This window comes from Amphritea sp. (assembly GCF_016744155.1).
Taxonomy (GTDB): Bacteria; Pseudomonadota; Gammaproteobacteria; order Pseudomonadales; family Balneatricaceae; genus Amphritea.
In genome coordinates, this window is sequence record NZ_JADGEW010000026.1 from 1 (window position 1) to 57,671 (window position 57,671).

Here is a 57,671-nt window from a genome sequence, read left to right on the forward strand (position 1 = left end):
CACCTGTAACAGCTGTCATAATGGCACCATTGCATTAGGTAAATCAGCTAATCATATCCAGAGCGGCAATACCTGTGACGACTGTCACAATACCAACAGTTTCACTGGTGCGACATTTGATCACAGCGGTGTCACCGGCAGCTGCTCTAGCTGTCATAACGGCACTATTGCCACAGGCAAAAACGGCAATCACATCAATACAACCAACAGTTGTGAATCCTGCCATGCCACCTTCGGCTGGACTCCAACCACCCGGGTAGACCACACCGAAGTAATCGGCACCTGTAACAGTTGCCATAACGGTTCAATCGCTATGGGCAAATCTAACAACCATATCCAGAGTGGCAACACCTGTGATGACTGTCATAACACCAACAACTGGGCTGATGCGATCTTCGATCACAGCGGCGTTACAGCTACCTGTATCACCTGTCATAACGGGACAACGGCAACAGGTAAAAATCCGGCTCATATAAATACGTCAAATAACTGCGATGCATGTCACTCGTCCGTAGGCTGGGAGCCTGCGATACGGGTCGACCATGCGGAGGTAAATGGAGTCTGTAGCAGCTGCCATAATGGCTCAATTGCGATGGGTAAGTCAGCGAACCATATCCAAAGCAGTAACTCCTGTGATGACTGCCACAGCACCAATACCTGGTTAGGCGCATCATTCAATCACGACAATGTATCACCGGGCACCTGCAGCAGCTGTCACAATGGCAACACGGCTACTGGAAAACCAGGTAACCACTTTGTTACTTCTCTACAGTGTGATGAGTGCCATAACACAACCACCTTTACTGGCATTTCTTTCAATCACAGCTCAGGCGCCTACCCTGGTGACCACGGAGTTAACCTGAGCTGTAATGATTGCCATACCAATAATAATCAAGCCTTGTCATGGCCGACACCAACTTATAAACCGGATTGTGCAGGCTGCCACGCAAGCGATTTCAGACAAAATAAGCATGAAAAAGATACTCTTTCCGAAGTGCGCGACTGTGCTGGCAGCTGCCACGAGAAAAGCAGTTTTCACCGAGTGACTGATCGAGACTGGGATAGATAACTAATGAAAAAATTAATCCAATCAATAGTGTTAATTACATCTATTCTGCCAATTAGCCTGGTTCAGGCACAGCCCGTTGGCGAAAGAATTATGGAAGGGGTCGAACTAATTCGGAGCAAGTCGCCCTGCGACCCTGATTTGGCAATCATCCGTATGCATTACCCAGTGCGCTACATCACTCATTATCCTCAGGAACCCAGTCATGAGCTACGGATCCAAATAAGACATATCCGCTTAGCTGTGATTGATGAAAGCTCGCAAGACCAACGCGAGTCTACTTCTCCAGAAGATCATGATCTGCTCGACGAGGTTGTTTATGAAGGAGACTTCTCCGGCGGCCCCTATCTGACTCTGGAGTATAACGAAACCGTTCAATCTGAAGTCATTCAGGGTAGCGATTACCGCACTATCAAAGTGCTGATCTACCCCTCTAACCGCATTCAGCAAGCTAAATGCCAGTAATCCGACATTTAAACCGAGTAAAACATAATGCATAACCCGACCAAAACTCTGTTATCCACACTTATTACTGCTGTCATAGCTAGCGGATCATTCACCATAATGCCTAGTTATGCTGCAGATCAGGTCTTGGGCGCTGAAAGCTCAGCTATACAGATGAGTGGCCGGTATGCAATTCATGTCGCATCACTGCTTAAACAGTCAGACGCAGAAAAAGTAATACGCGAGCTGCCCTTCAAGAGTCACCCCGCTTATATCACTACTTCAATTGTAAAAAACACAACCTGGTATAGGGTAAGAATCGGTTTCTTCCCAACAGCGAAAGACGCTGAAGTTCTGGCCAATTCGATACGCAACAGGCATCCCGATCTTTGGATTACGAAGGTTGCCAATAGCGAAAGACTGGCTGCATTTACGGAAGCGACAAGATTGAGCACACCTCCACCCATTAAGGCTGGAGAAGACCTGATTGAACCGGAGTCTGCAGAAAACCTACCCACTGCAGGCGAAGCCTCAACAACGAAGCCACTGGCTCAAGCCAACAATACAGAACGAACGACAAGTTCTACACCACCCACTCCCAGTAAGCCAATTACTGTTATATCGTCTTCCCGTTCACCTCAATCTACCTCAGAAAGCGACGATCCTCTTGAAAAAATAATGATTCAGGCTGAGCAATCTATGATTGCTCAGGAATATGATCGCGCAATCCAACTATATACAAAAATACTTCGTGAGCCAGAAAATCAACACAGTCGCCAGGCCCTTGAATTTACCGGCGTGGCTCGCGAGCGTAAAGGCCAACAAGCACAAGCAAAAGCGGTCTGGGATCAGTATCTGGAAACATATCCCGACGGGGCCGACGCATTACGTGTTCGCCAACGTATCACCGCGATGATCACCGCAGCAGATACGCCAACCGAAAGAACTAAAAGCACAGCCCGTAAACAGCCTTCTCGCTGGGATGTATATGGCGGCATATCTCAATTCTACCGTCGGGACGAATTCTCTACTGAGACCGAAGACTTTAAAACTTCCTCAGTTAATCGTGAAGCACTATCAAACGATCTATACCTGACTGGCCGGTACCGGGGTGATGAATACGATATCCGTACTCGGTTCTCCGGCGGTTACGAGGAAGATTTCCTCGACGAAGGTGAAAGTGAAACACGGATAAGTACTCTGTATATAGATCTACAAGATAAGCAGGCAACTAATACATTACGGCTGGGAAGACAGTCCAGCAGCTCTGGTGGTGTTTTGGGGCGCTTTGATGGGTTTGTGGCCGGACACTCTCTCAATGAAACAATTAAGCTGAACGCTGTCGCGGGTTTTCCAGTGGACTCTTCCACTTACAACGAAATCAATCAGGATCGCTGGTTCTACGGCCTGAATGTCGATCTAGGTACTTTCAATGATGCCTGGGACTACAACCTATTTATCATCGAACAAAGAAACGAAGACATACTTGACCGGCGAGCGGTGGGTGGCGAAGTCCGCTATTTTCAACCGGGTAGAACACTGTTTACGCTGCTGGATTACGATATTTCCTACAACGAGCTGAATACCCTGTTTGCTCTAGGCAGCTGGACAAATAAGAAAGATCAGACATTCAACCTGTCTGTCGATTATCGGTTCAGTCCTGTTCTAATGACAACCACAGCGATTCAGAGCCAGTCAGTGAATACTCTAAGCGAACTACTGGCAAAAGGCATCACCGAAGATGAAGCTCGACAATACGCGCTTGATCGTACCACCCGAAGCTTCACCACCACGCTTGGAATGGTGCAGCCGATCACCGATGATTTCCAGGTCAGCGGGGATCTGACAGTCACTAAACAAGGCGATAGTGAAACATCAGGTGGCGTTGAGGGTTTCGAGGGCACAGATTATGAATACTCACTATTTATTCAAGCGATCGGAAATAACCTTATTAAACAGGGCGATCTGGGCATTGTTGGTATACGTCTGACCGATGCAACCACCAGCCAGCGAATAGGGCTTACGTTTAACAGTCGCTATCCGGTCAATGATAAGTTACGAATCAATCCACGGTTTCAAACAGAATTCCGTGAAAACACCGACGACAGCACCTCTCAGTGGTATGTCCGCCCCTCTGTTCGCTTTGAATATCGATGGACACGGAAAACTCGCTTCGAATTTGAGACCGGTGGAGAGATATCTAACCGCGAGTTGACAGACGATACCAGTGAAACAAACAGCTATTACATTAACTTAGGCTATCGGCACGACTTTTAATATAAAAAACGCCTTTGCACCTTTAAAGAAAGCCAGGGATGGCTATGGTGTGAACAGAACTAATTCCTTCCCCGACAAACCTATCTCACAAGCTTAGAGTTTCATCCACCGTAAAAATAGGTGCACAAATCACCCCTTTTTTATTCAACACCAAAACTCTCTCTAAAGTTAGTAAAAACATAACCATCAGCATATTATTTCAAACACTAACCTTTAATTATTTTAGAAAATCTCTGGCTACACCTAGATTAATTTTTCTCTATGACAGAACGCTATGAATTCTTTTGCAAAAATGAGAACCACAATAAAATCTGAGCAATCAATTTCGAGGCATACAAAAAAAAATACATTACTATCATATAGTTATACTATTTTTTTATAAAATTCTCACTATTGAGAAAAACTCTCAAATTTAAAAACAATTATAAGAACCGCTTTTTTATCATAAATATTCATATGAATTAGTTAAATTATGACTATTTTCTCATTGTTTATTTCCTATTTTCTCATCTAAACTAAACAAACGATTAATATTCATAGTAAGGGACTTACTGAGTATTTTAGATTCAGATGAATGGAACACAAAAGGAAATGGCGATGGGAAATGCCGTAGTGTTAAATAACAATGATGACGCGTTAATTCATCAGCAGATACAAGAATGGTTTACGTCCCGCAAAAAAATCACAGCGGAAATTTTTAATCGTTCTTTATCGTTAGTGAAGGAACAGGGTGAAACAACCAGCCTGCCACTAATGCTGCTTAAACTTGGTCAAGTAAGTGCTGAAGACTTAGCCGCTTGCTTTGCTGATATCCTAAATCTACGACAAGTTTCATTCGAAGACTTCCCCGCTTCCCTAGCTTGCTCCGATCTGATCGCAGAAAATTTCCTTAAGCAAAACTCAGTTCTTCCATTAGCGTTTAAAGACAACACGCTGATACTCGCCATGCTCGATCCCAGCGACCAATTCGTCATTAAAAGCATTAAGCTCGCCTCTGGCGCTGAACAAGTAGAATCAGTCGTCATCAGCAAGACAGATCTCGACTCGTTGTACGAGCAGTTTTATGGCAACGGTCAGTCTCAACTAGGAAAGATTGCTGATCAGATTGAGACCTCTGCCGAGAGTAATGATGCTGATGTAGAGCAACTTCGGGATATGGCCAGTGAAGCTCCAGTTATTCGCATGGTCAATCTGTTAATACAACGCGCTTGTAAGAGTAACGCTTCCGATATTCATATAGAGCCTTTTCATGATTCGCTCAAAGTACGCTTTCGTTGTGATGGTTTACTACAGGAGGTTGAAGCGCCCCCAGCGCATCTGAGCGCAGCCGTGATCTCCCGCATTAAAATAATGGCACATATGAATATAGCAGAACGCAGATTACCTCAGGATGGCCGAATTGATCTGCGGGTACAAGGTCAGCCGATCGATATCAGGGTATCCAGTATCCCTACTGTGCACGGTGAAAGCGTAGTTATGCGTTTATTACAACGGGATAGTCTTGCACTGGACTTTGAAAGCTTAGGTCTGACCGGGGAGCCTCTTGCTCGCTTGAAAACAGCGTTGAATAAGCCCAATGGAATGATACTGGTTACCGGCCCTACAGGAAGCGGAAAATCGACTACTCTCTATACTGCTTTACAGGGCCTCAATACAGAACAACGCAAAATCATTACAGTAGAAGACCCCGTTGAATATCAGCTGGAAGGTGTAAATCAGATACAAGTCCGCTCATCTATTGGCTTGGACTTTTCCACCACTCTCCGCTCCATTGTTCGACAGGACCCAGATATAATCATGGTCGGAGAGATGCGTGACCTGGAAACGGCCCGTATATGCATTCAGTCCGCCCTAACCGGTCATTTAGTGTTATCTACTCTGCATACGAACGAAGCAGCTGGCAGTATTATCCGCTTACTGGACATGGGTGTAGAAGACTATCTATTAACATCCACTCTCCTTTGTGTGGTCAGCCAGCGTTTGGTTCGAAAATTATGTCCGCACTGCGCAAAATCATACCATCCGATGCCAGAGCTGCTGCAAAGATTAAGTAAGCATAGCGGTTTAACCATTGCTCCCAACAGTACCCTTTTCAAACCTATAGGTTGCGAACATTGTCGTAATACGGGTTATAGCGGACGAATTGCTATTTGTGAGGTACTGCCTGTTGATGACCCTATCCGTCAGCAGATAATGCAGAACTGCGACGCCAGAGAGCTTCAAAAACTGGCGATCAAGCTTGGAATGCAAACCATGTATACCGATGGTTGCAGCAAAGCACTCGCAGGGCTTACAACCCTGAAAGAAGTTCTTCGAGTTACTCAGGAGAGCTGATATGACAACTTTCTTTTACAAGGCCATTAGCAGCAGCGGAGAACTGACAGAAGGAAGTATCATCGCTGAAAACCGTGAAGAGGTCGTCAACCAACTACAAGCCAATGGCAAGGTGCCGATCTATGCCGATATTCATCAACCTAAAGGCAAGAAGCTACACCGAAAGACATCACTGATTAAATCACACAGCAGTGAACTGATTTTTGAATTTACTCAAGAGCTGATGTATCTGGTAGAAGCAGGCATTACTCTGGATCGCAGCCTGGAAATTCTACAACAAGGCACTCCTTCGACAGCTTTACAAAGCCTGATAAACGAACTGCGCCAGCAACTCCACGGCGGCCAGACCTTCAGTCAAGCTTTAGAGAAATTCCCAGGCTATTTCACTCCCCTGTATATAAGCCTCATTCGTGCCGCTGAAGCCAGTGGCCAGATAGCACGAGGTCTTGAAACTCTCTGCCAGCACCTTGAGCGCAGCCGACAACTTAAAGAGAAAGTTTCAGCTGCTTTGCTCTATCCACTCATTCTTTTAGGTGTCTCGCTGCTTTCAATATTGATGATACTCCTCTACGTCGTGCCACAATTTGCCGACATTATCGCCGGGTTTAGCAAGGAACTTCCTCCGGAAACTCGCTTTGTTATGTGGCTTAGCCAGATGTGTATCGATTATGGCGTCTACTTTCTGAGCGCATTATCACTACTGCTAATTATCGCCTATAGAACAATTTCAAGCGGTTCAAATGCCGCTTGGTGGGACGCTTTACGACTCAATTCACCATTGATTGGGCCGCTCCATATTAAGATTGAGTACACCCGTTTCTGTCGCAGCCTAGGTAACCTGATCAATAGTGGTGTACCGATGCTTAGCAGTATTGAGATGGCCAGCGCTGCCTTCAGTAATGGAATATTAAAGAGCGAGATCTCTCAAGCAGCTACCCATCTGCGAGAAGGTGGACGTTTATCTGATCAGCTGAGAAACAGCAAACGAGTCCCGCCTCTCGTCGTTCAACTAAGCCAAGTGGGTGAAGAAACCGGTAAATTGCCCGATATGTTACTGAAAACAGCCGACATCTATGACCGCCAAATTGAAACACAAACCCAGAAACTACTGCAAATTTTGGAACCGGCATTAATCTTATCGCTGGGTTTGATTATAGCTGTACTGATTCTTTCACTTTTATCCGCGATCATCGGTATTAACGACATTGCATTGTAGCCAAGGAGAGATATGTGAGTAAGCGCACAAAATATACCCAAAGCGGTTTTACCCTACTAGAGATTCTCGTCGTTCTGGTCATCCTGGGCCTGCTTGCCGGTTTGGTTGGCCCAAGAGTCCTGAAGCACCTTGACAGCTCTAAAACCAAAACGGCCATGCTGCAGATACAGGAATTAGGGGCCGCTCTAGACCTTTACCGACTGGAAGTTGGCCGTTACCCAGACTCTGAGCAAGGCCTGGACGCATTGATTAATCAACCAGAAGGCATCAGCAGCTGGAACGGCCCCTATTTGAAGAAGAAAGTGATTCGCTTGGATCCATGGGGACAGAGTTATCACTACAAATTCCCAGGAGAATTTGGAGAGTACGATCTGTTCTCGCTAGGAGCCGATAACAATGAAGGCGGCGATAGCGAAAACGCAGACATCGTTAGCTGGAAATAAGAGCACCAATAAGCAGGGGGATTGAATGGCACAACAATCAGCTCATTTACAGCAACAAACCGGCTTTACATTGCTGGAGCTGCTGGTCGTTATGGCCATTGCAGGAATGTTGCTTGCGCTGATTGTTCCCCGGTTCAGCGCTGCCTTTGCGGGAGCAAGGTTTCAACAACAGGCACAAACATTAAATACAACCTTAAAACAAGCACGATACAGTGCTGTGAAAACAGGAGAGATCCTTCGGCTGGAGCTGTCCAACACAGGTAACAGTCTCCTTAATGCTGAAGGCGATGTAATCTTTAGCTGGCCCGATGATACCGAGTTAATCTTTATTGACCAGAAGGAAGAGCTCGTCAGCAACGGCTATGTTTTGTTTATCCCTGGCGCAGGCAGTAATGGTGCAACACTTCGCCTGACTCAACGGGAAAAAGGACTGCGTCGCCAGGCGACGTTCCAGGTCAGCTGGCTGACAGGAGGAGTTAGCTATGAAACGCTCTAAGCGGCAACAGGGGTTTTCTCTGCTGGAAGTTCTGGTAGCAATGATTATCGCCGCCCTCACCCTGGGTGTAATTCTCAACCTGTTCTCCAGTGCCTCAAAGAGTGCCACTATAAACTCCGACTATCGAAGCGCAATCCAGGTGGCTGAAAGCACTATCGAGCAGCTGGCCAGTAATCCGCTCCGCTCAAGTGAACTTGAGGGCAGCGAATCCGGATATCGCTGGCGAGCCAGTATTACGCCGTGGGAAACGGCTGATACTCAGCCCTTGCGATCACCTTTCGTGCTCTATGAAGTTGAGGTCCGGGTCAGCTGGGGCAACCGACAAGACTACCCGGTCACGTTAAAGACACTTCGCATGGGTGCCCGCTCATGAATAAGCACCTAAATAAAGGTTCCGGCTTTACTCTACTGGAAATGCTGGTAGCCATGGCCATCACTAGCGTATTACTAACTGTGATATATGGCAGTTTTTATCAGGGCATTCGTAGCTGGCAGAGCATTTCAGCTCACAACGAGGCGGAGCAACAACAGTTTCTGCTGCGCCAGCACTTACGACAGCAGTTACAAAGCTCTTTACTGATAAACACCAGTCAGGACCGCAACAGCAACATTGAGTTTATCGGTCGTGAGGATCACTTGGAATTCATCGCTCAGCTTTCCCCTCTACAGGGAAATGCCGGACTGTATAACTACCGCATAACATTGCAAGACGAACCTGCAGCAATTCATATTCAGATATCCCCTTATGGGATAGAAAATGAATCCCAGCTTCAACAGCATTCATTAAAGGCCGATAGCACCCTGCGAATAGAGTACAGCGACTCATCAGGTAGCTCTGTGAACTGGATAGATCGCTGGCCTTATCAAAACCGACTACCCCAACTCATACGCATCTATCAACCCGACACACTGCATCCGGAATGGCTCCCATTGACCGTTGAAGTGAGGAGGCACCGCCATGCGATCTGACAACATGCAGAAAGGCATTGCTCTGCTAAGCGTTCTTTGGGTTACAACGGTTCTCACTATACTTGCTGGTAGTCTCGTGGCTAATCAACATCAAAGCTCAGACACGACCCGCCAGTGGCTTAATCAGGCTCAGGCTCGCTACGCAGCAGAGGCGGCGATACACATTGCACTCTACAACCTGTTTACACACCAGACTCAACCCGGATCAGAAAATGCAGAAGAAATAGAACCTGTTTTTTACGCCGACTTTCAGCTAACGAGTAATATTTACAGCGAAGCAGGAAAAGCTGATATCAACAAAATTTCTGACCCATTACTACGCAAACTGATTCACGGAATTCTTGAGAATCCGCAACAAGCAGACAAGCTTACAGACCAAATTCTAGACTGGCGTGATGGCGATGATTTAGTGCGTTTAAACGGCGCTGAACGACGAGACTACCTTATGGCTGAAAGTGAGTTTTTACCGACGAACCAACCCTTTAAAAACACCTCAGAGCTACAGCGTTTAATGGAGATGAGCCCTCTTACCTACATAAAGCTTCAGCCTCTACTGACAACGCATTCTGGCCAAAGTAACATTGATATGGCAGCTGCACGCCCAGAGCTTCTACAAGCGATGGGAGTCAATACTGACCAGACACGTCGCTTTTTTAATGCCGCAAGCAGTCGCCTGCTAGAGATCTCTGCGCAAGCAGACAAACCTGATCTTAGTAGCATTCAACTTACAACCATTGTTTCACTTCAGCCTGGAAATACCCGCGAGCCTTTTCGATTGCTAGCTTGGGAGTATGCAGTACCCGGATTAACGGAAATGGCAGCCAGTTTTTTGCCTGATCAAGGAGGAATAGATGCAAACCAGCACAACTAGACCATTAGATGAGCCTGACCTTCTCGGCTGGAACCTTCTATTCCAGAAAAGCAATGATGCTATGTTAATGGTCGATAATGACCTTAATGTAATAGATGCTAACGATACTGGTCTTAAGGTTTGCTCTATCGGCCATAATCTAAGTCAGATTGACTCTATGAGCAGCCAGGAAGATGAACGTCGTACCATCACCGGCAACGTCCGCTGGTCACTTGATCAGATGATCAGCTCAGAAGACAGAGTCATCTTTCTGAAACAAAACAATGCCGATGTTGAAGTGGATATCTATCCTGTCACCCACCCGCTTCAAGGGGCAGTGATCATTATAAAAGAACCGACCGAATCACTGAACCACAAAGAGATAAAGGGCGAACCTGAAAAGCTATATCGACTTGGAATGACTGCAGCAGGAATTACCCATGAGTTAAGTAATCCAGTCAGTTCGCTTTACAGCCAGCTTGAGCTGATGCAAAGCCAGCGAGAGAAGCCTGATATTCAGTTACAAACTTGCCTCGAACTGGTGGTCAGAATTCGAAACATTTTGCGAGAACTATCAGGCATTATGGAAGAAAACTCAGCCTTGGATTCCAAAAATATAGATTTGGCAGAAATTATCCCGCGCACTATGAACCTTCTGAAATTCTGTCCGCAGGGCCGGGAAGCGAATATATCACATTCAATTGAAAGCCAAATACCGCTGCTTAATATAAGCGAGAAGCACCTAAGCCTATTGCTCGATAACGTTTGTGACAATGCACTCAAAGCGGCCGGGAAAGGAGGTCAAATTGAGATAAAGGCACACACATCCGCGACTGGAGGCATCGAGCTAAGCTGCAAAAACAATGGAAAAGGCCTCAAATATAAAGAACTGATTCAACACGATATTTATACACAGGGAATGGGGGTGGGTTTGATGATCACACGCCAGATTGTAGAGAGTTATCAAGGCACAATAAATATATCCAGAACCGCTGACGGCGGCACTGAAGTACGACTCAGTTTCCCGGCCCAATGCTGCCGGGATAGGCTTGATAGTGAATAAATCCGAGAATCAAGGCGGGAAATTTGTAATGAGCAATATACTGATAATCGAAGACGAACCTGTTCTCAATGAGAACCTGAATCAGTTTCTGAGTAGCAAAGGCCATCAAGTCTACTCAGCAGAATCCAAAGCAACAGCTAAAGTTCAGCTTTCCGAGCATCTGTTTGATGTCATTCTCAGTGACTTACGTCTACCCGATACGAACGGTACTGAGCTGATTGAATATATCAAAGAGGTAGCCCCTGCCAGTATCATTCTGGTTATGACCGCTTACAGCTCACTTGAAACAGCATTAGATGTATTTCACTGCGGTGCTCATGATTACATTATCAAGCCATTTCCTTTGCAAGAGATCGAGCATAAAGTTGATAACGCACTGCAATACAAACAGCTGCTTAACGAAAATGCGAACTTACGTAACCGCCTTCAACATGACTCAGAAAACATTGAAACACTGGCCGGCAATAGCGCACAAATGTGTGAGTTGCGGCGGCTAATTGAAAAGGTAGCGATGACTAACACTAACGTACTGATACAAGGCGAGAGTGGTACCGGGAAGGAGTTAGTCGCTCAATCATTACATGCGAAGTCACTTAATAATGACGGCCTATTCGTACCTGTTAATGTTGCTGCTATTCCAGACGGCCTGGTGGAAAGTTACTTATTTGGCCATACTAAAGGTTCTTTCACCGGCGCAAACCAAACGCGTGAAGGCGCATTTAGAATGGCCTCCGGTGGTACTCTCTTCCTCGACGAGATAGGAGAAATGCCACTACAGATTCAAAGTAAACTTCTGCGTGTATTAGAGGATAGCCAAGTCTATCCTGTCGGTAGTGATACGCCGGTGCCCGTTGATACACGTATCATCTGTGCAACCCATCGTGACCTTGACAAGATGGTCATCGATGGCGAGTTTCGTGAAGACCTCTGGTATCGCCTCAATGTGGTTAATCTAACAACACCGCCTCTAAGAAAGCGTATGGAAGACATTCCCGCTTTAGTTTCACTCATACTGAAACGACTTCAGAGTGAACTCAAACGCCCTATCATGGAAATTGATAATGATGTTATTCATCATCTGATGAATTTGCCTCTCAAAGGCAACGTCAGAGAACTGAAAAACATTCTTGAACGAGCGGCAGTGCTTTGCGATGACAACACCATTCGAGTTAAAGACCTAGCTTTACAATCTGGAGACTTAGCCAACTTACAGCTGGATGAAACAGGTACACTTTCGGATCTAAATTCCGCCGTAGAGAAATTCAAGCAACAGCACATTGTAGCCGCTCTGGAAAATACTGAAGGATGCAGAGAGTCCGCTGCACGTTTATTGGGTTTGTCTACCGCTACCCTTTACCGTCAGTTAGATAAACTAGGGCTAAAAGGATACGTCGCCCGTTCGGCCAAAAGTAACCCCCTTCATTCCGGTGATAACTAATGACCCGACCTCCGACCGAGTTACAAGGTAAAGCGATGGGGGCGTCCGTTAACTCTCAGGCACCGAGCAAATCCCTAAGTAACAAGTTGTTTATCCATCTAACAACCGATCTAGAGCGGACCTTTACATTACTCAGCCTAATTACCATCATGATAATTAGTACCGCCGGCGCTTTAATACTGTCTGAAATTGTAACGATGAAGATGCTTCGACAAGATGCCCGTATTACCCAGCAGTTTATACAAAGCGCCGCAGGAACAGAGCGGTTACCTGACACGCCTTATCAAAAAGAATTTCTAAATAGTAAGCGTTGGTTAGCTGGCTATCTTCAGCGCATAGGCCGATTTCCAGATACGCCTCTGGTAAAGATTTATGCCCCCGACTATACAATTGTCTGGGCATCCGACCATAATCTGATCGGCGAGAGTTTTGAAAATAATATTGAGTTAAAAGCAGCGTTACAAGGGCATCTCAAGTTCAAACAGGAAGGCGTAGGCGAACTGAATGAAAGCAATGATAAAACAGATCTAAGCTATTTCGCAAAAGACCTGGAACAGGTTATCGAAATTTATGTACCCCTGTGGAATTCAGACCAGACTGAAGTTATCGCTGTTGTAGAACTTTATAAGACCTCAGATTACCTGTTTCAGAGTATCTATGAAATCAAGGTTTATATCTGGTCTGGAGCGATTGTGGGCGGTAGCATCCTGTTTATCGTATTGTTTTCCCTTGTCAGAAAAACCAATAAGACCCTTCGAAGACAGCGAAAAGCGATCGTAGAATCTGAAGCACTGGACACTATCGGTGAAATGACCTCGGCGATGGCCCACGGTATACGTAACCCATTGGCATCCATACGATCCAGTGCTGAATTAGCCCTCTTAGTTCCTGATAATTCGCCACGTATGTCTGAGAATATTATCGCCTCTGTTGATAAGCTGCAGGAATGGATTGGTGAGTTTATTCAATTTACTGAAACTGAATCTCGCTTTGACAACCAAATCGTCGTGTTTGACCGGCTGGTTGAAGAGAGCCTGCAATTAATCAGCGAACAAGCCAACCACCAAAATATTGTGATTGAACCCCTGCCCTTTGAAACCTACGCTCCAGTCAATGGAGACCCAGCATTATTGCGTCAGTTACTGGGGATTATTCTAGATAACTGTCTTGAAGCGATGCCTGATGGCGGAATAATCACCGTTCGACAGCAAAACCACGACCAGCATCACTTGCGACTTGAGATCAGTGATAACGGAGTGGGTATCCCGAAAGAACAGCTTAAAAATGTATTTCGTCCTTTTACCAGTAATAAAAAGCATGCGTTGGGCTTAGGGCTAATGATGGCGCAAAGGATCGCAGTCCACCATAACGGACAGATTGAACTCTTTAGTCACGAAGGAGAAGGTACTACTGTTTCAGTTATTCTGCCGACTATTTCCGATAAACTCGCCAAAATACTGGTCATCGATGATGAACACACCTTTGCTGACAACCTTAAAGTCTATCTTGAGCAATATGAATTTGAAGTCAGGTTAACGGACAATGCTGCCGATGGGCTAACGGCTGTTAGCCAATGGATGCCCGATATCGTATTAATCGAGATAAAGCTCAGCGACATGGATGGCATAAATTTAAGCCAAGAGATTCTCAAGCGCTATTCACAAACGACTGTCATCGCGCTAACCGGCCAAGCCAATGATAACAGAGATAAAAAGCTGGACATTATCAGCCGCCTACAACAGGCAGGAGTGAGTAAAGTAATAACTAAACCAGTACCCTTAGCTGACATCCGAACGGTTCTTGAACAGGCAAGGCCTGCTGCCCATGCCGCTTCGCATAAATGATAAAAGAAGACATATTTAACCATCAGAGATGCGAAGAAAGAATATTTATAAATCTAAATAACCATTAAAAAACATATAGTTAAACTTTAAGGAACAGGTATTGCTTTGCACTAACTGATTAGAACTTTTATCTGATTAACAAGTTCAATCAACGGTGATTTTCATAGTAGAAACACGACAAGATACAAACCTCAGGGTATAGGCATGGAATGCCTATACCGCTGTAATATCATTCGGGGGGATGATCAGTAAAAAATGAGAACGGTGGGTAAAGGTATGAGATCAACAATTTTGGTTATTGATTCATCTCCTTCTAACCAACAGAAAATTTTCAATTGGTTAAGACCCACCGGGAATCAATTATCTTTCGCCAAAGACTTACACTCTGCGATGAGGATTTTGAACCAGAACCAGCCTCAACTGATAATTTTTTCAGTTGCACAGCCTGGAGTTTCTCCTAAACGACTGATCAGAAGATTAAATGCCAGAGCACCTATGGCAAAGCTTATCGGGATTCTGCCCGCTGCAGGACATCCGGTTAAATCTACCCCTGAATTTGCGCAACTGATTGATGCTTTTCTAATTGCACCTTTGTGCCAGGAAGAAGTACTGATCAATGTTTCGCAACTGCTCAGATTTCAACGTCTAAGCATGGAAAACAGCTATCTGAGAGAGGAGTTAGCGTTTTCAACGCTGGCAGCACACTGGCATTCATAGGGGGTTTTGCCATGAACAGGACGTACTTAACACCAGCAATGAAAATTGCTTTGGCAGCAACGCTTTTAACCATTTTCCACCTACCATTACAAGCAGATGAAATGGATCATAGCAGCCACCAAAAGCACGCTATGACCGCTGAATCAGATGACCCACATGCACAACATAAAGCAATGATGGCAAGTTCTGATAAAGACAAAGTCAAACGCAGCAACCAAACTTATAATGTCCCTCCACTGACAATGGTTAATCAGACATCAGATGCAGTGAATATTCAGCAACTGTTGAATAGCGACAAACCGATGATGGTTAATTTTATTTTTACCACCTGCCCTACGATTTGCCCCGTTCTAAGCTCCACATTCTCAGTTGTAAACCGTAAGCTGGCTGAAGAGAAAGAGCTTACTATGATCTCAATATCAATAGACCCTGAGGAAGATACACCTGCCGCTTTACAACGATACGCCAGGAAATTTGAAGCCAGAGACAACTGGATTTTTATCACCGGAGCAATAGAAGACAGCATCGAACTTCAAAAAGCTTTTGACATCTATCGTGGTAGTAAAATGAACCATGAACCGGTCACTTATCTGCGATCCAGAGCTGATAAACCCTGGACGCGATTAGATGGTTTTCCCAGCAGCGAACAGCTGATTAGCGAATATCACCATATGAAAATGGGTCATTAGTCAGGTCTTATCGATGAATAGACTAAAGCCTTTTAAGAACTGGGCTGTTTTGCCGGTTATTCTGATGCTAACAATGCCGAGTCAGGCTCAAGAAAGCCAAAAAAGTCTCCAGCTGCAGGAAGGTCGCTCGCTGTTTGTATCAGGCCTTTCCAAAGATGGCACGCCAACCGTAGCCATTAGTCAGGGTCAACCATTAGCCGGAGAACTATTTGCCTGCGTCAACTGTCACAGACATAGCGGTCTAGGCACCAGCGAAGGGGGATATCAGATTCCAGATATTACCGGCCCTACCCTGTTTGCTCCGATAGAGGTAAGGCAGAAAGAGCTGTACGCCGTGCGAACAGAGGGATTCTATACACGGCCAGCCTACACCCGTGAAACCCTGCGCAAAGCTATTACTGAAGGTATTGGAGCCAGCGGCAGACCATTAAGTAAAATTATGCCTCGCTACCTGTTCAACCAGTCTCAAACAGACGCATTGATCGACTATATTAACAGTCTGGATTATTCCCAGCCCCCGGGTGTCGGTACTGAGAACCTGCAACTGGCCACCATCATTACTGAAAACACTGAACCCGCCAAAAAACAGGCGTTTCTGACAACATTCCATCAGTTTTTTAAAGAGAAAAACGCACAGACACGCCATGAAGTAAGGCGAGTAAAATACTCCCCCTGGCATAAAAACTGGCAATACGATAACTACCGAAAATGGAAACTCAATGTCTGGGAGCTAAAAGGCGATCCCTCGACTTGGTTTGACCAGCTGAAGCAGTATTATGATAGCAACCCCGTATTCGCCGTTGTCGGAGGGTCGAGTGAGGAAAGCTGGCAACCGATTGATCATTTTTGTGAAGCTCAACAACTCCCTTGCCTGTTTCCAGACACCGATCTTCCGGTTCAGAAACCGGGCCATTACAGCCTCTATTTTTCAGCGGGCATGAACCTTGAAACGCGCCGAGTTATCCATTATCTGAAGCAAAATCCTCAGTTCACAAATATCATCCAGCTGGTCGGAGAGGACTTTCGCAGTCAGTTCGCCGCCAATGATATTACAAAGCGAACAGCGGCACTTAAGCACCCGATAAACGCCACATCGATAAGCTTGGCAGGCAGTTTAAAAGGCACTCTTCGCATTCCTGAGAATGATGCTAATACCTTGTACCTGCTGTGGCTGACAAACGATGAGTTACAGAATTTACCCGTAGATTTCGCACACTCAAAATCCCCTTTATTACTATCATCGACTCTGCTACAACGGCAATTTGATCAAATTCCCGAGCATATTAAACATCAAAGCTGGCTGATTCACCCCTTCAGTTTACCCAGTGAACCTAGCCACAACGTTCGCAGCAGAGCCTGGCTGAATGCCCGTGGAATCAAAACCCCCTATCTAAAACTTCAATCCAATACCTACCTGTCACTCAGTATTCTCACTGAAGCGATGATGCATATTCGAAGTAATTTTTCTCAGGACTACCTGATTGAACGTATCGAACATATGTTAGAGAACAGCCCGGAAACCTCCGTATACCCACGTCTTAGCTTAGCACCTGGCCAACGCTTTGCAGCCAAAGGAAGTTATCTAATCCCTCTCGAAAAAATCAACAGCAGCAGTGTTCAGGCTCGATCATACTGGGCTGTCCCTGAACACTAATTGATCTCATCCCCTTTTTACAAAGTTAAGAAAAACCTCTTCCTACCTCTGTCGCTAATGAGAGAAATAGACTGTTTCTGAACAGCAACAAAAACACTTTCACACATAAAAAACCAATTAAGCATATGTTTTTAAATGATTTTTTAAAAACAACATCAGACATGGTTCGTTTTTTGCGTAGTAAGCAGACAAGGCTAACCAATTTTTCGTCGCAGTATCCGGACAATTTTTTTCATAAGCCGAAATAACGAAGACTCATACAGAGATTAACAAGAGGGGGGCTTAACGCCATGTCTTGTTTCAAAAAGCTTAAACGACAATCCAGTGACGGAGCACATAAAGCAGCATTTGGCTGCTCTCTGCTCTTCGCCAGTATTTTCGCAATTTCAACGGTGCAGGCTCAACCGGTTAATATAAACGTAGTAACACCGGACCCTGCGAATCCTGCTAACTTTTTGCCCGTGGACGGTTTCCGCTGGCTTATCGAGGAAGACAACACTTGGGATATCAAACCTGGAGTCCCTCTCGGTGAAACCCTGGCAACAGGCTTTCATAGCAGCTACTCACCACTAGCAGCTAAAGGCGAATCAGCTATAGGCAATACTGCTCAGGTTGTATCAGATAACCTGGACGATACCAAACGCTACTTCATTAGCGTTACGCCCCATCAGGGCTATACCATCGGTGGCGCAGAAATTGAGGCTGGCGATAGTGAAGTTCAGGTAATTGTAAATGCACTGCCCATTCCAACAGCGCAGTTCTCAGTATTCGTCTTCGAAGATTTCAGTCCGATCAACGGTGCACCAGACCTGCCTGAAGAAAATCCGGCAATCAGTGTTAACCCTTCCCGTATCAATGAGCCAGATCTTGGCCACTTTGATCCAACGCAATTTCATATCGTTGTTGAAGAAGCGGGTGGTCGTTACGGTGCCACTGGCGGACCGGTAACTCAGGACGCTTTCGGTAACCCTCTGGGTACTGATTATCTCTATGATGCTCAGGGCAATGCCGTCTTAGATATCGATGGGGCTCCCTCGGTAGTGACAATGGGTGACGGTATTATCAACCCAGCCGCCGACGGTAGCGTGCTGATAAAAAACCTGGCACCTGCTAAGTATGGCATTCTAATCACGCCGCCTGCAGGCGGAGGCTGGGTTCAAACCTCAACGATCGAAGGTAGTAAAGTCATCGACATTTGGCCGTCGGCTAACGAACCTTCTTACTTCACTGAGTTCGGCCCTCCAGGGTTCCATGCATTTGTTGGCTTCACTAAGGAAAGTGAAGATACTGCATTCAAAACAGATAACGCCGGTAGCGCGACAATTCTGGGACAGGTCATGAACAACCATATGACCCGCCCACCGGAGTCTGGTTTTTTCAATGGCGACCCCTTCCCAAGTTGCTGGGTTGGTCTGAACCGCACCGGTGGTCAGACAGCTATTGACGTCCAACCATGCGATGAAAACAGTAACTTCACCTTTAACAATATTCCTCCTGGCAGCTACAGCGTAGCTATTTGGGATGCCAACCTTGATGTTGTTATTGCACAGCAGACGGTCACCGTGCCTAATACACCAAATGCCGTTATCGATCTGGCTGATATTGCAGTATTCGGCTGGTTCGCCAAGCTCAGTACCAGCATATTTAACGACATGAACCAAAATGGTTTTCGCGATCCAGGTGAAACAAATCTTGGGGCTGACTCCTCTGCTGTCAACCTACGCTTCAGGAACGGTACCATTTATCAGTCTTTTGCTGTCGATACCGAAGGTGAAGCACCATTCGATGAAATATTCCCATTCTTCCACTGGATAGTCGCCGAAGTCGATTTCGCAACATTGAAAGCGACAGGTGTTACCTATGTAGTGGATAACGGTGGCGAAGTACGCCCTGATAATGGCTGGGATGACCCAACTTTTGATAAGTTGAACCCACAACCACAGTTCTGTACTCAAGCACGTATCGATATTGCAGCGGATGCCGGCGATGCAGCTTGTGTTGGCGCAGCAGTTGGTGATCCTGCCATTAACCCTAATACGGCTAACAATCTGTCGACGACATTAACAGGACCAGTACTAACATTAGGTATGCAGGGTTTCCTGGGCCAGACAAGCCGTCTGGAATTCGGTAAAACCTTCTACGACTTTGCTTCCAAAGAAAACGGTGGCGTCTCCGGGATGGTCTTCTACGCAATTACACGGGCAGAAGATGACCCTCGCTATGCAGCTGCCGAAGAGTGGGAACCTGGTGTACCTCGGGTACAGCTAAACCTATACCGTGATGCGCTTAACGATGACATCATTGATAGCGCTGCCGGTGGCAATGTCAGCACCAACGCATTAACCGGTGCATCTGAACATGTTCGCCCAGACGTTGACCGCTATCCACTGGGTAACTTCCCAGGTACAGAAGATACCGACCACAACGGTAACGGCACATTCGATCTCGGTGACGCTATTCAGGTAACCTGGACCGATAGCTGGGATGACTCAAACCCAACCGCTTGTCAGGGTGACAACTTTACAGCCCACCCAGAACTGGCAACTCAAGGCGGTGACTTTACAACGGACTGTCACGATGGTCTGCGTAATTTCAATCAGGTCACCAACGGCGTCTTTGACGGTGGTTATGCCTTCGATTCCTATATTGATGCGACTACAGGCGAAGAAATCGACGGTTTACCCGTTGGAAAATATATCGTAGAGGCCGTTACTCCTCCAGGCTACGAGCTGATGAAAGAAGAGGATCGTAACGTCGACTATGGCGACAGCTATACTCCTGCGCCTCTGCAACTGCCACCTGAGTGTGTCGGTGACAATCACATAGTTCCTCCTTACATGAGCTATCAGACCGACGGCAATGGTAACCCTCTAGTTGGCACAACAGCTGATCCAGCACCATTTGCCGGACAGAACAAGCCATTTTGTGATCGTAAATCAGTAGCACTAACCCGCGGCAAGAACGCTGCAGCGGACTTCTTCCTGTTCACCGACGTACCCATTGCTGCTCATGTAGTGGGTGGTATTCTGGATGACATTGCTAACGAGTTCGACCCTAATTCACCAAACTTCGGTGAAAAGTATGCACCACCATGGCTACCTGTTTCTTTCCGTGACTGGACTGGCCGTGAGATCCTGCGTACCTATTCCGATGAATGGGGTAAGTTCAACGCACTGCTGCCTTCAAGCTACTCTGTGCATCTACCCATGCCTACAGGCCTGTCACCTAACATGATTACAGCCTGTATGAATGACGCCAGCCCAGTTTTCAATTCGGTGTCTGGTCGCTTAGAGAAAGATCCATTCCATAATCCTCAGTACAGCCAGTTCTGTTATACCTTCCAGTATCTGGCGGGTTCCACAACCTACCTGGATACTCCGGTAATACCTGTATCTGCGTTTGCCGGTCCAGACCAGTTCCCACTGGATTGCGCCCTGCCTACAGCAACACCTGGTATCTATACAGTTAACAGCAATAGTCTTGGAGGTCCTGTAGCCGCTATTGGCGAGACAGTGACTATCACATCTCAGGGTGCGGCTGTTGAAGTTGCAAACCCAGAGTACGATAGTACAGCGTCTACGACTAAGACTATCCTGAGAGATTACAGTTTCGGAACATCCGGCACTGTATCTCTGAATGGTACTGATATTCCTGTTGCTAGCTGGAGCCCAGACACTATTACGTTTGTTGTTCCCGTCGGTGCATCTACCGGTCAATTGGAAGTTATTAGTGCTGCGGGCGTTGAATCAGTTAACGCTGTAACCCTTAACATTGTTACCCCTGGTGACAATGTGGTTCACGTTTACCCTTCTAATAGCCTGACCGATACGCCTATTCAGGATGCTATTGATGCGCTTACCACTCAACCAGGTGATCTGATTCTGGTTCATCCAGGTGATTACCATGAAATGGTCATTATGCATAAACCGGTACGCCTGCAAGGCTTCGGTGCAGCATCCACGACTATAAACGCTGTCCGGGCTCCGGCTGCCAAGCTAGATACCTGGCGCGAGAAAGTCTACAACATGGCGGGTGTTGAATACGATCTGCTACCAGGTCAGGTACTGGGCGCGGCTAACACTGCTGGCCAGCTACCAGTCTTCGGCAACGAAGAAGGCCCTGGTATTCTAGTACTAGGTAACATTGGCGAATACGCTGCCAGCCAGTCCCGTATCGATGGTTTCGGTATTACTGGCGCCGTTCAGGGCGGTGGTATTCTGCTCGGTGGCTACATCGAAAATATGGAGATCAGTAACAACGATGTCTACACCAATTCCGGTAACTTCGGTGGTGGTATCCGCGTCGGTTACCCAACCCTGACCAACACTATCAATGATGCTTTGGTCCATGTTGATGCTGACAACAACAATGTCAACATACACAACAACCAGATCAGTCGAAACGGTGGTATGGGTGGTGCCGGTGGTGGTATAGCACTCTACACAGGTAGTGATAACTACCAGATCACTGACAACATGATCTGCGGTAACTTTGCTGCCGGTAACGGCGCTGGTATTGGTCATCAGGGCCTGAGTAACAACGGTCTTATCGCTGATAACACAATTGCTTACAACCAGTCCTTTACTCAGGGTCTGGAGAAGCATGGTGGTGGTATCTTCTTAGGTGGTAAGGAAGGCCTGGAAGGCGCTAACGGTGTTCAACAAACACCAGGTAGCGGGTCAGTCCTGATCGAAGGCAATATGATCATGGGCAACCAGGCTGGCGCTGGTAGCGGTGGTGGTATTAGTCTGGCGTTTGTTAACGGTGCTGATGTAGAAGCTAACCCTTTGCTTAGCAGTCTATGGCACAACATCAAACTGTATGACAATATCATTGTAAATAATATGGCTGGTCGTGATGGTGGCGGTGTTTCCATGCATGATGCCAGCGCTGTAAGCATGATTCATAATACCATCGCTTATAACGACAGCACTGCAACCGTTGCTGCTACTATTAACCCTGCTTTGAACGGTATTAGCGACTCTACACCTCAACCGGGTGCAGGTATCGCTTCCCATCGTCACACTGCAGCACTGGCAACTTCAGCCGCTCAAACCCACTCCGATCCAGAGCTGGTAAACAATATTATCCTGCGTAACCGCAGTTTCTTCTGGCGTATAGATACCCTGGCCTCTCCACAGGTCTTTAGTCTGGTACCTAACATCGCCAACAATGAAGCACCGGTTTACAGCGATATCGCCGTTGTAGATGATCTTGGACTGTTCCTAAATCCGAAGAACTCTCTGCTAACTGATATCCTTGAAAACGCAGGCTATGCAGGCAATCAATTAGCTGCAAATACTGATGTAGTCTTCACCGATCCCCTTGCAAATGGTCAGCCTGGCCAGACTCTGGTTATGCAAGAACAGACGACCAACATCAATGTTGCAGCCGCCTTGGATGAAGGAGGCAATTTCATCGATGTTCGCTTTGGCCCGCTAACTCTGGATACAGCCCTGCGTGGCAACTATCGCCTGGCTGACAACGCCAGTAACGACGCAATCGATAATGGTTTAATCGATATCTTGGTTAGCAACGACAATCTGGTTAATGATGATTTCTACGGTACACCACGTTATTACAACGGCGGCCCTGAAATCGGCGCAGAGGAACTACCCAACGGCATTCTGACAACGCCAACCGCAACACCTCTGCCTGTTGCTGTAGATGACATTCGCCGAGTTGTTCGTTCCGGTCCTGCAGGTGATCTTCAGGCATTTACTCTGAATATCAACAACCTGCTGCGTAACGACATCGATGCGACTGGCTGGGGTAATGCTGCACCTGTTGTTGGCAGTGAAACCGGTGGTAGTGTCTTAACCTGGGGTTCACCAACCGCTAGAAAGTTCACGCTGCGCACGCCAGCAGGGCGTCGTTCAGTAGGACAGTTTAGCTTCCAGTACAAGGCTTCTCACGACCCTGCCGCTAATGCTGCAACCGTGGTGGTGAACAAAGATATTTCTGTTCGCCGCGCCTTTGCCCGGGTCCGTAACAACGGTGATGTGCGCTGGCGCTTCAACGGCTGGACAACCTTCCCTGCCGATACTCGCATCCGCTTGTATATGAATGGTAATGCCTCTGGTACTCCATTTGCTGACTGGGATCTTGATCGAGCCGATGGTCGCTGGATCTACGCTGAAAACCAAGGTCCAAACCCAACCGGGGTTACTGAAGTAAGTGTTCGAATCGGTAACCGTACACTCAAACATATTCCACTGGATATCCGATAACAGTCATTGCGGCCGATATACCGGCCGCAACCTGACAGGTATCAGCTCAAGTTCAAAGGAGCGAAACCATGAACAAGAAAGCAATAAGTCTGATGGTCAGAACCGTTATTGCCGGTGCGATGATCAGCAGCGCGGGCATCGCCAGCGCTACCGTCTATTCACAATGTCCCGGCGACCTGAACGGCGATGGTGACAATATTGATGCCGGAGAAAACTCAACGGCAAAATGTATGCACTTAACCGGTGGTGATGGTTATATTCAAATGGCTGATGATAGCCCCCACCCCTTATATATGTTCGGCTTTGCTGATTTAACCGGCACCCCTGATGATCAAATCATGACAGAAGGTGTATTAGCTGCGGAGTTCCCTGCCCCTAATATCGTACTAGACCAAGGGGAAGAATTTTACCTAACCCTGTCTAACGTAGGCATGGTAATGCGGCCAGACCTGTTCGATCCACATACCGTTCACTTCCACGGTTTTCCTAACGCATCTTCAATTTTTGATGGTCTACCGGATACCGCTGTGTCCATCAACATGGGTGCAAGCCTGACCTATTACTACAATGTGCAAGAACCCGGCACCTATATGTATCACTGTCACGTAGAGGCAACTGAGCATATGCAGATGGGTATGTTGGGTAACCTATATGTGCACCCGGCGCAAAATAAGAACTATAGCCCGGCGGCTCCACTGGAGTACCCCGTGGGGTCAGGACGGCAATATCACAAATTCGTATACAACGATGGTGATGGTTCCACCGGCTACGATGTTGAAGTACCAATCCAGATGGGCTCTTTCGACTCCGCTTTCCATGATGCCAGTGAATCAGTGCAACCTCTACCTTTCGCAGAGATGGCTGATAACTACCCGATGCTGAATGGGCGGGGTTATCCAGACACTGTTATTCAAGGTGATCTGCCCTCTGTTGATATTCACCTAACCGATGGACAGCCATTCAAACCTGGCCGGACAACACAAAAGGTTTCTAGCCATATTGAAGCGGACCAGGGTGAAAAAATATTAGTCCGTCTGTCAAACCTGAATGTCACCCGTTTCTACTCTCTGAATACTCTGGGTATTCCGATGCAGGTAGTCGGGGTTGGTGCGAAACAGCATATCGGGCCCACCGGTAAAAAACTGTATTACAAAACCAATTCCGTCACTCTTGGTGGCGGTGAGGCGCTCGACATAATGCTGGATACTGCTGATGTCTCACCAGGCAAATATTATCTTTACACCGGTAATTTAAATTATCTGAGCAATGGTAATGAAGACTTTGGTGGAATGATGACCGAAATCATAGTCAACGCACCTATCTAAGTTGAGCAGGCAAGGAGAACTATTATGAAATTATTACGCAGCTTTGCCGCGCTGACCAGCACTCTGGTGCTGACAGCCGCCAGCTGGACGGCGCAGGCAGAGATAATCGGCATCGAGGGTACTACCACCGATGGCCACCAGAAAATCTTTAACCTTGAAGCTGGTAACGCCGCCATCAGCACACCTGATGGTGACAGTCTTCTAATCTGGGCATACGGCGATATGGATAACTCAGCATCAGCAGTGCAATATCCAGGTCCGACAATTATTGTCCATGAAGGTGATGCGGTCACGATAAACCTGACGAACAAAGATATCGGCGAGCCCGTATCTATTGTGTTCCCGGGACAAACCAACATCGCAGCTGTAGTTTCCAATGACCTTGGTATAGACGGCACGGGCGATCGGGTAGTACTGACAGAGGAAGCCAGTATGGGTGAAACTGTCACTTATAGCTTTACTGCCAGTAAGCCTGGTACCTACCTCTACCACAGCGGTTCAAATCCTGATCTACAGGTTGAAATGGGGTTAACCGGTGCCATGATCATACGTCCTGCTGTCAACCCTGACACCCAGGCATATAACAGCGCAGACACTACCTATGATCATGAATACCTTTACTTCCTGACTGAGATGGATCCCTCTATCCACCAGGCAATGGATTTTGGCCTAACGCCAGATACCAGTAACTATAAGCCGGTACTCTGGTTTATGAATGGCCGTAATGGCCCCGATACCTTGTTTGATAACAATGTCGGCTGGATGCCTCATCAACCTTACAGTTCTCTGACTAGAATGCACCCCGGTGACAAAGTCTTGTTACGCATTATCGGAGCTGGCCATGATATGCATCCTCTGCATACCCATGGTAACCACTTCTTGCAGGTTGCCCGTGACGGTCAGGTTCTTACCAGTGATCCAGTCAACGTAAATACCGTCGGTGCTGACCTGGCCTTTAGTGATTACACTCAACAGGTTCTACCTGGCGCAACTTACGATGCCATTTTCGAATGGACCGGCAGAAATATGGGCTGGGACATCTATGGTCATACCGATGGTAGCGGCGCTCTTTGTGATGGTTTGCCAGGCCCTAGCAACGGAACAGACCCGGTATCCTTTGAGGATTGCCGATACCACAACGTGCCTGTCCCCGTTACGCTTCCGGAAAATCTTGACCTTACTTTCGGTGGTTTTTACAGCGGTAGTCCCTTCCTCGGCGCCATGGAGTCTCTGCCTCCCGGTGAAGGTGGACTGAACCTGAACGGTGGCCTGTTCTTCATGTGGCATTCCCACACTGAGAAAGAGCTGGTCAATAACGACATATTCCCAGGCGGCATGATGACCATGCTGATTATTGAACCACCTGGCGTACCAATCCCTTAGGGTTGGCATCAGAGAACAAGGATAAGGAGTCTTATTATGAATACCTTGAGATACTCCGCTTTGCTAATCGGATCCCTGATGCTGACATCTGGTTCGGTTCAAGCGGTAACCTACGACATCTGTGTAGGTACAACATCAACAATAGTCCCGTCGGGTGATGGTTCACCTGATATAGGGATTCCAATGTGGGGTTATGGTATAGAAGACGGAGGTAGCTGCAGTAGCGCTTCCGTACCTGGACCACAAATCATCGTGCCTGAAGGCGATACCTCACTAACAATAAATCTGCGTAATACACTGACAAGTGCTGCCACCTCGATAATGATTCCTGGACAAGGCCTGCCTGATATAGGCGGTGTTCCGGTAACCTTTACCGATGCTCAGTCGCGCCAACGGGTTAGCTCATTTGTTTCTCAGGTGAACTCCGGCGGCGGTACTGGCACCTATACCTGGAATAATATCAGGCCAGGCACTTATCCCTATCAGTCCGGCACCCATGTTCAAGTGCAGGTACAGATGGGTCTGTATGGAGCAATGACTCAAAAAGACAGTGCTACCACGGCCTATCCAGGCATCAACTATGATCAAGAAAGCCTACTGATCTACAGTGCAATCGATCCTGTTCTGCATTCAACAGTCGATGCCGGAAACTACGGACCAACTGGCACTATGACCAGTACCATTAACTATCAGCCTAAATACTTCCTCGTGAATGGCCAGCCTTATACTACAGGTAGCTTACCTGCAGATATCGGTCCTTCAGGCAGTACTACGCTATTACGAATGATCAATATGGATCTGGATACCCATGCACCAATGCTGCTGGGGGGCTACATGGATGTGATAGCCGAATCAGGCTATCCATATCCGTACCCTCGTCGTCAGTATTCAGTGAATTTGGCTCCCGGACAGTCCAAAGACGCTCTACTGACTCTCGGTGAGGGCTCAACGGTACTATCGCTGTTTGACCGACGTCTGAATACCACCAATGCCGGTGGCACCGGTGGTGGTTTGGTGAATCAGTTCTCAGTTTCGGGTAGCGCAGCGGGTACTGATCCATTGTATTACTTCTCGCTGTTCAGAGGACTAAATGCTGGCGGAGTAACCGCCGTACCTGGACTGGGTAATGTCGAAAACCGAGATATTGTCAGCTATAACCCTGCCGATGGCACCTGGGCAACTGTACTGGATGGTTCTGACTTCAATCTAGTTCGTTCCAATGGATCAACCATGGCGAACATCGATGCTCTGCATGTATTTGCTGATGGTCGCATGTTGCTGTCGTTCGACACGCCAACCATTGTGCCCGGAGTCGGTGGGACCGGTGTTGTCGATGATTCAGATCTGGTGATATTTGATCCTTCACTGACTAGTAACAGTTTCAGCATCGCCTACACTGGTACCCAGTTACAACTGACCAGTGGTGCTGAAGATATCAATGCACTCAGTCTTGATGTTAACGGTGATCTGCAGGTTTCAACTATCGGTAATGTCATTATCGATGGTGTGACCATCGCCACGGATGAAGATGTTATACGCTTCAGTCAGGCAACCCGAACCTGGGAAGTGATGTTTGATGGTAGCGATCTAAGCACTGACTTCACGGCCAACGCTGCAGATATCGATGCATTATCGCATCCGGATGCAAATCAGCTGCTGATGAGCATTTTAGGCAATAAAAACCCGCTTGCGGGGGTTAATGCTAGGGATGAAGATGTACTGCTTTACAGCGGCAGCTTCGGCCTTAACAATACGACTGGTCTATTGGAGACCCGGTTGGATATGACGGCTGTCACTGGGGCTTTACCTGGCAATGCAGATATCAGCGCAATGAGCTGGAGTAACGGTTTGCCATACGATAACAGCCCGCCAATACCTGCTGATGACAGCTATTCGCTGGATCTGCGGCTTAATCCGACACTCATTGTTACTGCACCCGGTGTACTGGCAAACGATATGGATCCGGACATGAACAGCCTCTCTGTTCAACCGGCAGTTGTCACCACTACGCTAGGCGGTAGTCTGGATATCGCTATCAACGGTAGCTTCACTTATACACCAGCGATAACCGCTGGAGTTGATAGTGCAGACTACACAGTGATCGATGGGGTTGGTGGTTCAGAAGTGGGAAGTATTACCTTCAATGTTGAGACCTCAGCGGCTCCAACGAATGAACCTCCTGTTGGTAAAATTGACCGGGTATCTACGCCTAAAAATATCACTCTGGTGATTGATGTACTGGCGAACGATACCGATACCACCGGCGTAATCGATCCCGCATCTGTTGTGATCACTTTGCAACCTAAGCGTGGCGGTACAATCAATGGTATCAATACGTCTACCGGCGAAATCACCTTCACTCCTGCAGTAAACTTTATAGGTACTGATGTGTTCAAGTACAAAGTTAGTGATGACGGTGGTCTTACTTCTACTGCGGTGAAAGTCCGTGTCAACGTAACCAACTAACCCCCCCCAGCAAGCAGCGTCCAAGGCTGGACAACTGTTTGCCAAAGGGGAGCCTTTCGGCTCCCCTTTTTTTTTGGCAAAAAAAAAGATCAATTCTCAAAAGTAAAAAAAACGGCTGATAACGCCTGTCGCAAATGAGAGATGCTTCACCTAAATCACAGAGCAAGACTAATGTCTCCAAAAAACAACATACCTAAGGCACTGATTTAAAAAGAAAAACAAAACAAAATCAACAACATGGCCTATTATTTGCGTATATTTTATAAAGCAGACTGTCAGGGAAATAGAGACAGTTTGAGATTATTACTAGGGGGGAAAGCGATGAACAGCTTTTTCAAGATCAAAAAAAATTCCTGGCTGAACCTAATACTGCTCTGTTTCGCGGTACAGCTTTTTCAGCCTGCAGTTGCATCTGAGATATTACCAGAGCAAGCACAGACAGCTCTGGAGGAAGAATGGGGTATCAGAGTGATGTCTCTACGCCATTCAGCCGCAGGTTATATGCTGGACTTCCGCTATCGTGTTACCGACCCGGTCAAAGCAAAGGAAATCCTTAACCGAAAAATCAAACCTCAGTTGATTGTCAGCAGCACCGGTAATCATTTGCAGGTACCCGCACCATCAAAACTAGGCCCCTTACGTCAGGCATCCAGAGTGCCCAGGGCAGACACAAACTACTTCATCTTCTTTGCCAACCCAAGTCGCCAGGTAAAAGCCGGCGATAAGGTAAGTATCCAGATCGGTAAACTGGAAATTTCTGGCTTGAAGGTCAGCAGTAGCTGAATACGGAGATATCAGCATGAACTCACTTATCCGACCACTCTGCTTTTCCTCTGCACTACTGTTTGCAGCAGTTAGTAACGCAGCTATTGTGTCAGAAGATCTGCAACAGCGCCTGGACTCAACGGGCAGTTTTGACTCCGTCGCAGTTATTCTTCAATTTAATGACCAGGTAAAAAATCAAAAGGCGCTACGTAAAGTTCGTAAAGCGATACGTCAACAATTAAGAGCTGACACCGATCTTACGAAAGCAGAAAAAAAGAAGCTACGTAAACTATTACGTTCACAGGTCATCAAGTCTCTGCGTCAGCAACTTAATACATCCAGAAAAAACCTGGATCCGTTGCTAGACTTTGCAGCCCAAGGGCAGATAAAAGACTTATGGCTAATAAACTCAGTGGCACTTACCCTGCCCGCCTATATGGTTGAGGCATTAGCTCAATTACCACAAATAAACACGCTTAGATCTGACCTCCTGACGGCAGCGCCAGGACAGATTTACACACCACCTTCTCCACCGGAATGGAACCTCGAGAGCATTAATGTTCCAAGCCTTTGGAGCCAGGGTATCACCGGCGATAGTGTTGTGGTCGCGATTATTGATACAGGTGTTGATGGTTCTCATCCAGATCTGATTACCCGCTTCCGTGGCGGCAGTAATGATTGGCTGGACATGCATGGTACCAGCACAACTCCAACCGACGGCTTTGGCCATGGTACCAACGTTACCGGCCTTATTCTCGGAGGTGACAGCTCTGGTACCGCAGTTGGTATGGCACCTAACGCTCAATGGATCGCTGCACGAGTGTTCGACAACTCAGGCTACGGATCACTGAGTGATCTGCACGCAGGCCTCCAGTGGGCACTGGACCCCGATGGCAACCCTAACACTGATGATGCACCCGATATTGTCAATAATTCTTGGGGGTTGCTCGATACAGTCGATACCTGTAATACTGAATTCCAAGCGGATATACAGTCCCTCAAAGATTCCGGCATCGCTGTTACCTTTGCTGCAGGAAACTCAGGACCGAACTCCAGCAGCAGCCTAAGCCCAGCCAACTTACCGGGAGTCATGTCAGTTGGTGCAGTAGATAATACTCTGACGGTCGCCAACAGCAGTAGTCGAGGGCCATCTCCTTGCGACATAACCGCAGTATTCCCAACGGTTTCGGCTCCCGGCATCGATGTGCAGACCACAGACCTATCCTACGGAACAGGCTACCCCGCCACGGCATGGGTCGGCGGTAGCTCATTCGCAGTCGCTCACGCCTCAGGTGTGATGGCACTGCTTAAAAGCGCAGTCCCAACAGCAACAGTTGCCAAGATGGAACAAGCCATCCGTGAAACTGCGGTTGATCTTGATGTTCCTGGTGTTGATGGTAATACCGGACATGGCTTGATCGATGCCCAAGCGGCATTAGTTAAACTTATAGAGATCACCACTCCTCCTGGCCCAACAAATACGGCACCACTTGGAACGGCTGATCAGTATGACGTTGACGAATCCTCAGTTTTTGTTGTGGCGACCGGCAGCGGTCTATTAAGCAATGACAGTGATCCAGACCAGGATAGTCTTAGCGCGCACCTGATTACACCACCTTTATATGGCAATGTAGTACTCAACACCGATGGTAGCTTTATCTATCAACACGGTGGCGGCACACAAACTGATATTTTTACCTATGTAGCGAATGATGGTTTAGCAGATAGTAATGCAACAACTGTGACATTGAATATTATTCCGACACCCATTGTAAATACCGCGCCTACTGCCGTGAAGGATGTATTTCGTGTGGCGAAAAACAGTACAACCGTACTGAATATTCTCACCAATGACACTGACGCTGAAAACAACATCAACCCAACATCAATAAAAATAGTACGTCAACCGACTAAAGGAGGAGCTGTTTCAGTCAATAACAACGGAACGGTCACCTATACTCCTAAGGAAGGTTTCAGAGGACGTGAAGTGTTTAAATATAAGATTTGGGATGATCTGGGCCTTCGTTCTAACGCTGGCAAAGTAGTGATACGAGTGAAATAACGATTAAAGCAACAGGGACCGTCGGCAGGATGCCAACGATGCCCTACTAATGCTGAATACCGGGGGGTTAACAGCATGACAACAGACAGATCAACAACGAGTTCGTCAGCTAAGCGACTTCAGGAAGCAACCACTTCCCTTTCAAAGGGGCTGAATTGGTGGTTTGGCAAACTTAATGAGGCATTACCAGCCCGGGTTAGATCCGGGTTACAGCAAGATAGGCTGAACCTTGTACTCGAATTTCAGGAACAACAACTGAAACTCAGCTCAGGAGGGCAACAGTGGCTATTATCTTCACCCTGGGACTCCAAAACGCTCCCTGAAGCACTGAAGAAAGTCATTTCCAAGGCCCAGTTCGTTACCCTGACCCTACCTCAGGATATGACCCTGAAAACCAGCATTTCGGTTCCCAGAAGTGCCCGGAACTATATTGATAATGTAGTGCGCTTCGAAATGGATCGTGTGACACCGTTCAAAGCTGACCAGGTTTATTATGATACTGGCGCTGTTATTGACGAACCTGGAACTGAGCAGTGTAGTGTTGAGCTCTATCTGGTACCTATTGATCAACTAAAAACCATTCTTGATCAGCTTAATCAGCTGAACATACAAGCTGATCGTGTGATCCCCCATGAATTCTTAAACAAACCAGCAAGTAACTTCAATCTGCTTTCTAAATCTGAAGAAACGGCGGTAAAAGCCAGATACCAACGTTTTCAATTTTCTCTTTTACTTATCAATTTACTGCTATTAGTAGCTGTTGTCTCACTACCTTTAATGGAAAAACAAAATCGTATTGACCAGCTCAAAGATCAAGTTGCTCAATTACGTTTACAGGCTGATGAGGTTTTCGATATTCGTGAAGAGCGCCAAATCCTTTTTAAGCAACAACAGGATTATGTTGAACTCAGACAACAACAAAACTCTACACTAAAGCTTATAGCGGAACTGACTCGCCTTCTGCCCGATACCGTCTGGCTTAACAAGATAGCGATGCAGGAAAGTGGCCTACGAATTCAAGGAGAATCGGGTAATGCATCAGAGTTAATCGCCCTGCTTCAGAACTCTGGCCAACTAACTGATGTAAGTTTCTTTTCACCGGTTACCCAGAACCCCCGCTCCGGTAAAGAGCGTTTCATGATCTCTGCACAACTGATGGAGAGAATAAATGATGCAGCTGAGTAATCAACAACAACGTATTTTAGCATGGGGTATTCTCGGCGTTTTATTGCTGTTAATTTACCTTTTGCTAATAGGCCCTGTGCTGAGTAAATATCAATTAGAGAATGAACGTATTGAAACGCTCACTGATCAGTTACAGCGTTATCAACGGCTAAGCGATAGTAAAGAGGGAGAGAAAGCACTGCTTAAACAAGTCAAGCAGGACTCTCCTCTTAATAGCTTTTTTCTAGCTGGAGAAACCCGTTCAGTGGTATCAGCAAAACTGCAGCAAAACCTAAAACAGATAATTTCCCAGACCGGTGGTCAGATAGTCAGCACACAAGGGCTACCTCAAACCTCTGATGATTACCAAAGCCTTCCAAGTGTGACACTTAAAGTGCAGCTTAAAGCGGGAATCGATGAACTTAAACTAATTCTATTTGCTCTGGAAACCAGCCGTCCCGGGCTCTATGTAGAAAATATCAGCATTAGCTCAACGCCAGTGCGCAACTCCAGTTATGCAAAAAGACAAGTCATGCGCCCTTTGGATATTAGGTTCAATCTAACAGGCTACACAACGGGGACGGATACGCTATGAAAACCGTAGGCTATCTTACCCCGCTGACTTACCTGCAATTGGCATTGATGGCTATATTGTTATTAGTACTTATCGCTCAGGCTTTCCTTCCCGCTACAGAACCTGAGCCCCTACCGGTCAATCAAACAATAACAGCCTCCCAACCAAGCAGTCTGCCCGCATTGTCAGACAATGAGTTTGAAATTGAGCAATTTGAAGAAATCAGTGAACGTCCGCTGTTTTATTCAACCCGTAGACCTCAGGAAATAAGTACGGCCATGACCGCCACCCGAAGCCCTAAAAGAACACCACAGCAAGACTGGACGCTTACTGGAATCATTCTTAACGGTGATAAGAACATCGCCCTTTTCAGCGCTATTCGTAAGAAAAAAAATGAATCATTGAGACACGGCATGAAATTGGGTGACTGGACCCTCGATCAGATTAATCCAGAAAGCGTCAGGTTTACTAAAGAAGGCCGCAAGATCGAAATGCAACTTATAAAACCTAGCCCTTCAAGGGCGCAGAACAGCGGTAGGTCATCATCACTGTTTATCAACCAAAGTCAGTACGGAAAAGTCGTACGACCAATGGAATAACGGCTTAGCAGGAGAATGTAATGAATAGTAAAAGCATAAGGATTGTACTGCCTCTGCTAGTCGCCATACTGGGTCTGACAGGATGTAATACCTCTCCAATTAACTCTGAAGAAGGCCTGCAACCAAACCAACCGATTGGGCAAACAATAAAGCAACGTAATGCAGCCAGGCAGATGGCGACGACAAGTAATCGCCAACAGATAAGTAATCTCAACCAGATTACACAAACTAAAAGTACTCCCAAGCGTTTTGAGATTGTATCCCAGGCTCGCCCGGCAATTAATAGCAGTAACAGAACCGAAAAAGGCAGTTCTGAGGGGAATATCACCCTGAATTTTAATAACACCGATATTCATGAAGTAGCAAAAACTATTCTGGGGGATATTCTTAACCGAAACTATTCTATCAATCCGGCTGTACAGGTAAAAGTATCTCTGCATACCAGCCAACCTCTTAACCGCGATGCATTGATACCGACTCTGGATTCTCTGCTCTTTATGCACGGAGCTGTCTTAAGGGATAACGGTAGCCTTATCGAAATAGTGCCACAGAGTAATACGTTGTCCGGAGGTGCTCCTCAATTTTCACTGAGTAATGATAAGGGCTTTCAAACCCTGGTAACGCCATTACGCTATATCTCCGCAAAAGAGATGGAAAAGATCCTCAAATCAGTTGCATCTGAAGGCGCACGGATTTCGGTAGATGAGCCCCATAACCTATTGATTATGACCGGCTCAAGAACTGAACTAAACACCCTACTTTCTACCATTGAGACTTTTGATGTAAATCAATTACGGGGAATGTCTATTGGATTGTTCCGACTGCAGTCCGTTGATACGCGAACAATATTGAGTGAACTGGAAAGCATTTTTGGTGACAGAGCATCTGGCCCAATGGCAGGATTAGTCAAATTTGTACCCATCGAACGACTCAATACAATTATGATCATTACTCCACAACAACAGTATCTTAAAAGCGCTCAACAGTGGATTGAACGACTAGACAAAATGGATAATTTAGCAAGCACCTCTCTCCATGTTTATAAGGTCAAATACGGTAAAGCTGAACACCTGGCCAGTATGCTTGATCAGCTATTTGAAGGTCAGCGCTCTTCGAACCAGGGTAGCGGACCCCGTTCTCCATCTCCTACGGTTGCAGCACCCGGAACTCCAAATGCTGCAATTAACAGTCTGGGTCAATTAACGCCTATCGCGCGTCAGGGATCTCTACAAAACCTTGGGGATATCAGTATTATTGCTGATCAGGAAAATAATTCTCTATTGGTTCTAGCAACTCAGGCAGACTATTCAGTCGTTGAATTGGCACTACAAAAACTAGATGTATTGCCGCAGCAAGTATTAGTAGAAGCGACAATCGTGGAAGTTAAGCTCTCCGGTGACTTGAAATATGGTATCGATTGGTTCTTTAAGAACGGTTTTGGTAACGGCGATACTGGCAACGGATCCCTGACCAGCCCACAGAGCTCTACCGGTTTCAAATATCAGGTATTGGACAAGTTAAATAATCCTCTGGCCTTGTTAACAGCCCTGGCATCGGATAGCCGAATAAATGTTATCTCCTCTCCTTCTCTGATGGTAATGGACAACCAGTCCGCCTCTATAAAAGTAGGAGACCAGGTACCCATCTCTACATCTGAAACAACTAATACCTCTAATAACAGCAGTAATCTGATCACAACCTCAGTTCAGTATCGAGATACCGGTGTTCTACTGGAAGTAACACCGCAAATCAAAGAGGGTGGAATGGTTGTGCTTGAGATCAATCAGGATGTCAGTGACGCCTCTGTTACTACCTCGTCAGGCATTCAGTCACCAACTATTAATCAACGCCAAATTAAAACTACAGTAGCAGTACAAAGTGGTGAAACGCTGGTACTCGGCGGGCTGATTCGAGAAAACAAAGATTTGGGCAACGCAGGCGTTCCTGGAATTAAGGATGTACCCGTCCTTGGTTTCTTCTTCGGTTCTTCCAGTGAAACCAGCCGTCGAACTGAACTTGTTGTGATGATCACACCAACAGCCATTAAAGGACGTAATCAAGCCAGAGAAGTCACGGAAGAGTTCAAACGCCAGATGAAAGAACTTAACCTTTGAACCCAAGAGTTCCACACAACTTACTGACTCAAATAAGAGACATTTTATTTATGCAGCCGTTAACAATAAGTATTGAACAACTGGTGTAATCTTTATAAAGGCGGCGTATTTCGGGCTTTTTACTACATTTAGGCAACCAGACAGATACCCAAAATGAGATGTCTCTTTTTTGCAACATAGCATCCATTGCGTTATAGTGAATGTAATTATGAAAGAAGAAAGAGACTTTCTCAGTCCCATGCAGATTTGACCAGATCATAATCTATCTGCGTCAGAAAAGTGCTCTAGTTAACAGTAAAAAAACATACCGAAACCTGTTTGATCATTTACACAAACAGATTTCTATAGCCTTATAAAAAACTGTGCTGCCTTCTCCTTAAAGCAAGCAGCACTGGGAGTACCTCAATGAACGGCACCATTACCCTCATTCTGACTAACGATCAGGAGCAGGAAGTTCAGATCAGTAATAACTCACAGATTGATCTTTCTGGTGTAGCCCGCGCCATGTTGCCTTTCAATCGAAATGATCTCACTGATATTACATTTAATGGTGAAACACTGGAGCTTACCCTAGAGGGAGGCACCCAGCTAACGTTCGACAATTTCATTCAAGAAGATGGCGTAATGGTGCCGCTAATTGATCCAAGCGGCACTCTGATTTTCTCTAACATTTCTGCCCTTCTGGAATCGCTACAGGCTACCGCCGCAGGTAATCAGGAAACCGAACTGGGTAATGGTTCAGGGTTCTTCCCCGCCGAAGAAGATACAAGCCAGTCTCAAGATGACGCAAATAGCTATCGAAATCTGCGAGGTAGCGGCACGGGTACCAATGGAGATAACGACGACGGTCAAGGTGGCACTACTTTTCTTGCAGCGCCCAATATTGCCCCGGTAGCTGGTGATGATGAGTTTTCTTTTACCGAGGCCCAGCAGGAATCGAATCAACTATTCGGCAACCTACTCTCAAACGATACCGATATCGATAGCAATGCTGAACTGTTCGTGACCTCTGTAAACGGAGAAGCACTCACCGGCGATTTTATAACAGCTATTCTTGAGTCCGGTGTACAGGTCACTGTGTTTAAAAATGGCTTATTTACTGCCAATAACTATGAAGTCCACGGCGATCTCGCTGAGGGGGAAGTGGTAACTGAAAACTTTGTATATGAAGTTTCTGACGGGCAGAATACTACAGAAGCTAACGTTTCAGTTACCGTTACAGGCACCAATGACATCCCTGAAATTTACTTTGATAAAGGCGAAAACCAGGGCCAAGTCATCGAAGATGTTACCGCTTTACCACCTCAAGGCCCGCCAGCGATAGACGAACTAGTTCCGCAAGATGCACCATTACAGCAATTTCCCGATATTAAGGCTACCGGCCAACTTTCTGTTTTTGATCCCGATAACGGCGCAACGGCTGCGTGGAGCGTTTCTGCGCCCAATGGCAACTACGGTACACTTAGCGTTGATCCATCAGGCCAGTGGAGCTATGCCCTTTATAGTGGCAATGATGCAGGGGCTTCTGATGTGCAAGCGCTCAACAGCGGCCAGACTGAAACAGAAACATTTACAGTTGTTGTGACCGACGACCAAGGCGCAACTGATAATGCCGAAATCACTATCACTGTCATCGGCACCAATGATCAACCCATCGTTACTAATCCGCAGGTGAACTATAAAGGTGTTGAAGCCATAGATGGTCTCAATAACTTTACTAATATGGCTTTTTCAGATGCAACTGATGCCGATGCTGAAGATACTGATCTGACCTATCACCTTTATAGTCAGGGAGTCTCCACTGACAATGCGTTAGCAACTAACTTATCGGTTTCTTTAAATAACGACGGAACCTTTAACCTTAGCGGTGATTTCAATGCTCTCGCTGTAGGTGAAACTGCCACAGTCAGTTTCCAATATTATGTCGATGACAATAATGGTTTTAATGGTCTGAACGGACTGGATAAATCCTCTAAGTCTGCACCTGCTATCGTCTCTATCACTGTCGCTGGCACCAATGACGCCCCTGAAATTCACTTTGATAAAGGCGAAAACCAGGGCCAAGTCATCGAAGATGTTACCGCTTTACCACCTCAAGGCCCGCCAGCGATAGACGAACTAGTTCCGCAAGATGCACCATTACAGCAATTTCCCGATATTAAGGCTACCGGCCAACTTTCTGTTTTTGATCCCGATAACGGCGCAACGGCTGCGTGGAGCGTTTCTGCGCCCAATGGCAACTACGGTACACTTAGCGTTGATCCATCAGGCCAGTGGAGCTATGCCCTTTATAGTGGCAATGATGCAGGGGCTTCTGATGTGCAAGCGCTCAACAGCGGCCAGACTGAAACAGAAACATTTACAGTTGTTGTGACCGACGACCAAGGCGCAACTGATAATGCCGAAATCACTATCACTGTCATCGGCACCAATGATCAACCCATCGTTACTAATCCGCAGGTGAACTATAAAGGTGTTGAAGCCATAGATGGTCTCAATAACTTTACTAATATGGCTTTTTCAGATGCAACTGATGCCGATGCTGAAGATACGGATCTGACCTATCACCTTTATAGTCAGGGAGTCTCCACTGACAATGCGTTAGCAACTAACTTATCGGTTTCTTTAAATAACGACGGAACCTTCAACCTTAGCGGTGATTTCAATGCTCTCGCTGTAGGTGAAACTGCCACAGTCAGTTTCCAATATTATGTCGATGACAATAATGGCTTTAATGGTCTGAACGGACTGGATAAATCCTCTAAGTCTGCACCTGCTATCGTCTCTATCACTGTCGCTGGCACCAATGATTTCCCAACGGTTAAAGGTATTGTAAAACTTAACCTTGACGAAGACCGTAGTAGCTTGAAAAAGGTATCTCTGCTTAAAAAATCCGCAGATGTCGATGACAGCGATGTGCTGAATGTTGACTTCAATACGGTGAATCTAGTGCGGGGGAATGATACCGGTATCGATTTCGATCAGGCCAATAACCAGCTTATTGTAGATCCAGCTAAATACCAATATCTTGCCCTGGGTGAAACCGAAACAGTTGTATACAGTTACACCATTACCGATGGCAATGGCGGTACCGTTGAGCAAAAAGTCAGGATCAAGGTTAAAGGCCGCAACGATGCGCCCGAGATTACTGTAGATACAGGCGATAGTATCGCTGAGTCCCTGACTGAAACCGACGCTGGACTAGACATTAGCGGTACGCTTTCAGTCACTGATGTCGATATCTCTGATATTGTTTCAGCTTCTGTGTCATCGGTATCAGTAACAGGTTTTAACAACGGCATAGACAGTCCCGCTTTATTAGCGATGATGAGCGTTAATGCCGCACCTGTCATTGATGGGAACAACGACCGCGGCACCCTTAGCTGGTCATTTGACAGTAATAGTGAAGCATTCGATTACCTGGGTCTGGGTGAGTCGCTAGAGCTAACCTATACCCTTCAGGTTAGCGATGACGCCAACCCTGCAGCCACTGTTGACCAAACAGTGACAGTAACCATCAACGGCAGTAACGACACACCAACAGTCAGCACTCCTCTGTCCAAAACACTGAATGAAGATGTCCGTGGTATTAAAAAGCTGAACTTGCTCAAAGGTGCCGATGACGATGATCTGAACGATACGCTTCACATCGAAAACCTGACCCCTGTCAGCGGTGATGCATCAGGCATCTCTCAGTCAAGGAATGGTAACAAGCTATTGATCGATCCAGCCGACTATCAACACCTGGCCATCGGCGAACAAGCGATTGTGGAGTTCACCTATGATGTTGTTGATAACCATGGGGCAAGCGTTACTCAAACAGCAACGGTTACCATCAACGGGCGCAATGACATCCCTACCGTTGACGGTATCGTCAAACTTACCCTGAATGAAGATCTAGGCAGCATCAAGGAAGTATCACTGCTTGAAAACGTTAGCGATTTAGATACCTCAGATGTGCTTCGGGTGAAGTTCGGTACACTTGAGCTGCTCTCCGGTAACGATGAAGGTATCAGTTTTGACCGTGCCAACAACATGTTGCAGGTTGACCCTGACGTATACCAATATTTGGCTGCCGGTGAAACTGATGTAATCAAATATACTTACACTGTGGCCGACGGCCACGGCGGTAAAGTGCAGCAGAACGCAAAAGTCGTTATTAAAGGCCGCAATGATGCGCCCGAGATCACTGTAGAGACTGGCGATAGTATCGCTGAAACCCTGACTGAAACCGACACTGGATTAGACATTACCGGTACGCTTTCAGTCGCTGATGTCGATATCTCTGATATTGTTTCAGCTTCGGTTGCATCGGTATCAGCGACAGGTTTTAACAACGGCATAGACAGTCCTGCTTTACTAGCGATGATGAGCGTTAACGCCGCACCTGTCATTGATGGGAACAACGACCGCGGCACCCTTAGCTGGTCATTTGACAGTAATAGTGAAGCATTCGATTACCTGGGTCTGGGTGAGTCGCTAGAGCTAACCTATACCCTTCAGGTTAGCGATGACGCCAACCCTGCAGCCACTGTTGACCAAACAGTGACAGTAACCATCAACGGCAGTAACGACACACCAACAGTCAGCACTCCTCTGTCCAAAACACTGAATGAAGATGTCCGTGGTATTAAAAAGCTGAACTTGCTCAAAGGTGCCGATGACGATGATCTGAACGATACGCTTCACATCGAAAACCTGACCCCTGTCAGCGGTGATGCATCAGGCATCTCTCAGTCAAGGAATGGTAACAAGCTATTGATCGATCCAGCCGACTATCAACACCTGGCCATCGGCGAACAAGCGATTGTGGAGTTCACCTATGATGTTGTTGATAACCATGGGGCAAGCGTTACTCAAACAGCAACGGTTACCATCAACGGGCGCAATGACATCCCTACCGTTGACGGTATCGTCAAACTTACCCTGAATGAAGATCTAGGCAGCATCAAGGAAGTATCACTGCTTGAAAACGTTAGCGATTTAGATACCTCAGATGTGCTTCGGGTGAAGTTCGGTACACTTGAGCTGCTCTCCGGTAACGATGAAGGTATCAGTTTTGACCGTGCCAACAACATGTTGCAGGTTGACCCTGACGTATACCAATATTTGGCTGCCGGTGAAACTGATGTAATCAAATATACTTACACTGTGGCCGACGGCCACGGCGGTAAAGTGCAGCAGAACGCAAAAGTCGTTATTAAAGGCCGCAATGATGCGCCCGAGATCACTGTAGAGACTGGTGACAGCAGCAAGGTATTACTCACTGAAGATAACTCAACCCAAACCGTGACCGGAACACTCAGCGTCACCGATGTTGACCTGTCTGACATAGTCACAGCCAAAGTTGTTTCACTCTCAATTAAAGGTGAAAGCGGTACACTAAATCCTTTTGATCTTTTGGATATGCTGAGTGTAAGTAGAGGCGTAGTTATCGGAGATAATACCGATACTGGTGCTATCAACTGGAGTTTCGATAGCAACAGCGAAGCATTTAACTACCTGGGCGATCAGGAGTCCTTAGTTCTCACTTACCGTATTCGGGCAACTGATGATAGTAACGACAGCGCATTTGACCGCCAGACAGTTAAAATTATTGTTAATGGCACTAACGATGCCCCAGTAATAACCGCAGCACCTGCCGATACATTCGCCACTGTTCAAGAGAGCAATAGCGGTATTTCCGTAGAAGGCAACTTCAGTGTTGAGGATTTAGACCTGTCTGACAGCGTTTCAGCTTCTGTCAGCCTAACTAATGTCACCGGTAGTGATAACGGGCTTGGCAATGCTGCTCTGGAAGCGATGATGAAGGTTTCCCCCGCGGATATTATCGCTTCAGGTGCAACCACCGGCACACTCAACTGGGATTTCAATAGCGATACCGAAGCTTTTGATTACCTGGCTGTCGGCGAAGCGTTACAACTAACCTTTACCGTTACCGTCGATGATGGCTTAGCGCAGGATACACAGGCTGTCACTATCACTGTGCAAGGTACAAATGATGACCCACAGGTCGTTGGGAGTATTAATAAATCAGTCAATGAAGACCGCTCCGCTATACGAGTAATCGATCTGTTGGATAAGACCTCCGATGCAGACGTGAGCGACACTCTCTCCGTTGATGCAAGCTCTGTTCAGCGCTTAACAGGTAACCCAGCCGGAGTTACCCTTGATGGCAATACCCTTCGAATAGACGCTCATGCCTACCAAAACTTGGATGCCGGTGATCGCCATGTACTGAAATATCGATACGATATTGTCGATGGACATGGTGGTGTAGTAACGCAAACAGCAAGAATAGTTATCATCGGAGAAAACGACACCCCCACTGTAAAAGCCGTTACCCGTAGCTATAGCGAAGACATCCAGGGTAATAAAGCGATAAATCTACTAAATTTTGCCAAGGATGTTGATGACGATGCCCAGCTCAGCATCAATAGTGTCACCCTGCGAAACACCGCTGCTGACGACAGTGGTGTACGCCTGAATAATGCAGGTAACAAACTGATCATCACACCTTCAGATTATGACTACCTGGCAGAAGGGGAACAGGTACAGCTTATCTACGAGTTTGTTGTAAGCGACGGTCTGGGTGGAAACATTCTCAGCACAGCAACGATCAATATCGTTGGTCATAATGACCAGCCTGAAATTCTAGAGCCTGTGATTACATTACCTACGGTTATGGAAGAAAATACAGGGCTAAACACCCTTTCAGGCGTTGCTCTTTCAGGAGCCACAGATCCTGATTCTAGTGATAATTCACTTGAGTATAAAATCGATACTTTCAGCAGTGATAACATAAAAGTAACAGATCTTTCAGTGACCGTTAATGCCAATGGCACTTTTGATCTTAGTGGCGACTTTAACGCTCTGGCAGTCGGTGAGACTGCAACCATTACACTTAATTATTACGTCACTGATGGTCATGGCTTTGACGGCACTAATGGCGTGGATGAAAAATCAGATTCTGATCTGGCCACTGTTTCAGTAACAATCACTGGAGGTAATGAAGCGCCTGTTATCGCCAACCTTACACAGTTCCAGGACGGAGCAGACACCTTTACCGGCAAAACCACATTACTGGTAAATACTGATGCGCGCTGGACCAACGGTGATATCGTTGATCCTGACAACACCGACACCCGCAACACACTAAAAATTGCTGACGGTGATAATGCACCTGCTATTTCTGAAATTAGTTTCAGCAAAGATCTGAATCTATCTGCTCAAGAGCTCGACGCCCTCCAAGCGAATATTATACTGGGGGTTAAAGAGACCACAAAAGGTGGAGATAGCATCTCTCTGGACTACAACAAACTGTTCTACTTCCTGCCTGCCGGAGTTAATGCGGTTATTAGTGTTACTTACATGCTTGAAGATAGCTTCGGAGATCTGAGTAATCAGGCAATCGCAACCTTAGTCGTTAACGGCACCGATCAGCCAACCTTGTTAAAAAATGATATCTATACCAACAACAGTACTAAGCTCTTTGAAAATGGTGCAGATACTGACTTCGATATACTGGCTAACGATATAGATCCTGACCTGGGCGATCTGAGATTGCTGAAGATTAATCAGAATAACCATGTAACTCTTCGCGATGGCGCAAATGAAACCAGTGATGAAATAACTCACCATACGCTTCAGAATGGTACTATTTCCCGGGTAGATGGCCAGCTACATGTCGGTAATCTAGACCAGTTTGATTATCTGCAAAAGGGTGAATCTGACTATCTGCATGTAACTTACCGCACTAAGGATACCGCGGGTATAAAGCATGATGCTAAAGCAGTTATAAAAATTGAAGGGACAAATGACCTTCCAGAGCTAACACTTAATGTCACAAATATTGACAGCCCAGCACTGACTGCATCAGGTTCATTGTCGATCAGTGATGTAGATATCAAAGATACAGTCACCGCTAAGTTAATCAATAGCGTTTCAGTAAGTGGCAATGTTGAGTCGTTGACCCCTAACGCCAACCTGAACCATTTGAAAGTAATGCTTCGCTTGCTGAATGATACTGGCGCAGAAAAGACCAGCGTGGTTGCGCTAGACAACACAGAAACTACCGGTTCAGTTAACTGGGAATTTGAAACTTCCAACCGACCTGCTGCATTTGATAACTTACAAAATGGAGAGCAGGTCACCCTGACTTACCAGGTTTATGCTCAGGATAATAAAGGTGGCTTCACTCCCGTGCACGAGATAAGCATCATTATTGATGGCGTAGCTGGCGGTGGCGGACAAATTGCTTCTGTAACCACCAGTGAGTCCCTAATCAGTAAGGGTGATGATACTGTACTCTTAAGTGATACTCTTGCACTTGAAACGCTGGATGCTATGAGTGGTACAGACACTCTGCTTTTGGATGACGATATCGATCTGATCGATTTTGCTGTGCAGCCTGATGTTCTAGCCGGATTGACTAATTTTGAGCAGATAGATCTATCAGTAGGTGACACTGGCAAATCCTTGCTGAATATCAGTGCAGATGACGTCTTAAATCTTAGTTCAAATAATGAAATCACAATTCTCGGCGATGCTAATGATCACGTCACACTAGATGCCCGCTGGACGGATACTGGAAGCGATGGAAGTGGCTTCAATGTATATCAACAGCTAGATTCTATCGTCAGAGTGGACGAAGATATCCCTACTGATATCCTCGTATAAAGGAAACTAAAAAGCCGGGCATGTGCCCGGCTTTTAATTGTTCAAACATAAAGAATCTCAACTCCAACCCTGCTGCCAACAGTCGCTATCTTTGAGTTGCTGCCAGGGAAGCATCTGCTGACGATGAGTCAGCACCGCTTCCAACACACACTGCTGCACAACACCCTCTTCGTCTCTTATGAGCTCTGTCACCAGAAAATGCTTCTCCCGGTTTTGAGGGCTAACCGCTGTCCATTTACTCAGATTCAGCTTATTGGGATTCAACTGGTTCATAATAAAATACTTATTAAAATCCGGTTATTGGCTGAACTAATTTACCAAACAACGTGGTAAATCGCAGTGGCGCATCGGTTGCAATCAAACAGATACAGTCTTCCTCACTATCCACCAGCGGCTGATGCTCTATCTGATCATCCAAATCAGCAACATCACCCCGGCAGAACCGCCCTACTTCATCTGAAAACGAACCACGCAAAACCATTGTCAGCTCATTACCATCGTGGGTATGGGCCAGCATCGACTTACCCGGGGCTATTCTCAGCAAACGGGAAACCCCACGACCTTCCCAGGGCATATCATAGTACGCCACGCCCGGAACGATACGCTTCCACTCCAGCTGATCCAGAGAACCATCAATATAGTCGCTCAAAGGTGCCGGAATTTCCGGGTCACGTTTTACAGGAGCCAAAGTCACTATTTCAGATGGCTGATCATCAAGCTGCGATAGTAGATTAGCCAGCATAGTGTCACCTACCTTCTCAGATTCAAGAGACTCAAGCAGTGCCCCTCCAAGAGCGTCATTAGCCTCTGCCAGTTGACGACACTGGTCACAAATAGAAATATGCGTCGCTACCACCAGCGCCATTCCCTGAGATAGAGCGCCTGCTGAATAGCTAATAAGGGTTGCTTCGTCCAGATGGTGATTAATGTTCACACTCACCTCCCCAGATCTGTTTCAATTTCTCTGATGCCAGACGAATCCTGGACTTAACACTTCCCAAAGGGATATCGAGACGGCTGGCGATGTCACCATGTGACCGCCCTTCGAAATATGACATATAGATAACCTGTGACTGTTTTTCCGGTAGTAAACTTATTGCCTTCGCTACACGATCAGACAGTACTTCTTGTTCACCCTGGCCTGGTTCTGCAGCGGTTTCGCTCCATTCCTCGAGACTATATAGGGGGTATTTCTGTTTACGCATCCAGTCAATACTCTGGTTACGCGCTAATCTGAATATCCAGGTGCTGGCAGCAGCTTTCTCCGGATGATACATATGCGCCTTGCGCCATATAGACAGCATCACTTCCTGAGTCACCTCTTCAGCAGCTCCACCATTTACCCCAAGACGGACAACATATGCCTTTACCTTGGGGGCAAAATGATGAAACAGCCTGGCATAAACCCGCTTATCGTTATTCTCTGACAAACTGGCCAACAGATCGCTCCAATCAGAACTGCCCATATCGGCTTGGCTGATTTGTACGATATTTTCCAAATCTTCACCCGGTGGTCTGTTATTCATATAGCCCTATACGTATTAATTGTTATACCCGGATCACTAAGTTTTAAAAAAACAATTACTCTGTAAGCTGTTATTCACAAAAGAAATTGTGATCCTATTTGAAATAGGTCACGTAAAGTCTTTCAAACAGATCACAGTATGGACTGATCAGATGAATATTGCCGCCATTCGCCCAAGAAAAATTGCCGTTGTAGGATCAGGTATAGCAGGTCTGAGTTGCGCCTGGCTCCTGAATAAAGCCCACCAGGTAACCCTCTATGAAAAAGACGACCGACTCGGTGGCCACTCAAATACGGTTAGTTTTGATCTCAAAGGTCAGCAGATCAATGTAGACACAGGTTTTATTGTCTTTAACCCGGTTAACTACCCTAACCTGGTGAAATTTTTTGAGCATATTAATCTGCCAACCTGTGAAACGGATATGACTTTTGCAGTTTCTATCAATGATGGTCAATTAGAATACAGTGGTTCGGGCCTGGGTGGTTTGTTTGCTCAGAAACGTAATTTGATCAGTCCGCCTTTCTGGTCGATGCTCAAAGACCTGATGCGGTTTTACCGCAATGCCGACAATATGATGCTTGATTCATCACTTGCTGAGATCAGTTTGGGCGAGTTGCTACAACGACAGGGCTACGGAGATCGTTTTATTTATGATCACCTCTTACCTATGGGGGCAGCGATATGGTCTACCCCGATCAAACAGATGCTGGACTATCCGGCACTGAGCTTCCTTCGATTCTGTAAGAACCATGGCCTACTTCAGGTTAGTGACCGCCCCCAATGGCATACCATTCCCGGCGGAAGTATCGGATATGTTCGTAAAATTGCTGCCGAGCTAGACGGCAAAGTAAGGCTAAACAGTCGTATTCATAAAGTAATACGTCAGCCCGAAGGTGTCATTATTGAAGACCTGCACGGTGCCCGAGAACATTATGACGATGTTGTACTGGCCTGCCATGCAGATCAGGCCTTGGCCCTGTTAGCCAACCCTACCCCCGAAGAGCAACAACTATTGAGTAGTTTTCCCTATCAACGTAATCAGGCTTTTCTTCATCTAGATCAAAGCTTACTGCCAAAAGACCGGAAAACCTGGTCTAGCTGGAACTATATGGCTTCTGGTAGTGGACTCGACGACCGACAGGTATCCGTTAGTTACTGGATGAACTGCCTACAGCCACTAGCCACAGAAGAACCTATCATCGTTTCGCTTAACCCGCTGAGAGAGCCGGCTCCCGAGAAGATGATACGTAGTTTTTTCTACGACCATCCCGCTTTTGGGCGAGATTCACTGGCGAATCAGAAAAGGCTTTGGAGCCTTCAGGGGCATCAGAACACCTGGTTCTGTGGCGCCTGGTTTGGCTATGGTTTCCATGAAGATGGTATTCAATCAGGCCTGGCCCTCGCTGAACAGTTAGGAGGAATCCCCCGCCCCTGGCAGCTGGAAGAGCCCAGCAGCAGAATATTTGTGACCGATCTGCTAACCCAAGAAAACGACGGAACTGAACGTATGGAGCAGATTAATGGATGAGTTTAATTCAGCGGTCTATACCGGCGTGGTGATGCACCATCGATTTACGCCTAAACAGCATCGTTTCATCTATCGTGTATTCTCACTCTGTCTCGATCTGGATGAACTTCCTGCCCTGCACAAAAAATTCAGACTCTTTAGTCGCAGTCGCTTCAGTCTGTTCTCATTCAGAGAGAGTGACCACGGACGAGGAGACGGACAGCTACGTAAAGAGATAACTGGGCTGCTATCAGAACGGGGTTATGCCTCGGCAACCAGTCGCATAGAGCTACTCTGTTATCCAAGAATCCTGGGATACAGTTTCAATCCGCTGAGCGTCTACTTTTGCTATAACCATAAGAATGAGCCCGAAGTAATCCTCTATGAAGTCAGCAACACCTTTGGCCAGCGACATTGCTACCTATTAGTAAACGACAAGCCAGCAGAAAAGATCGTCCGACATAACTGCCATAAACTAATGTATGTCAGCCCGTTTATGCCGATGGACACCGCCTACAGCTTCAGAATCCTTCCCCCCAAAGAGAGTGTCTCTGTCTGCATTCGACAAAGCCGTAAAGAGGATAACGAAGATGTTCCTATTTTAAATGCAACATTTACAGGACAGCGATTAGAGATCTCCGACCCAGGCCTGCTAAAGCTTTTTTTCACTCACCCATTGATGACTCTGAAAGTTATAGGCGCAATTCACTGGGAAGCTCTGCGGCTCTTGATAAAGGGGCTTAAGTTACAACCGAGAAATACTTCTAAAAGTTACAGCATAAGCTGGTCAGATCGTCATGGAGAAAGTCACTATGAAAACCTGTAATTCCACGGCTACTGCAGTCACAGGCAACTCACAGATAAAGCCAGGCTATAAGCTCGATTACAAGCTAAACGAGAACAAAGCCAGCTGGCTGGAGCAAAAAATACTCAATAGGTTTAAAGCGCCTCTTAACAAATCCAAAGGCAGGCTTCACATGGTTATGCCAAGCGGCTACCACACCAGCTTTGGTGATCAGCAAGGATTCGAAGTCACCGTTAAATTGAATAACCTACGCTGCCTTTTAAGACTTTTTACGGGCGGCTCAACCGGATGGTCTGAAGGCTATATAGCTGGAGAATGGGACACTCAGGATCTGACTACTCTGCTTCGCTGGGGGCTACAAAATGAGGCCATTCTTGAAGGCATTGCTAAAGCAGGTCATCTGAAAAAGCTAGCACATAATATCTATCACTGGCGTAATCAAAATAGCCGTGCTGGTAGCCGTCGCAACATAGCGGCTCACTATGATTTAGGAAACGATTTCTATAAGCTTTGGCTGGACAAGACTATGTCTTACTCAGCCGCTCTATTTGATTCGGATGAACAATGCCTCGAAGCGGCTCAGACCGCTAAATACCAACAGATTATCGACATGCTTGGCCCACAAAAAAACGATCATATTGTTGAGATCGGTTGTGGCTGGGGCGGGTTTGCTGAGCAGTTACTACAGCAACATAACGTTAGAGTTCATGGGGTAACTCTTTCGGAAGAACAGCTGCAGTGGAGCCGTGACCGACTGGCATCAGCAGGCCTGGAAAAGCGGTCAAACATTAGCCTGACCGATTACCGGGACCTGATCACCCGATACGATGGTGTAGTTTCCATCGAAATGTTTGAAGCGGTGGGTGAAAAATATTGGGATGCCTACTTTGAAACCCTTAAAAACTGCCTCAAACCTAACGGCAAAGCGGTCCTTCAGGTCATCAGTATTGAAGACCAACGATTTGAGACCTACCGGGAACAAGCTGATTTTATTCAACGGTATATATTCCCGGGTGGCATGTTGCCTAGTATCAGCCGTCTGAAACAAAAGTTTGAAGAACACGGATTTGATCTTCAGCATAAACAACTATTCGGTAAGGATTATGCGCTTACTCTGAGGCACTGGCGTGAAAGCTTTGAGCAACAAACTGAAGCCCTGGAAAAGCTGGGCTATGATGAACGATTCAGGCGTTTATGGCGCTACTATCTTTGCTACTGTGAAGCGGGTTTCGAAGAGGGATCTATAGATGTCGGTCTATACCAAATTGTGAACCGCAATCCTTGATTTTGTAGAGATATGGGACGGACCTTATATCTCTATTCACTCTCTATTCATTAGATGTAGCCAATAATCACTACTTAAAACCCTGAGTTCACCTATTAAGTTTGCTGTTCTAATTCTGCTAAATAATCATCACGAATATCCAGATAGTCCATCTCAGGTAACCCCAGATACTCCAACACTCCTTTCAGCTCATAATTTTCATTACGGGGACTATCCAGTCGCCAAAAGCGGCGATACCTGTCGCTGATAGCTTTAGCAATAAAAACTAAACAAAATAGCATCTTGCTTCTATCCCCCACCTCATCGAGTTGAGTTAGTGATTCTGCTGGATAGTTAAGTTGTAGCCTGATCGCATCACATATATCTTTAGGCATCTGCCATGACTCAGCAATTTCAGCACCTACTGTAAAGTGATCAACGCCGAAAAGTTCTATTTCTTTCATGCTAAGCGCAGAATGGTTCAGGCCTTCATTTGAGTTGAGAAACTCACGATAGTCCGGAAAGTTTTCCATCATTAGCGACACGCCACAATCGTGTAACATCCCCAAAGCATATGCCTGATCAGGATTTTCTTTAGACAATTTAGGTGCTAGCTCTGCAGCAAGTTCAGCAACTTCTAGCGCAGTATCCCAAAACCGGTCCAGACGACCCGTCTTTGAAAGAGACTTTCTTAATAATATAAGCTCTGTAAGGGTATAAAGACGTTTCAGACCCAATCGCATAACCGCCTGATGCAGCGTTTTAAATGTACTAGCGCCTGAAAAAACAGGGCTGTTAGCCGTCGACATAACCACAGTAAACAATGACACGTCTGCTTTAATAACATTTACAACGGCATCCAGGTTCGGTTCACTCTGCTTCAATAGGGAAGATAACGTTATAAGTGTCTCGGGACGGGGGGGAATAAGGTAGGGTTTCGAACGCATATAAGCTGCCATACGTAATTCTGAATGTGAGCTTTATTGTAACATTGCTTTGTTATCACAGGTTTAAGTGATCCCCCCCAGAATGGGTAATGGCAGCAGCGTTATAGAGTGTATGGTAAGACAGGCCTATCGCAAATTTTAGTCGCGCCACCACTCCGACACTTTTTCATTATGCCGCTTTGTAAGCAGCCCTCTTTCGTATCATTCGAATCACCTTTCCTAATAAGGGAAACTGCTGCATCAATGCGCTGGCGTCCCAAAAGTCCTGATGACTTGTCACCAGCCAGGTTTCATTAAAACAGATGCGGCTGCAACCTTCGGTAGAGAAACCTCCCGTTAAAGATGAAGCAGCAGAGAAACGCCAGTAAAGATAACCAACGCTGCCTTGTATCTGGGAGTCCAATAAATCAAAACGCACATCATCCAACTGCTCAAACATCTCAGCCATCACACCAATAAAAAGATCCTTTCCCTGAACCTTATTAAACGGGTCACTAAAACACATCTCATCGGTAACCAACCTACCTAACGCCTCAAGGTTGTTCGGTGTTAGTTGCGTTAGCTGAGTTCCATAACAGTCTAGGGCTTCTCTATTGAGTAGAGGTATATTTAAAGAATCGCAGAATTCAGACATTTTTACCCGCTCCGGTAGCTCGGCCTATCAGTTTAAAGTACCAGCTGTAGGGCAACAACCTGAAGAGCTTTAGCCAATAAACAAAGCGACGTGGAAATACGATCTCAAAGCGCTTGCTCAAAAGCCCCTGAACTATTCGTCTGGCAGCTTCATCCGGCTCCATCAACGCAGGCATCGGAAACTCATTCTTATCCGTAAGCGGCGTACGAACAAAACCAGGATTGATCAACTGTATCCTGACGCCAGTACCTTGCAAATCAAGATAAAGGGACTCACAAAGATTGATCAGTGCCGCCTTCCCCGCCCCATAAGCTGCGGCAGTTGGAAGGCCCCGATAACCGGCAACAGATGAAACCACCGCGATATGGCCTTTTAATTCAGGTATAAACACGCGATCAGATTCACCGGTAGCTTGTTCAGATACCCTACCAAGATAACGGTATAAAATAGGTTCAAGGCAATTAGCGGTGCCCTGTAGGTTAATATCAAGCAGCGCTTTACAACGCTGCGCAGAAAACTCAGCAGCAGAAAAAGGGTCATGACTGCCCGCATTTAATACCACGAGATCAGGTAATATCCCCTCACTGTCCCACATATTAAACTGCTCTTGTACCGCCGCTAAGTCACGAATATCCAGCGGTACCACTATTAACTTGCCGGAACACTCTGCCAGTTCCTGCTGTAGCAGCTCTAGCTGCTCTGTTGTTCGGGCTGACCCATACACAGTAACGCCGTTACGACACAACAAGCGCGCAACCTCAGCACCTATGCCTCTTCCTGCACCTGTCACCCAGGCGCTCTTCCAGGGCAGATCCATCGAGTTCATACGTCCTCCGCTGGGTTGCAGGCCGGCTCAACGGCTTCAACTAAAGCGGTTTCTGCATCTGATAGCTTACGAATATGCAACGTCAGCTCACCAACCGTAAGACCAAACTTTTTCATTTTAGTCCGGTTGATCAGGTTGTTCTCATCAATCAGGTAGAGCCAATCATCCAGGTATATATCCCATACCTTTCCATTCACCGGGACTTGCAGAGTATAACGCCAGTTTAGGGTATTGCCCTGAGCTTCACCTAACGCCTCACCTACAATATCTCCGGCTGTACCTCGATAGCTATTACCCTGTTTAACTAATTTCCAGCAACGGCTCTGCTGCTCTCCATCACTGAAAAAAAACTGTTCATCCAGTGTTCCTCGGTCATCCTGCCACTGACCGATGATATCGGCTTTAAAGCGTCGGGTTACCTTGCCTGAAAAGCTCTGAACCATGCCATAAGCCACCAGACGTCCATCAAAAAAACGATCTAATTCCAGAACAGGCTTATCATTCCTATAATCATCAACGCTGGCCGCGCAACCTGGCAGTATCAGTAAAATAGGCAATGCCAGGGGCAAAAACGTTGTCATATTAATCATATCCATCTCCACATTAATCTCCGGATTTACCGGTTAGCGCTTTTGTGAGTTGCGGAAAATTACTGTTATCCGATAACCAGATATTCAGAAATGCCTGGCAAAACATCTCATCTGCCAGAGTGCCGATATACCCTTGGTTATAATAAAAATGCCCATCCCCCTCTACATTCTGATAAAACGTCAGGGAATCCCCTTCACTGATATCTGGCCAGATTTCCTTTAGTTTCAACAACCAGGGGGCGTATTTATCTAACTCAATACCGGCCTGATCCCACTGTTGCTCCGTCTCATCAAGGAGATCCTGTCTACTGATGGTGCGTTTGTATTTAAGCGTCAATAGCAGCGGCTCTGAAACCGATATAAAGCGCCCGTCAGGGCTTGCCAATGTTGCTGTATAAACGCTAAACCAAAGTACTTTCAGTTCCGCCTGTCCAATCGGTTTCATAAAGCTAGGCAGAGACTGAGACTTCGCATGAACAGCCCCAGCCACGAAAATCATTAAAACGATAAATAAAAGATTAAGTCGCATCAGAAAATTTCTCCGAAAATCGCTGGCCGCTTAGCCAAAGCAGCAATGGGAAAAGCACCATCCACACCAGCATCAGAAGCAGGAAGGTTTGTAAAAGGGGCAAACCAAACACCACTGCTCCAAAGTTACCTGCGGCAATATATGTCAGGCTGCCAAATATTCCGCCGCAGATTGCAGCGAGAACCCACCGTCCATGGAAATAGGTCATGCTTTGTCGCAACGTGGCGCTAAAGCAGAACCAGAGAAACAATAACCAAAGCGGTGGAAACGCAGAAATACCGAAACGAAACACCCCGGTAGCAGTCAATAGCAGATCAACCGCAAACCCAGTTAGTCCGCAACTCAGCAACACCGCCGTTTCATGTGCGGGATGCCTGTGGAACAACAGATGCAAAATTATCAAGGCCGCAAGTATCATCAGGCTTGAATCGGCCAACAAGATGGCGCACCACCAGCACAGTTGCCCCCCCCCCAGGTTGACCCAGAGAATTTGTGAATGGCCTGATCGAATTAAATATTTCATACAGTCTGTTACGTAAGCAGGACAAAGAAAGATCAGTAAGTATTAGTTCAGTCGTAAAACGAGTCCTACAGCAACCAGAAACAGCGCTAAACAATTGATATATAACAACGATTGTTTTGTTTAAATAATTATTTAAAAACCACTCAATCTGGGGAATCACAGACTATTATCGTTTGAATTGTACGTGTTAATATAGCCCTACATTACCCACATAATCTCTGGTAGAAAAAGGTCACATTCTTGATTTCCAGCCTTCCCCAAATTAAGAGCCAGCTTCGAGTCAGGCATATTGCTCAATCGGACTTGATCACCAGCACTCCAGATGCTCCGGCTATATCTCTAATAGAAACAATGGCTAACAAACGAATTGGCTGTATTGTTATCTGCGAGAATCATTACCCTGTTGGAATCGTTACCCGTCGAGATCTGATTAAACTCTGGTTAGACAAGAATCAAATAGCGCCCGCGGCACAGTTTATGACCTCGCCGGTCCTGACCATCTCAGAAGATGAGTCAGTAGACAAAGCGGGCCTCCGATTTATATCGGACGATGTGCGCCACTTAGTAGTGACAAATGCTGCCGGTGAAGCCTGCGGTATCATCTCGGAAACAGATGTCGTCAACAGTCACGGAATGGAACATGACCTTTTTCTCCGCTCTGTAATGGATATTGCAGACCAGTCTCCGGAAAGCATCAACGGGAATGAGACAGTTCTCTCAGCGCTCAAAATTTTAAAAGAATCCGGTCGCTCAGCGCTATTTATAAGTCTGAAAGACAAAATCTGCGGTATTTTTACAGAGCGTGATGCTATCGCTCTTCTTGCAAGCAAGAAACAGAATGATTCAATCGCAGAATTATGCAGCCATACGCTGGTCACCATTGAACAGGATTTGAGCTTATATAACGCTCGTAAAGTGTTCCATGAGCACCAGTTTCAACATCTGGCAACCACTGATTTACAGGGAGAGATAACCGGCCTTATCTCATACTCTGATATTCTCAACAGCGTTGAGCACGATTATGTTTATCGTCTACGCGAACTGTTAAACGAGCGGGATATAGCGCTAGAGCAATCACAACATAACCTGCGCTTAGCGGACAAAGTAATAGAAGCTTCGATGGAAGCTATTGTTATCTGTAACCGTGATGCGCAAATTCTGCGGGTTAACCCATCATTTACTGAGATTACCGGCTATCTGAGCGATGAGGTTCTGGGCAAGAACCCAAACATTCTCAGTTCCGGGCGTCACAACGATGAATTCTATCAGCAGATGTGGCAAAGCCTGCTTAAGAAGGGGCTCTGGCAAGGAGAGATCTGGAACAAACGTAAAGATGGCACTGTCTATCCCGAATGGCTCAGCATTACAGCTATCACCGATGAAAACGGAGATATCTCTCAGTACGCGTCAATCTTTTCTGACCTGACTGAGATGAAAAAGTCGGAGGCACGCATTAAGCGGCTCGCCTATTTCGATGAACTAACTAAACTCCCCAACCGTAAGCTATTTAACGACCGCCTGCAGCTATCTTTAGGCTATGCCCGGGAGCACGAGCACCGAGTTGCAGTGGCCTATATCGACGTCGACTTCTTCCAGCAGATAAATGATCTGCATGGTCATGACATCGGCGATAAGGTGCTAAAAGAGATAGGACGACGAGTCGAAGCCCAACTGGATGACGGCGATACCGTTGCCCGGTTCGGAGGAGATGAATTCAACCTTATCCTAACCGATGTCGATAACAACCCTCACATCAGTGAATTTCTTAATCGGCTTCTGAACACTATCAGTCAGCCTATTCTGATTGAAGATACCGAGTTAAAGGCCACCGTTAGCATCGGTGTCAGCTTCTTTCCGACCGATGCAACCGATGCAGAGACGCTGCTTAAATGTGCCGACTCGGCGGTACATCTGGCAAAAGATTCCGGCCGCAACAGCTTGCGATTTTTCTCTTTAGAACAACACAAACTAATCCATTCCCGTTATCAGCTAGGCAGCGATCTTCAAGCAGCAATTAGTAACGGTGAGTTCCAACTGTACTACCAACCAAAAATTGATCTAAGAGATGGTCAATCGACTGCGTGTGAAGCGCTGATTCGATGGTTACATCCTCAGTTAGGCTACGTCTCACCCGCTGAATTTATTCCTCTGGCTGAAGATATGGGCCTAATCACCCGTATCGGCGAATTCGTCATTGAGGAAGCCTGCCTGCAGATATCCGAGTGGTGTAAGCATGGTCTGGAGACTACCGTTGCGATCAATATTTCGGCGAAGCAATTTTTGCATGTTGATATCGCCTTTCAGATTATGACAATGCTTGATCGCTACAATATCCCCCCTCACCTACTCTCAATTGAATTAACTGAGTCATGCTTCCTGCACTGTCTGGAAGAAACACAGAAAGGTATTAATACCCTTCGCAATCAGGGTATTCAGGTGGCTATTGATGATTTCGGAACAGGCTACTCAAGCCTGAGTTATCTCCGCAACATTGCCTTAGATATCCTTAAGATAGACCGAAGCTTCCTGGTGGATATTGAACAATCAGATGTGGATCGTTCCATCGTCTCATCCATTATTGAGATGAGCCATGTACTCGGCCTCAAGGTTGTTGCTGAGGGTATTGAGTCTCGAGCACAGTTGGAGATTCTCAGGGACATGGGGTGCGACCAGATGCAGGGCTTTCTTCTCGCCCGGCCAATGCCTGCCGAAGCCTTCGCTCACTGGTACTTGCATCAACCGGATACTCTCTAAAACATCCAATTTAAAAGTATAAAACCAGTCTTTTGACTGGTTTTTTTTACTCTCTAGCGTCCTTTTCTCATGTATTGCGCTAGGTTTCATCTCTTCTGATTAGCTCTACTCATGCGGATATCGAGTCGCTTTAAGGCCCTCTTTAGCCTTCTTAATATGCTGATCAAAATAGACTCCGGAATCTGGAGTAGCAGCTTACCCAGAAAAGCTAATTGGCCAACGCTAAACATCGCCGTATAAGCCTACCTTACTGCACACCCTATAGAGGCACCTGGCTTTCGATTTATGAAATGTCATTTTGAAGCCACTCGATGAAAGAGCGGATGTTATTTTGCTCCCGCATATCCCTTCGACATATAAGCCCCCATTCACCGAACTCTTCAATGCCATGAGGCGTAGGCCTGATCAGTCGCCCCGCAGCCAGATCACGCTCCGCAAAGGGGCCATTAACCAAGGCAATTCCCTCTCCGTCCATCGCCATCTCTAAAGCCATCGCAGTGCTATCAACGCTGATGTTACTACCTGATATATTTTCGACTCCCAGCGGTTCAAAAAAATCATGCCACTTCCAGGATTCTGAGGTGACTGAAATTAAGGGATACTGTAATAATTCCTCCGGGTGCAAGTTAGTTTTATGCTTGGTTAACGTCGGGCTACAGACAGGAAACAGCGTTGGCTTAAACAGAGGAATCCAACAAAAGTGGCTCTCAGGAGGCTGACGACAAAATATGAACCCTATATCTGCAGTCGCTTCATCAAAGTTTTGTTCTTCGATACATGAGATCAACTGTACGTCGAACTCAGGATGAAGCTTTCTGAAACGGGGTAACTTACGCGAAAACCAACGAATCGATATCGATATATAAGTTTGTACCCGCAGTGATGCAGGGTTGGCACTTCGCCGC

The 57,671-nt window shown here is 46.4% G+C and carries 40 protein-coding genes and 1 pseudogene (1 of these 41 running past the window's edge); 31 read left to right on the forward strand and 10 right to left on the reverse strand.

Annotation, left to right across the window (positions count from 1 at the left end; translation table 11 throughout):
* The 27 genes and pseudogenes from QZZ54_RS16210 to QZZ54_RS16340 form a co-directional block, all read left to right on the forward strand.
* A pseudogene (locus QZZ54_RS16210) lies at nt 1–1,069 on the forward strand (cytochrome c3 family protein); the annotation flags it as partial.
* A gap of 3 nt (nt 1,070–1,072) precedes the next feature.
* Entirely contained in the window at nt 1,073–1,531 is a 459-nt protein-coding gene (locus QZZ54_RS16215) for a hypothetical protein (RefSeq protein ID WP_290704241.1), read from the forward strand.
* 99 nt (nt 1,532–1,630) lie between these two features.
* Nucleotides 1,631–3,787, forward strand: coding sequence for an SPOR domain-containing protein (locus QZZ54_RS16220; protein WP_290704244.1), 2,157 nt, complete (start codon nt 1,631–1,633; stop codon nt 3,785–3,787).
* A gap of 597 nt (nt 3,788–4,384) precedes the next feature.
* The gene (gspE, locus tag QZZ54_RS16225) at nt 4,385–6,121 is read left to right on the forward strand and encodes a type II secretion system ATPase GspE (protein ID WP_290704247.1); all 1,737 of its coding nucleotides are present in this window, start codon (nt 4,385–4,387) and stop codon (nt 6,119–6,121) included.
* A gap of 1 nt (nt 6,122) precedes the next feature.
* Complete coding sequence (locus QZZ54_RS16230; RefSeq protein ID WP_290704250.1) at nt 6,123–7,337, forward strand: type II secretion system F family protein; 1,215 nt, start codon at nt 6,123–6,125, stop codon at nt 7,335–7,337.
* 14 nt (nt 7,338–7,351) lie between these two features.
* Nucleotides 7,352–7,780 (forward strand): type II secretion system major pseudopilin GspG, encoded by a 429-nt coding sequence (gspG, locus tag QZZ54_RS16235; protein ID WP_290704253.1) that lies wholly within the window; start codon nt 7,352–7,354, stop codon nt 7,778–7,780.
* Nucleotides 7,781–7,805: 25 nt separating this feature from the next.
* Nucleotides 7,806–8,276 carry a prepilin-type N-terminal cleavage/methylation domain-containing protein gene (locus QZZ54_RS16240; protein WP_290704255.1) on the forward strand — a complete coding sequence of 157 codons (471 nt, stop codon included), beginning with the start codon at nt 7,806–7,808 and terminating at the stop codon, nt 8,274–8,276.
* Complete coding sequence (locus tag QZZ54_RS16245; RefSeq protein WP_290704258.1) at nt 8,263–8,649, forward strand: type II secretion system protein; 387 nt, start codon at nt 8,263–8,265, stop codon at nt 8,647–8,649. The genes QZZ54_RS16240 and QZZ54_RS16245 overlap by 14 nt, the downstream gene beginning before the upstream one ends.
* The gene (locus QZZ54_RS16250; protein WP_290704261.1) at nt 8,646–9,245 is read left to right on the forward strand and encodes a prepilin-type N-terminal cleavage/methylation domain-containing protein; all 600 of its coding nucleotides are present in this window, start codon (nt 8,646–8,648) and stop codon (nt 9,243–9,245) included. The genes QZZ54_RS16245 and QZZ54_RS16250 overlap by 4 nt, the downstream gene beginning before the upstream one ends.
* Nucleotides 9,235–10,116: a type II secretion system protein GspK gene (locus QZZ54_RS16255; protein ID WP_290704263.1), complete on the forward strand. Its 882-nt coding sequence runs from the start codon at nt 9,235–9,237 to the stop codon at nt 10,114–10,116. The genes QZZ54_RS16250 and QZZ54_RS16255 overlap by 11 nt, the downstream gene beginning before the upstream one ends.
* On the forward strand, nt 10,097–11,158 hold the full coding sequence (locus QZZ54_RS16260; RefSeq protein ID WP_290704266.1) for a HAMP domain-containing sensor histidine kinase: 1,062 nt from the start codon (nt 10,097–10,099) through the stop codon (nt 11,156–11,158). Before QZZ54_RS16255 ends, QZZ54_RS16260 begins: the two co-directional genes overlap by 20 nt.
* A 28-nt stretch (nt 11,159–11,186) precedes the next feature.
* The gene (locus QZZ54_RS16265) at nt 11,187–12,596 is read left to right on the forward strand and encodes a sigma-54 dependent transcriptional regulator (RefSeq protein WP_290704269.1); all 1,410 of its coding nucleotides are present in this window, start codon (nt 11,187–11,189) and stop codon (nt 12,594–12,596) included.
* Complete coding sequence (locus QZZ54_RS16270) at nt 12,596–14,440, forward strand: ATP-binding protein (RefSeq protein ID WP_290704272.1); 1,845 nt, start codon at nt 12,596–12,598, stop codon at nt 14,438–14,440. The genes QZZ54_RS16265 and QZZ54_RS16270 overlap by 1 nt, the downstream gene beginning before the upstream one ends.
* Before the next feature lie 495 nt (nt 14,441–14,935).
* Nucleotides 14,936–15,157, forward strand: coding sequence for a hypothetical protein (locus QZZ54_RS16275; RefSeq protein ID WP_290704275.1), 222 nt, complete (start codon nt 14,936–14,938; stop codon nt 15,155–15,157).
* Nucleotides 15,158–15,168: 11 nt separating this feature from the next.
* Nucleotides 15,169–15,846, forward strand: a complete 678-nt coding sequence (locus tag QZZ54_RS16280; RefSeq protein ID WP_290704277.1) for an SCO family protein — start codon at nt 15,169–15,171, stop codon at nt 15,844–15,846.
* A 13-nt stretch (nt 15,847–15,859) separates the two neighbouring features.
* The gene (locus QZZ54_RS16285) at nt 15,860–17,500 is read left to right on the forward strand and encodes a hypothetical protein (RefSeq protein ID WP_290704280.1); all 1,641 of its coding nucleotides are present in this window, start codon (nt 15,860–15,862) and stop codon (nt 17,498–17,500) included.
* A 290-nt stretch (nt 17,501–17,790) separates the two neighbouring features.
* A complete protein-coding gene (locus tag QZZ54_RS16290; protein ID WP_290704283.1) occupies nt 17,791–23,730 on the forward strand; it encodes a hypothetical protein in 5,940 nt (1,979 codons plus the stop codon).
* 68 nt (nt 23,731–23,798) lie between these two features.
* On the forward strand, nt 23,799–25,055 hold the full coding sequence (locus QZZ54_RS16295; RefSeq protein ID WP_290704286.1) for a multicopper oxidase domain-containing protein: 1,257 nt from the start codon (nt 23,799–23,801) through the stop codon (nt 25,053–25,055).
* Nucleotides 25,056–25,079: 24 nt separating this feature from the next.
* Nucleotides 25,080–26,438 carry a multicopper oxidase family protein gene (locus QZZ54_RS16300; protein ID WP_290704289.1) on the forward strand — a complete coding sequence of 453 codons (1,359 nt, stop codon included), beginning with the start codon at nt 25,080–25,082 and terminating at the stop codon, nt 26,436–26,438.
* 36 nt (nt 26,439–26,474) lie between these two features.
* Nucleotides 26,475–28,904 (forward strand): Ig-like domain-containing protein, encoded by a 2,430-nt coding sequence (locus tag QZZ54_RS16305; protein WP_290704292.1) that lies wholly within the window; start codon nt 26,475–26,477, stop codon nt 28,902–28,904.
* Nucleotides 28,905–29,225: 321 nt separating this feature from the next.
* The gene (locus tag QZZ54_RS16310) at nt 29,226–29,687 is read left to right on the forward strand and encodes a hypothetical protein (RefSeq protein ID WP_290704295.1); all 462 of its coding nucleotides are present in this window, start codon (nt 29,226–29,228) and stop codon (nt 29,685–29,687) included.
* Between the two features lie 16 nt (nt 29,688–29,703).
* On the forward strand, nt 29,704–31,731 hold the full coding sequence (locus tag QZZ54_RS16315; RefSeq protein WP_290704298.1) for a S8 family serine peptidase: 2,028 nt from the start codon (nt 29,704–29,706) through the stop codon (nt 31,729–31,731).
* Between the two features lie 75 nt (nt 31,732–31,806).
* Nucleotides 31,807–32,916, forward strand: a complete 1,110-nt coding sequence (locus tag QZZ54_RS16320) for a PilN domain-containing protein (protein ID WP_290704301.1) — start codon at nt 31,807–31,809, stop codon at nt 32,914–32,916.
* A complete protein-coding gene (gspM, locus tag QZZ54_RS16325; RefSeq protein ID WP_290704304.1) occupies nt 32,900–33,490 on the forward strand; it encodes a type II secretion system protein GspM in 591 nt (196 codons plus the stop codon). Before QZZ54_RS16320 ends, gspM begins: the two co-directional genes overlap by 17 nt.
* Entirely contained in the window at nt 33,487–34,068 is a 582-nt protein-coding gene (locus QZZ54_RS16330) for a hypothetical protein (protein ID WP_290704306.1), read from the forward strand. The genes gspM and QZZ54_RS16330 overlap by 4 nt, the downstream gene beginning before the upstream one ends.
* Nucleotides 34,069–34,088: 20 nt before the next feature.
* Nucleotides 34,089–36,182, forward strand: a complete 2,094-nt coding sequence (gspD, locus tag QZZ54_RS16335) for a type II secretion system secretin GspD (RefSeq protein WP_290704307.1) — start codon at nt 34,089–34,091, stop codon at nt 36,180–36,182.
* Between the two features lie 405 nt (nt 36,183–36,587).
* Complete coding sequence (locus QZZ54_RS16340) at nt 36,588–44,861, forward strand: VCBS domain-containing protein (protein ID WP_290704310.1); 8,274 nt, start codon at nt 36,588–36,590, stop codon at nt 44,859–44,861.
* A gap of 57 nt (nt 44,862–44,918) precedes the next feature.
* Here the strand turns inward: QZZ54_RS16340 and QZZ54_RS16345 are convergent, their stop codons facing one another.
* The 3 genes from QZZ54_RS16345 to QZZ54_RS16355 are packed head-to-tail and all read right to left on the reverse strand — an operon-like array spanning nt 44,919 to nt 46,387.
* Nucleotides 44,919–45,134 (reverse strand): TIGR02450 family Trp-rich protein, encoded by a 216-nt coding sequence (locus QZZ54_RS16345; protein ID WP_290704313.1) that lies wholly within the window; start codon nt 45,132–45,134, stop codon nt 44,919–44,921.
* Between the two features lie 13 nt (nt 45,135–45,147).
* On the reverse strand, nt 45,148–45,795 hold the full coding sequence (locus tag QZZ54_RS16350; RefSeq protein ID WP_290704316.1) for a ChrR family anti-sigma-E factor: 648 nt from the start codon (nt 45,793–45,795) through the stop codon (nt 45,148–45,150).
* The gene (locus QZZ54_RS16355) at nt 45,785–46,387 is read right to left on the reverse strand and encodes a sigma-70 family RNA polymerase sigma factor (protein WP_290704320.1); all 603 of its coding nucleotides are present in this window, start codon (nt 46,385–46,387) and stop codon (nt 45,785–45,787) included. The genes QZZ54_RS16350 and QZZ54_RS16355 overlap by 11 nt, the downstream gene beginning before the upstream one ends.
* A 151-nt stretch (nt 46,388–46,538) precedes the next feature.
* Here QZZ54_RS16355 and QZZ54_RS16360 point away from each other — a divergent pair, with 151 nt between their 5' ends.
* Genes QZZ54_RS16360 through QZZ54_RS16370 form a run of 3 tightly spaced genes read left to right on the forward strand, consistent with a single transcriptional unit; the run spans nt 46,539 to nt 49,984 of the window.
* Nucleotides 46,539–47,915, forward strand: a complete 1,377-nt coding sequence (locus QZZ54_RS16360; protein ID WP_290704323.1) for an FAD-dependent oxidoreductase — start codon at nt 46,539–46,541, stop codon at nt 47,913–47,915.
* Nucleotides 47,908–48,720, forward strand: a complete 813-nt coding sequence (locus tag QZZ54_RS16365; protein ID WP_290704326.1) for a DUF1365 domain-containing protein — start codon at nt 47,908–47,910, stop codon at nt 48,718–48,720. The genes QZZ54_RS16360 and QZZ54_RS16365 overlap by 8 nt, the downstream gene beginning before the upstream one ends.
* Nucleotides 48,707–49,984 carry a cyclopropane-fatty-acyl-phospholipid synthase family protein gene (locus QZZ54_RS16370; protein ID WP_290704329.1) on the forward strand — a complete coding sequence of 426 codons (1,278 nt, stop codon included), beginning with the start codon at nt 48,707–48,709 and terminating at the stop codon, nt 49,982–49,984. The genes QZZ54_RS16365 and QZZ54_RS16370 overlap by 14 nt, the downstream gene beginning before the upstream one ends.
* 95 nt (nt 49,985–50,079) lie before the next feature.
* Here QZZ54_RS16370 and QZZ54_RS16375 read toward each other — a convergent pair whose 3' ends face one another.
* From QZZ54_RS16375 to QZZ54_RS16400, 6 genes are all read right to left on the reverse strand, one after another.
* On the reverse strand, nt 50,080–50,910 hold the full coding sequence (locus tag QZZ54_RS16375) for an HDOD domain-containing protein (protein ID WP_290704332.1): 831 nt from the start codon (nt 50,908–50,910) through the stop codon (nt 50,080–50,082).
* 169 nt (nt 50,911–51,079) lie between these two features.
* A complete protein-coding gene (locus QZZ54_RS16380) occupies nt 51,080–51,544 on the reverse strand; it encodes a nuclear transport factor 2 family protein (protein WP_290704335.1) in 465 nt (154 codons plus the stop codon).
* A complete protein-coding gene (locus QZZ54_RS16385; RefSeq protein ID WP_290704338.1) occupies nt 51,537–52,370 on the reverse strand; it encodes an SDR family NAD(P)-dependent oxidoreductase in 834 nt (277 codons plus the stop codon). The genes QZZ54_RS16380 and QZZ54_RS16385 overlap by 8 nt, the downstream gene beginning before the upstream one ends.
* Nucleotides 52,367–52,960 (reverse strand): DUF3833 domain-containing protein, encoded by a 594-nt coding sequence (locus QZZ54_RS16390; RefSeq protein ID WP_290704341.1) that lies wholly within the window; start codon nt 52,958–52,960, stop codon nt 52,367–52,369. The genes QZZ54_RS16385 and QZZ54_RS16390 overlap by 4 nt, the downstream gene beginning before the upstream one ends.
* Nucleotides 52,961–52,973: 13 nt before the next feature.
* On the reverse strand, nt 52,974–53,489 hold the full coding sequence (locus QZZ54_RS16395; RefSeq protein ID WP_290704343.1) for a chalcone isomerase family protein: 516 nt from the start codon (nt 53,487–53,489) through the stop codon (nt 52,974–52,976).
* On the reverse strand, nt 53,479–54,012 hold the full coding sequence (locus QZZ54_RS16400; RefSeq protein WP_290704346.1) for a DUF2878 domain-containing protein: 534 nt from the start codon (nt 54,010–54,012) through the stop codon (nt 53,479–53,481). Before QZZ54_RS16400 ends, QZZ54_RS16395 begins: the two co-directional genes overlap by 11 nt.
* A gap of 240 nt (nt 54,013–54,252) precedes the next feature.
* Here QZZ54_RS16400 and QZZ54_RS16405 point away from each other — a divergent pair, with 240 nt between their 5' ends.
* Nucleotides 54,253–56,766: an EAL domain-containing protein gene (locus QZZ54_RS16405; RefSeq protein ID WP_290704350.1), complete on the forward strand. Its 2,514-nt coding sequence runs from the start codon at nt 54,253–54,255 to the stop codon at nt 56,764–56,766.
* Between the two features lie 283 nt (nt 56,767–57,049).
* On the opposite strand, the gene QZZ54_RS16410 is transcribed toward QZZ54_RS16405, so the two are convergent.
* A protein-coding gene (locus QZZ54_RS16410) for a LysR substrate-binding domain-containing protein (protein WP_290704353.1) crosses the window boundary here: on the reverse strand, nt 57,050–57,671 show its 3' portion. It continues 275 nt past the right edge of the window; the window shows 622 of its 897 coding nt (coding positions 276–897); its start codon lies off the right edge, out of view; its stop codon occupies nt 57,050–57,052.

What these genes read in the sequence shown, in the direction of transcription:
- QZZ54_RS16215 (WP_290704241.1), top strand. Translation starts at nt 1,073, where the DNA reads ATGAAAAAATTAATCCAATCAATAGTGTTAATTACATCTATTCTGCCA.
- QZZ54_RS16220 (WP_290704244.1), top strand. Translation starts at nt 1,631, where the DNA reads ATGCCTAGTTATGCTGCAGATCAGGTCTTGGGCGCTGAAAGCTCAGCT.
- gspE (WP_290704247.1), top strand. Translation starts at nt 4,385, where the DNA reads ATGGGAAATGCCGTAGTGTTAAATAACAATGATGACGCGTTAATTCAT.
- QZZ54_RS16230 (WP_290704250.1), top strand. Translation starts at nt 6,123, where the DNA reads ATGACAACTTTCTTTTACAAGGCCATTAGCAGCAGCGGAGAACTGACA.
- QZZ54_RS16240 (WP_290704255.1), top strand. Translation starts at nt 7,806, where the DNA reads ATGGCACAACAATCAGCTCATTTACAGCAACAAACCGGCTTTACATTG.
- QZZ54_RS16245 (WP_290704258.1), top strand. Translation starts at nt 8,263, where the DNA reads ATGAAACGCTCTAAGCGGCAACAGGGGTTTTCTCTGCTGGAAGTTCTG.
- QZZ54_RS16250 (WP_290704261.1), top strand. Translation starts at nt 8,646, where the DNA reads ATGAATAAGCACCTAAATAAAGGTTCCGGCTTTACTCTACTGGAAATG.
- QZZ54_RS16255 (WP_290704263.1), top strand. Translation starts at nt 9,235, where the DNA reads ATGCGATCTGACAACATGCAGAAAGGCATTGCTCTGCTAAGCGTTCTT.
- QZZ54_RS16260 (WP_290704266.1), top strand. Translation starts at nt 10,097, where the DNA reads ATGCAAACCAGCACAACTAGACCATTAGATGAGCCTGACCTTCTCGGC.
- QZZ54_RS16265 (WP_290704269.1), top strand. Translation starts at nt 11,187, where the DNA reads ATGAGCAATATACTGATAATCGAAGACGAACCTGTTCTCAATGAGAAC.
- QZZ54_RS16270 (WP_290704272.1), top strand. Translation starts at nt 12,596, where the DNA reads ATGACCCGACCTCCGACCGAGTTACAAGGTAAAGCGATGGGGGCGTCC.
- QZZ54_RS16275 (WP_290704275.1), top strand. Translation starts at nt 14,936, where the DNA reads ATGGCAAAGCTTATCGGGATTCTGCCCGCTGCAGGACATCCGGTTAAA.
- QZZ54_RS16280 (WP_290704277.1), top strand. Translation starts at nt 15,169, where the DNA reads ATGAACAGGACGTACTTAACACCAGCAATGAAAATTGCTTTGGCAGCA.
- QZZ54_RS16285 (WP_290704280.1), top strand. Translation starts at nt 15,860, where the DNA reads ATGAATAGACTAAAGCCTTTTAAGAACTGGGCTGTTTTGCCGGTTATT.
- QZZ54_RS16290 (WP_290704283.1), top strand. Translation starts at nt 17,791, where the DNA reads ATGTCTTGTTTCAAAAAGCTTAAACGACAATCCAGTGACGGAGCACAT.
- QZZ54_RS16295 (WP_290704286.1), top strand. Translation starts at nt 23,799, where the DNA reads ATGAACAAGAAAGCAATAAGTCTGATGGTCAGAACCGTTATTGCCGGT.
- QZZ54_RS16300 (WP_290704289.1), top strand. Translation starts at nt 25,080, where the DNA reads ATGAAATTATTACGCAGCTTTGCCGCGCTGACCAGCACTCTGGTGCTG.
- QZZ54_RS16305 (WP_290704292.1), top strand. Translation starts at nt 26,475, where the DNA reads ATGAATACCTTGAGATACTCCGCTTTGCTAATCGGATCCCTGATGCTG.
- QZZ54_RS16310 (WP_290704295.1), top strand. Translation starts at nt 29,226, where the DNA reads ATGAACAGCTTTTTCAAGATCAAAAAAAATTCCTGGCTGAACCTAATA.
- QZZ54_RS16315 (WP_290704298.1), top strand. Translation starts at nt 29,704, where the DNA reads ATGAACTCACTTATCCGACCACTCTGCTTTTCCTCTGCACTACTGTTT.
- QZZ54_RS16320 (WP_290704301.1), top strand. Translation starts at nt 31,807, where the DNA reads ATGACAACAGACAGATCAACAACGAGTTCGTCAGCTAAGCGACTTCAG.
- gspM (WP_290704304.1), top strand. Translation starts at nt 32,900, where the DNA reads ATGATGCAGCTGAGTAATCAACAACAACGTATTTTAGCATGGGGTATT.
- QZZ54_RS16330 (WP_290704306.1), top strand. Translation starts at nt 33,487, where the DNA reads ATGAAAACCGTAGGCTATCTTACCCCGCTGACTTACCTGCAATTGGCA.
- gspD (WP_290704307.1), top strand. Translation starts at nt 34,089, where the DNA reads ATGAATAGTAAAAGCATAAGGATTGTACTGCCTCTGCTAGTCGCCATA.
- QZZ54_RS16340 (WP_290704310.1), top strand. Translation starts at nt 36,588, where the DNA reads ATGAACGGCACCATTACCCTCATTCTGACTAACGATCAGGAGCAGGAA.
- QZZ54_RS16345 (WP_290704313.1), bottom strand. Translation starts at nt 45,134, where the DNA reads ATGAACCAGTTGAATCCCAATAAGCTGAATCTGAGTAAATGGACAGCG.
- QZZ54_RS16355 (WP_290704320.1), bottom strand. Translation starts at nt 46,387, where the DNA reads ATGAATAACAGACCACCGGGTGAAGATTTGGAAAATATCGTACAAATC.
- QZZ54_RS16360 (WP_290704323.1), top strand. Translation starts at nt 46,539, where the DNA reads ATGAATATTGCCGCCATTCGCCCAAGAAAAATTGCCGTTGTAGGATCA.
- QZZ54_RS16365 (WP_290704326.1), top strand. Translation starts at nt 47,908, where the DNA reads ATGGATGAGTTTAATTCAGCGGTCTATACCGGCGTGGTGATGCACCAT.
- QZZ54_RS16370 (WP_290704329.1), top strand. Translation starts at nt 48,707, where the DNA reads ATGAAAACCTGTAATTCCACGGCTACTGCAGTCACAGGCAACTCACAG.
- QZZ54_RS16375 (WP_290704332.1), bottom strand. Translation starts at nt 50,910, where the DNA reads ATGCGTTCGAAACCCTACCTTATTCCCCCCCGTCCCGAGACACTTATA.
- QZZ54_RS16380 (WP_290704335.1), bottom strand. Translation starts at nt 51,544, where the DNA reads ATGTCTGAATTCTGCGATTCTTTAAATATACCTCTACTCAATAGAGAA.
- QZZ54_RS16385 (WP_290704338.1), bottom strand. Translation starts at nt 52,370, where the DNA reads ATGAACTCGATGGATCTGCCCTGGAAGAGCGCCTGGGTGACAGGTGCA.
- QZZ54_RS16390 (WP_290704341.1), bottom strand. Translation starts at nt 52,960, where the DNA reads ATGATTAATATGACAACGTTTTTGCCCCTGGCATTGCCTATTTTACTG.
- QZZ54_RS16395 (WP_290704343.1), bottom strand. Translation starts at nt 53,489, where the DNA reads ATGCGACTTAATCTTTTATTTATCGTTTTAATGATTTTCGTGGCTGGG.
- QZZ54_RS16400 (WP_290704346.1), bottom strand. Translation starts at nt 54,012, where the DNA reads ATGAAATATTTAATTCGATCAGGCCATTCACAAATTCTCTGGGTCAAC.